This window comes from Rhizobium sp. AG207R, from assembly GCF_027109195.1.
Classification (GTDB): domain Bacteria; phylum Pseudomonadota; class Alphaproteobacteria; order Rhizobiales; family Rhizobiaceae; genus Rhizobium; species Rhizobium dioscoreae.
Genome location: NZ_JAEPVT010000003.1, coordinates 488,623 through 546,293 on the forward strand (window position 1 = coordinate 488,623; position 57,671 = coordinate 546,293).

A 57,671-nucleotide genomic window follows, 5' to 3' on the forward strand; every position below is an offset into this window, starting at 1 on the left:
CGAACGCCACGCGAAGATCGGGCCGATTACGATAGACTAAGGCCATCAAAGGTGTTGGTTCCCCATCGACTTCGGCATCGCGTAAATAACTGAAGTGAATACTGTCCAGAAGTTGCCGGACCGATTCCTCGTTTGACGCTGTGATCTGCTTGAGCTGCACAAGAGACTTAAACCGAACCACATCATAGTTGTTATCCTCAATGCCTAGCTCGGAGGGAAGGTTAGATAGCAAAGCAGAAAGTTGCTCCAACGCAATCCAATTGCCATTCTCGAAGTATTCGTCATGGCCAATTTCAAACCACCAGCCCCAGAAATCGGCGAAACCGTTTCTCGTATTAAGATCAAATGACGCTTGCAGGTCTATGCGACTTTTATGGATCAGTGACAGTATTGGTGGAATATTTGAATTTAATATCTTGGGATCGCGTAAATTTGTAAAATATAATCGCTCCAAAAATGACTTTATTTCTGATTTGTTTTTTGAGACATCTATCTTTTGTAAGGCAGCATAAGAAACATGTTGCATCTCGACCCGAAATAGCGGCGATGCGGCAAAATAGTTGGTCAATATTTCAACGTATTGCTTATCTTTCACCACCTCGAAAATCGAATTAAACTCGCGCTTCCCTTCGGTGAGCCACCAAACCCAAAAGTTCGAAAGAGACGCTTTGTCGCCAGGAAAAGAAGCACGTAGATCATCACGGTTGCGAAGTATCAACCGGAGGAGGGGAGTCAGCCCTAACTGGTTTCCTTGAAATGCACTGTCTAAGTGCTGCAGATGTAGATCAGCGGCAATTTTATTGGTCAGAATCTGCCGTATCCCCGGAAACTCTTGGCATCCATCGCGGAGCCACCAAAACACCAAGGCATCAGCGCCAGCGTCCGTATCTATGTCATAAAGCCGCTGGAAATGAGGGCCGCAAGCAATCCATGTCGAGACCAGACCTGTGGGCAAATCATAGCCAAAGGCCGACAAATAACGATACGACATCGCGAGTAAGCTGGCAGGCTCTGCGTCATTCATTCGGGCACACATTTCAATTAACCATTTGCGGAAAAATTGGCGTTCGCACAGCGCCAAATCAAGTCACTTTTTAGATTGTCCTAAATGACGAGTTATAATCGATGAGTCGTAGTTGGTATAGGCATCAAGCAGATACTCCCAGTTAAGCGCTGTAGGAATATTTGCCGGATTGTTGCGTACCAAATCTCTCTTTATATATGGATATTTTTCGGAGCGGATCAAATGATCCCAATAGTAGTGGGTAGGGTTGTAGGTGTCCGCATTCCGCTCGGGATTTTTCAGACGCTGCAAAAATTCATCAATCGCAGGCTCATCGCTATAGTGGGCTAGCTGGGCAATTACCCCGCTTCGCCGGGATTCCGCATCCTGACATGAAAAATGTGCGCCTAGTCGGAGCCCAGAGCTCTGCATCTTTTGGCTAAATCCGATCTCACCTAAGCGTACTACCCATTGTTTGCCGTTCACGTATGGATATTGCCTCCAGAATGCTCTGAAAGCCTTCGAGTCAATCGCAGACTTGTGCACTAACAAGAAGTACGACTGCAGATGATAGGTAATCTCTCGACTGTCTGTCATCGCCCAGATATCAAATACGCTAGGGTCAAAATTATTAATATATTTCGCCAATGGAAAAAGAGGGCCATAGACGCTGTCATTGGCAAGAATTAGACTTTGAACCTTGTCAAGATTACCTATCGCGCGGACGCCTTCTGAATATGCGCCGAAATCATATCCAATGTTCCGTCGAAGCAGTATTTCGCGACAGACGTTTTGAATCAAGCTCACATCGTGTTCATCAAGTCGAGGGCTATTGCTAACAAATGTCAGCCTGAAACCTAGCTGCGAAATCGCATTTAGGTGAAATTTGACGAACTCGTCAATTTTGCCGCTTTCATCGTAATGCACGTAAATTGCGTGCTTGTTACTTTGATCGTTAGGGTCTCTTCCGTGCCATCGCCGTCTGATCGTCGGCAAAAACCTCGAAATGTAACCTTTGACGCTAACGGCGCCAAGTTCTAGTCGTTTCCGGTATGCTGACAAAGACCTACCCCATGAGCGGTTCATTCGAAATTGCCCCAACGCTGTCGCACTGACTCGCGTTCGCTCAATTTTCTTTGTTGAACGCCCCCATCAGTGCCGCCCTAAATTTCGAGGTTCCGCAGTCGTCAGCTACTTTTTGGAGAGCTTCGGCCCTAACGCGGTTCCACAGCGATTCGTCGTTGTAGATGCGCAGCACGCCGGCACCGAATGCCTCGGGATCAGCACCAGATAAAATGGCGACGTCCTCTTTCCAACCCAGCTGCCGGACAATTAATGGGGTCGCTACGCAAGGAAGGCCAAACGACGCTGCAGCGTGAACTTTGTGGGGAATGCCTGCAGCAAACCGTGTTGGAGCGATAAATACTCGAGCTTGATCATAGAGAGGCCTGAGATCTTGCTGTATTCCCAAGAGATCAACGTTGCGAGAGGCAAGGGACTGCACCGAAGGCGCATCGTTTTTGCCCACAACCTTCAGTCTTATATGTGGATTGATAGCCGTAACGCGGGGAAGAATCTCAGACACAAACCATACGAGGCTATCTACGTTTGGCGAGCCTTCGCCGTCAAGTCGACCCACGAAAAGCAGGTCGTGCCTGGCGTCCCAAGGGGCGGGGGTGGGCTGTACATCGAGCAGATGCCCCAAAACTGAGACATTGCTAGATTTGTAATCGCGGAAATATGAAGCCTCCTCCTCGGAGACCGCAATAACGTGGTCTGCGAATGAGGTAAGAGACAACTCGCTTTCGAGCAGCTGCGCGGCCTCAGCCTCCGTGATATCCCCTCCAGCGATCGTTCGCCTTAGAATTTCGCGTGCGGAAAACATGGCTTCAGCGTCATAAATTAGCTTAGCCTTTCCGAACAAAGCCCTGTTCTTCGATAGCAGAGCAGCTATGATTTCCATGTTGGTGGGTCGACTGACCATGACGAAATCATACATATTCGAGCGGGAGCGCAGAAATTCTTCGATGCCGGCAACACCCAAGCCAAGCATCACTTCAACAGTTGAAGGTAACGTCGCGTAAACCTTTTCCCAATCATCATCTGGCACGAGCAACGGATAAAAACTTACCGCAAAGCCTGCTTGGTCCAAAGTTCGTATAATTTCAGCACATCGCGGGTAGCCAGCACCGTGCGACTCGTGAGGCACCATTTCATCGATGACCAATACGTTTTGTTTTTGCCCTGGTACAATACGGGCGCTTAACGCATTTGCAGGCGCTGACGGATAGTGAGTCTTCAGGCGCGGCCAGTGGCGCCTGCAGAAAATTTGCTGATTCTTAATTTGTTGCGAGAACGCCCATTCGCTCTGGCCAGCGCTACCAAACTCATAGTGATCGATGATGGCCTTAGGTTCATACACGACACGATACCCGGCATCCTGAAGCCGTAGGCACAGATCTGTTTCCTCGTAGTACGCGGGAGCAAAAACCTCGGCAAACCCCCCTAGCATGCGCCAGACATCTTTACGGACCAACAGAAACGCCCCAGAGCAATAGTCAACATCGCGCTGAAACTGAAATTCAGGATCATTTGGATTCCTGCCTCTGCCGTATCCGAGGCAAGTCCCGTCCTGCCAAACAATGGAACCTGCTTCCTGCAAATTACCGTCAAGAAGTACGATCGGCCCTCCTACAGCCCCAATCGTCGCATCCGCCTCAAGGGTAGTTACGGCAGCTTCGAGCGATCCACCCCTGATGATTGCATCATTGTTAAGAAGTAGAACATGCCTTCCGTTGGCAAACTCTACTCCCTGATTTACAGCTAGGAGAAATCCGAGGTTTTCAGAGTTCTTGATGATACGGGCGCCCCGCAGCCGGCCAAGCAGCTCATCAGTTTCATCTGTTGATGCGTTGTCAACTAGGATGAGTTCGAACGGAACTGTGATGTTTTGTTCTAGGCCGCGAAGGCAGGCATAAGTCAGTTCGGCTTGATTCCAGGTGACGACAACGATGGATACACATGCTTCTGCAACGATAGGCATTGTTATCAAGGCGTCGGAATTGAGAAACTCAGTGAGTTCATCCTTAAGCTTCCGCCGGAAAATCGTCTTATGGTCTTCCATCGTTATCCCTGCCCGCCTGCTAACTGCTTTGTTAGCGTCGACGTTTTTTCAGAAACCAGCATTTTCAATGCGTCTCGTGATCCCACCTGTACAGTGCCAGGTATTTCGTTGAAATACTTAGAGTCTGCGATTTTTACCCATTTGTACCCCGCGCATTCCACGCTGAAGTAAAAAAGGCGTTCAATGGCGTGGGCAATTGTCTCGTCTTTCTGCCCTTCTTCCGGATCAAAATCCTCAGCAGCGAGATTGAGGTCAATTAACGGCTTCAGCGCTGATGTCCGTGCCCAGAACATCGATCCGGACGGAAAATCTAGCACATGATTAGTCATGAGTTCGATACCGAGACATCGAGCGACGTCTCTCGTTATCTCATAATTTCCACTCCAACCAAGCCACTTCCGAATCGGCTCGTGGTGCTGAGGCCCAATCATTCCAATCTCAGGCGCCACCGCAAAAAGCTCCAGAATGCTTTTTATAATTTCAGGCGAGCCTAGAAGATGATGCAACAGGAAACCGCGCCACTTCTTCAAGTCTTGATGATGCGTGGAGGCTTTGGAGTGGATGCAAACTACAAAATCGTATTCTGAATTAATGGCTGAGAGCAGCGCCAGCTTCGGGGCAATATCCCGTCCGCGGTTAGGCACAACAATCACCTCAACGCGTTCAGTTTTTCGCGAAGAGAATACAGCAAGAATCTCATTTCGTTTCTGTACCGAGTCTGTTGAAATATATAGATCAAAGGGACATGGGAAGTTTTCAAAATATTGAGAAAATTCCGTAGCCATCTCTGAATAGTATAGATGGCACACGACAGCTATACGCCCAAAGGAAATATTATCTATCGGATAGTCAAAGGGTACTGAGAGGCTAAAATCGTCGACATGGGGTACCGTAAGATTACTATGCCCCTTATACTCGTCAAATGTTACGCCTCGTCGCACAAGGGGCGTGTGTAATATTGACATCTTGCTTTTCGGATACATTGCCATGTTCTGCCAGGAAGCTTAATTGCACGGTCGCTCAGAAAGATTCCGATCGACCCAACTCCATCACTAAAGAGCCGTACCAATTAATTCCAATAGCTGTTTCGTCGGGCCGGGTTGGAGGTGTAGCCGTCGCATTTTCTGCGTGAGCTGGTCTCTAGCGCCCGAGCTTATCGCAGCAGCAATGGCTTTTTGCAAGGCCGCAGTTGTTAGGGTGTGGACGTAAACCGGCAGATCACCGAATGTTTCTCTCGACCATGGATGATCGTTGAGCACCATCGGGCTTCCGGCCAATGCCGCCTCTAAAGCTGAGAAACCCGGATAGTCATCCCCGAGTTCAAGGTAAACCGCGCAGCTTTGCATGGCAGAGCGCAGGATCTCAGATGCCGGCTGCATATAAGGCAGGAAGCGAACGTTTTCGCCTGCGGCCGCGCGGCACGTTTCATAATAATGTTTGTCAGCATAACCGCCCACGAAGACGAGTGGTATGTCGATATCCGTTAGCGCAGTGATCACTTCCAATTGCCGCTTATGTTCAGCAATCTGGCCCACCCACAAGATATATTGATCAAGACCGTAGGCGGATTGGAATAGTCGCTCCTCAGCAGGTTTTCCAAAACCGGGGGCAATACCAGCAGGTACCACAGCAATCTTAGCAGCGGATACTACAAAATTTCTCTGACAAAGCTCCTTCTCAGCATTTGTCCGCAAAATAACTAGATCGGCAAGATCCAGATGACGTTGGACAACCTCGTGTGCGCTATGCTTCTCGTCAAAAAAATTAAAGTTAGGTATGAGGACAATCGGTTTGCCAGCCGCCTTTATCTCAGTCAGCAACCGTTCCCCGCCACCATGCGCCGAGAAGTGGATAACTGCATCATACGTGCTAAGACGCCGTGAATTCGGACCGTAGAGATCTGCCCGCCCGCCTACGTCATTGATGTAATCGGCTAATTGATGCAGCTCCGTCTCACCCCCTCCGGGGGCAAGGAAGGCCTGATGATAGGTGGTTAACAAGAGCCGCAAAACGCACATTCCTCTACACTATAAGGACGATTCGGAACTTACTGCTTTATTGTCGGCTGTGCTAGTACCGTGTGGCGTTGAGAAGTCGCTGCTTTATTTATGGTGAAGCAGGTAGGCCGCTGACGTTCCCTCAGATAAAAAGTACGTGCAATGGAATCGGTGTAATGGCAAAAGGCTCGCTGCGCGGCGTGAATGTCGTTGGGGCTGAAAGAAGCGTTATGGCAAACCTTGATAGAGATACTCCGAAAGGCTCAACTAGCGATTGTCATGAACCTAATTGGACATCGGTGCGCCGGGATCTCACCAGCCGACATGATCGCTTGGTGTCGATTATAATGTGTGTCTACGGACAAATAGATCTGACAGACACCTGCCTGACATCAATATTTCGGCACGAAGCAGGAGAGGATTTCGAACTCATCATCGTTGACAACGGAAACGATTCCGAAACGAGGCGACGCCTCGAGCAATGGGCTGCGCGACACACCGAGATAAAATTGATTCACAATGCTACCAACTTAAATTTTGCGCTCGGTAACAACATAGGTTTCGCCGCATCGCGTGGGTCGCGGGTCGTATTCCTTAACAACGATACTGAGGTCTGTCCCGAGTGGTTGCGGTCTCTGACACGTCCCTTGAACGATCCGAACGTGAAGGGCGTACAACCCAAGCTTATCTATCCCGATAGTTCAATTCAGGCCATCGGAATCGTGTTCTCTAATCACACTCCGATGGGCTATCCAATTTATGCGGGTAAGCCAGGAGACTACGAGCCATCACAAAAGCCAAAGCGATTCCGCGCGCTAACGGCCGCATGTGTCGCATTTCGCGCGAGCGATTTTGCATCCGTTGAGGGATTTGACCCGGTATTTATCAACGGTCAGGAAGATGTTGACCTATGTTTGCGTCTCGGAGGGGGTGAACACTTGTTTGCCTATTCACCAGAGGTCACGATAATCCACCATGAAAGCAAAACAGTCGGCCGCCGCGATCACATTGAATACAATCGCCAGATTTTCTCCGAAAGATGGAAGAACGCCAATCTAGCAGACGACGTAATGCATTATTCCGAGGATGGAATTGAAGTAGGCGAATATATCCCGGATTACGCTCCATGGACTGACACGGGGTACGCAGTCTGGCGACCACGCGAAGTGGGCGGGCGAGAAACAGTCACGAATTACGCTGAGCTTTTGCCCACGGACACAACGGTTGCCATCAAAATCGGTTGCCCAAACAGTGCTCTGAAAGATCATTGGGGAGACTACCACTTCGCAGTCGCATTGGCTGCCGCGTTCCTGCGCAAGGGTGTGCGCGGGCGGATAGATTTCCTAGACTGCTGGCATGCCAACGCAATGCCAAACGACATCAATCTCGTCTTGCGTGGTATTTCACAATTCCCGGCGGACGCCGATGCCGTCAACGTCATTTGGGTGATCAGTCATCCGGACAAAATCTCAACCGGCGAGCTTTTGCAATTCGACCGTATTTTTGCTGCTTCGAACGTTTGGGGTCCCCGTGATGATCCTTCCCGACCTGTTAAGATTGAACCCCTGCTGCAATGCACAGATACTTGCCGGTTTTACCCTCGGGAGAAGGATAGTAGCGTCGCATTCCCCCGCCTGTATGTTGCCAATTCCAGACTGGTGGAGAGAGCCGTCGTAAAACAAGCTATTGAGGGTGACATCACTCTCGACATCTTCGGTGAGATGTGGGACGGAATTGCACCCGAACGCTGGATTAAAGGGATCAAAATCGACAATGTAGATCTTCCGCGATACTATTCAAACGCCGAAATTATACTGAACGATCACTGGGATGCCATGCGAGAAGAGGGGTTTATTTCCAACCGTATATTCGATGTGTTGGCTTGTGGGGGCAACGTGGTGACCGATGACGTGGGGGGGATGCCGCCCGAACTCGCACAGTTTTGTACCATGTTTTCTTCCGCTAAGCCGATTGCGGAGGCTATCGAGGAGGCTCGCCAAAAACACCGACGACATCCGGGCAGATCTTCGGCTGCTGCGCACTATATTCGTCAAAATCACAGCTTTGACGATAGAGTTGGTACAATCCTAAACGCGATGGTTGAAATTGTGGCCGAAAAGCATGGTGCCGACCGCAACTGACGACGTCACAATCTTAAGCAACGACACGATGTTGATTTCTACCGAGGCCCCACCCGTCCCGCATATGAGTCAGATGGAACACCCGATGGAAATATCCATCAATCTCGGTTCAGGTCTCGTGCGACAGTCAAGAACATTGATGGCGTCGGCGTCACTGAAGGAGGTAGTCCGTCTTTCGGGCAACAAAAATCGTGCTACCATTGAACCCAGATCGCTCTGAAGGTGGTATGTTACAGGAGTCCATTTCCGATTCACTAGCATACTTCGAGAGCGAGTACTGCGGTTCTAGTCTCATTATCAAGCCCAAGTGGCGATCAAGATCGTCGATACCAAAACGTCGAACATGGTCACCCTGACCAAAGCGCCGCAAAGCCTCCTCTTCCGTCAATGGACCGAAATCTTCCTCGTAGTGGCCGGCGCTTAGGGGTAGACAGAAAAGGTGATATCCGTCTGGCTGAAGTGACCTCGAAAGGTGAAAGAACATGTATGCGAGCGTACAAGGTATATGCTCTGCTACATGTGAATGTATTATCAGATCGTAGTGGTTTTCGACGAGATTGGGACTGTCCGTAATAATATCGAACCTACGCACCTTCTTAGACGGGAAATTTTCGGGATTATAATCCACCGCCTCATATCCCTCAGGCGATATGCTAGAAAGATAATTCATAAGTCCAGTTTCCGGTGCCAGATGAAGTATCTTGCTTGTTGCCGAGGGTATGCGCAATTTGTCGATAATGAGCTTAATTGCGCGAGTCCTTTCTAGCGATCCGCAAGATTCGCACTTCACCGCGATGCGGCCATTCATATCGCCCCACTTAGCTGAGCCGCAAATATTACAGGTTATCGTCATGCTTTGTGGCGCCATGCAACTAAATCGCCCGTTCATCAAAATGCAAAGCTTGCGGGATGCTCCGTCGTACTCATTCACCAACTGGTCGTTAGGAGCCTAGTTAATAGCGAGCGAGTGGCCTAGCATCATGCTGTGCAATATTTCCCGATAATAGCGATCCCACGCTGGCTGCACGAGAGTGGCATGCCTATGGGGGTGGCCGGAGAGGATCAGCTTATGCAAGTCGAGCTCAGCAATTTCGGCAAGGTTTTTTGAGATGATCTGGTGCATCGCACGCTTCATGTTTTCCGTGTTGGAGATGCGACCTGATCCGGGCCTGCCAACATAGTATTCGCACAGCGTCTCCGCCACAACCATCGGCGCTGTGTCTTTTGTGTATCGGAGAACAAGATCCCAGTCGACGAGCCTCGCAAGCTTGGTATCGAAGGTACCATATCTTTCCACGCACTCCCGACGATGAACGAAGACATTCATATCAATGAAGTTTTGATATAGAATAGACTTCCTTTCGAAAGGAAAGAAGAGGGTTGCTGACGGCTGTTCGACTTCGTCAAGAAAAAGAAGCCTAGAATAAGCCGTCTTCTGCTCGCTATTGTCCGAAAATGCTTTTACGAATGTCGACGCAAAGTTGGGTCTCCACGTATTGTCGCTGTCCAGATATGCGATAAGCTCGCCAGTAGACATTTGCAGACCAACATTTCGAGCCGCACTAACGCCGGCATGCGCAGTTTTCTTGTATCGTAACTGTATCTTGTTGGTAAAGGTCGACAAAAATGCTTTGGCTACGTCTCCGGTGCCATCGGTGCTTCCATCGTCTACCAAGCATAACTCTAGCTGACCGATATCCTGCTCTACAAGTGAACTGAGCGCGCGAGTTATCACACTTGCTCGATTCCAGGCTGGCATGATTACTGATAGCAGGTGGGTCACTTCAAAGATACACGGTAATGATACTTCCTAAACGAGAACCATAATGATACGGAAGGCACGATACAAGTCGATCGGCTGCTAAAAAAATTGGCGCTTTAAGAAAATTGTGATTATGGCTGTATTGAAGCTTGTGCTGGTCAGGCACGCGGAATCGAAAGGCAACATCGCTGGCTCGCTCACTGGCACGGACGCGGATGTGCTTAGCGAGGAGGGTGAAAGACAAGCGATTGTGTTGTCGGATTCACTAAAGTCGTTTGGTGTATTCGATGCGGTTTATGTAAGTGAAACCGAGCGCACAATTCAAACGGCGCGACTCGCCGGCTTTGATGCAATGTTACTTACCAGCCTCTTGAAGGAAACGAATGGCGGAGCTTGGGGCGGACGACCACGGTCAGAATTTGACGCAGAGTTTCCCGACTTTTTCAACCCTCTCGATCTTAAAAGGGCGTATCCCGACGGAGAAAGCCATTTCGAAATGGGAAAGCGTGTGCTGAGCTTCATCAGTTCGGAAGTGATGGCCAGGCACAATCAAAAAGTATTACTTTTTACTCACCTCGGGCCTATCAATATCATATTGCACAAATTGTTCGATATTGGACTAAGCCGATTCCCAATGTTCAAATTGCGAAACTGCGCGATTGTAGAGCTCGATATTTGTTTGCTAGAGGGGAGCATGTTATTGAAAAAGGCAAGCTTCTAAGTTTTTCTATCACTCTATCTCAGCATCAAAACTAAGGCTGAAGCCGCATACTTGATATGGAGTGCGCCTTCCACTCGCAAAGCCGCATTTTCAACCAACTTCCGCCTTGCGTCAGGATTATCGACGAACCTCGCGATGGCGTCTATCCATGCATCACGCTGGTTCTCAACCAGACGGCCGTGGACACCGTCGTCTATTACCGTTTCGTAAACCGGCACTCTTGAATAAACACCCGCAATTCCGGCAGCCCCGAATTCAATAAACTTGAAGGGATTTTTACAAAGATTGAACTCGTAACTTCCCTCATCCTCCTTCCCCCCTAAGGGAACCAGGCCGATATCAAAGATGCCCTTAAAGAGCGAGCGACGATAGGTCTCGAAATCAACACTTCCAAGCCATTGCCAGTCCTGTAGTCCCAGTTCATCTGGTGGAAAATCTCCATAGTATGTGAACTCGATATCCGGATATCTATTCCTGACAGCATCGATTGCTTGGAGCCATTCTTGTTTGAAATTCACGATTTTCAAAAAATCGGCGTTGACCATGCCGATACGAAGCTTACTGTCTTCGTGCACCACGGGAGATGTCGACGCATATCTCTCGGTATATATCCCGTTCGGCAGAAGTTGAATATTTGAGCAAAGAGGCTTGTAAATTTTTAAGAGTCGGGGATTTGCAACGCTTACGATATCGCTAAGTGAAAGAAATCTGAGGATGATATCGATATTCGCCTGTGTGGGCTTTGCGCCGCTATAAGCCGGGTAGGCAAGCACATGATCATCAACATCGTATAGAATGCGAGCGCCCTGCATCTTAGCTTCAATCGCGTATTCAAGGGAATCGTTGTCAATTGCCTTATTAAAAAATACCCAGTCAGGCGTGTATCTCTTTCGTAGTTCGCTCGGAAAATCGACTAAAAAATCCGCTGCTCCTTCATCGCGCAGATAGTGCAACGGTTCCAATAGTCGGGCCGATATTGATCGAGAGACGTAGGAAGAGGCGACGTTCGAAGGACGGTTAGCGACCAAAACTCGGAGAACGCTCATAGCTATCGATCTTGCTCCATCGTTTGCGTTGAACGATCCAAATAAAAACTGCTGCTGGTAGCCGCATTTGAAGCGAACCCAGTTACACTCTTGGTAGCTGAATGGCAAGGTTCCAACTTTCCCCGCTGGCATGATATCGTCAGCCCATAGATGTTGAAAAGATTTGCAAGTTGATCTATGCGGGTTTGCTATAACTGAATTCTCTACGGCCTTGAGGCCGAAAAGTGGTTAACGTAAATGCTTCAGCCGAAATACAAAGGCATCATCCTCGCCGGCGGCAAGGGAACACGGCTTTACCCAGCGACGATCCCAATCAGCAAGCAGTTGCTGCCAGTGTATGACAAGCCGATGATCTACTATCCGCTTAGTACGCTAATGATCGCCGGAATCACGGAGGTGTTGATCATCTCAACACCAAGTGCATTGCCGCTATACCAGGAATTGCTGGGTTCCGGCGAAACGCTGGGTATGCGTTTCGAGTATGCGATACAAGCGGAGGCACGCGGTCTTGCCGAGGCTTTCATCATTGGAGAGCGCTTTATCGGCGGTGCGTGCGCTGCCCTCGCCCTTGGAGATAATATCTTCTACGGCACCGGCGTGGGCACGAGCGTGCGGCAAGCGAGCGAGCGCGATTCCGGTGCGACCGTTTTTGCCTATTCGGTAAGCGACCCGGAGCGTTACGGAATCGTCGAGTTTGCCGAAGACAAGACAACCCCAATCTCGATTGTCGAAAAGCCTAAGAATCCGAGAAGTCACTTCGCCGTTACCGGGCTTTATTTCTACGACAACGACGTCATCGAGATATCGAAAGGCATCAAACCCTCTTCCCGCGGCGAGCTTGAGATCACAACAGTCAACGACGTCTATCTGCAGAGCGGGAAGCTTTTCGTTGAGAAGCTCGGTCGCGGGAACGCATGGTTCGACACCGGGACCCATGATAGCCTTCTTGAATCAAGCCAATTCGTACACACGATCGAAAAACGCCAGGGCCAGAAGATCGCATGTATTGAGGAAATCGCCTGGCGCATGGGCTTCATCGATGACGAGCAGCTGGCACAACTGGCTCATCCACTTGTGTCGAGCGGCTATGGAAAGTACCTGCTGAGCCTAATTCCGCGATAGTTTCTATCCGCGGAATTGGACTGGTCTGCCGGCTAGTAGCGAAAATTGTGATCTACGTCAGCAAAGCGCGTGGCGGTAGCATCCTTTGGCGAAAGCAACACGGCAAGTTTGGGCCAATCTATCGCGACGTCAGGATCGTTCCAAAGGAGCGATCGCTCGGACGCGGCATCCCAGTATCCCGTCTGCCGGTAGGAAACGAGGGTATCATCCTCCAGCGCCATGAAGCCATGTGCGAAGCCCTCTGGAACGTAAAACATGTGGTTGTCTGTGCCGGCAAGCTCCGTGCCCGCCCATTTACCATAGGTGGGCGATCCCAGCCGCAGATCCACGGCAACGTCGAATATCCGCCCGTGAACACAGCGGACCAATTTTCCCACCGCGTGAGGATTGACTTGGTAGTGCAGGCCGCGGACGACTCCTTTTGAGGAGCGTGATTGATTATCCTGTACAAAATGCGGCAATCCAAGTTCCTGGAACGCGGAGGCGCGGAACGTCTCAGTAAAGGAGCCGCGATCGTCCCCGAATTCCCTATGTTCCAGAAGCAGCACATCGGGGATAGCCTGAGGAATAGCCTTGAAGTTCATTTTTTTCCTTTCCTGGAGATGGCGATCACGCTAGCAGCTTTGACGTCGATAAAGATCCGATATAGGGACACTCCCTTGAGTACAAGGTAGTGTGGAGAGCTTTCATGCGCAAAACAGCAATGGTCACTGGTGGAGCGGGCTTTATAGGATCAGCGGTCTGTCGATATCTCATTGGCGAAACAGACTACGATGTCGTCAATCTGGATCTGTTGACGTATGCCGGTGATCTTCGCTCGCTCAACTCCATCAAATCCAATCCGCGCTTCTCAACCATACAAGGTGACATTGGTAATAGCGAGCTGGTGGGTGAAATCCTGCAACGTCACCGCCCATCGGTCATTCTACATCTCGCGGCGGAGTCTCACGTCGACCGCTCTATCGATGGGGCGGCGCCGTTCATCGAGACCAATATCGTTGGCACGTTCCGGCTTCTAGAGGCCGTTCGCAGTTATTGGTCGGCACTCTCAGCGGCCGAGCAGCGGGAATTCCGTTTCCTGCATGTCTCGACAGACGAGGTGTATGGTACTTTGGGCGACGAAGGACTTTTCTCGGAAACGACGCCCTATTCGCCAAACTCGCCTTATTCTGCATCGAAGGCTGCATCGGACCATCTGGTCAATTCCTGGCATCATACCTACGGCCTGCCGATTGTCATTTCGAATTGTTCAAACAATTATGGTCCGTTCCAGTTCCCGGAAAAGCTCATCCCTCGCATGATTACGACCGCTCTGGAGCATGGGCCGTTACCGGTATACGGCGCCGGAAACAATGTCCGCGACTGGTTGCACGTGGACGATCATGCTTCCGCGCTGTGGCTTGTGGCGACGAAGGGGCGTCTTGGTGAAAAATACAATATCGGTGGGCGCAACGAGCGCCGCAACGTCGATGTCGTTCGCACCATTTGCTCCCTGTTGGACGAGTTCGGACCTCCTGCACCGCAAGGAGGGTATGAGAGCCTGATTACCTACGTAACCGACCGCCTCGGTCACGATCACCGCTATGCAATAGATGCAACCAAGATCGAGACCGAACTCGGCTGGAAAGCGCAATATGATTTCAACCACGGTCTGCATGCCACCATCTTGTGGTATCTTTCAAACGAGTGGTGGTGGCGCCCACACAAGGATGCTGCCGAGGCCCTCTATAAGGCTAAAGCCAAATGACACTCTTGATCTTGGGGAAGAATGGACAGGTTGCTACAGCCCTTGCGGAACTGGTCAAGGAACGTGGCCTCGAATGGGTTGCGTGGGGTCGGGCCGAGCTCGACCTTTCAGATCTCGACCAGACATATGCGGCGATCATGAAGTCGGGAGCGTCAGCCATCGTAAACGCTGCGGCTTATACCGCTGTGGATAAAGCGGAGAGCGACGCTGCCTTGGCGATGCGTCTCAACGCGGATGCCCCAGCGATCATCGCACAGGCCGCAAGGGAGCTAGATTTGCCCTTTGTGCATATCTCTACTGATTACGTCTTTTCAGGCGACAAAACGACACCCTACACCGAAGATGATGCGATATCGCCAATCAGCACTTATGGTCTAAGCAAGGCCGAAGGCGAGAAGCGAGTGCGTGAGATCTATTCGGCAGCCACCATCCTGCGCACCGCCTGGGTTTTTCACGAGAGCGGAAGCAACTTCGTCAAGACCATGCTTCGCCTTGGCGGGGAGCGCAAGGAACTGCGCGTGGTCGCCGATCAGCATGGCAATCCGACCTATGCGGGCGATATTGCCTTGGCCTGCTTAAAAATTGTTGAGGTAGCAAAGGCTCACTCGCGCAACGTCGCGGGGACATTCCATTTCGCCGGTCGGGGATATACGACATGGCACGGGTTTGCCGAGGCAATTTTCGCCGAAGCGGCAGCGCAGGGGTGGGCAGTGCCCGACCGTGTGACAGCAATCTCGACCGCAGAATATCCGACGCCTGCGAGACGGCCAGCCAATTCACGTTTTGATTGCAATCGGATCGCTAGCGTGCTGGAAATTGAAGCTCCGCACTGGCGCGACTCTTTAGCTCACTGCCTGCAGCGGCTGGCGGCAATCAGGAGTTAATCACTCCTGCACCAAGGCAGGAAAGCCTAGGCCTTCTTTTGCTCCCATTTGCTTATTAGTTGGAGCTTGTGGGATAGACGACGGGATGCTTTTGATCTCGAGAAGAGGATAATTAATATGTTAGTTGAGACACAGGCGACGAGCCCCTTGAATCCGTCGTGGTCTGAACCGACTGAGTCCTTGCGGATACAGAAATCGCCACCTGGAGTGTATAACAACATCAAATTGGCTTATTTTCTGGCTTGGTACGACGTCCGGCATCGCTATGCCCGATCGGTGATCGGTCCTTTTTGGATTACGTTACAGACAGCAATTTTCGCCGGCTGCATTGGCTTTGTCTTTAGCGCTATATCGAACGTCTCCGTTCCCGACTTTCTGCCGTATTTTGCAGTTAGTTTCGTCATGTGGAACTTTTTGGCCGGTGCGACCAACAATGCGACGACGACCCTGCTGGGTGCGGGTGGGTTCATCAAAGATCGTGGACTGCCTGCCTATGTCTTCTATGTCCAATGCTTTTTCCGGCATTTGCTGTTTCTTGCCCATAACATCGTCGTTCCAATCACTCTTTTCATCTTTCTCGGAGGAGCTACGTTCCTCGGTCTCCTCATGGCTCTTCCAGGGCTGATCATCTTCATGGCGGTGACGCTCTGCCTATCGCTCGTAGCAGGAACGCTTGCCACGCGCTATCGGGACGTGCAGCCGTTGGTCGAGTCATTTATGAACTTGGCCTTCCTTGCATCTCCGATCATGTGGAAACCGCATGTGGTCGCTGGTCGCGACTATCTGCTGCACTATAACCCCGTGGTGCATTTGCTCGCGATCTGGCGAGAGCCATTGTTGAATGGCGCCATGCCTTGGCATAGCTTTGTCGTGTCTCTGGGACTCCTCGCAATTCTTGCCCTCTTGAGCTGGTTTGCGCTAACCCGCCTGCGCAACGCGGCTTTTTGGATCTGAACAATGGCTACGATCACGCTTAAGAAAGTCACGCTTGACTATCCGATCTACGACCTGAACGACAAGTCTCTGAAGAGGCTTTTGCTGTCCGCCGCCGGCGGATCTACGGAGAAAACAACGGTCATCCGCGCCCTTCACGAGATCGACTTTGAAGTGAAAGCTGGGGAACGCATCGGGCTGTACGGGCCAAACGGTTCCGGCAAGACAACGCTGCTGCGTACGATCGCAGGCATTTTTCCAATATCCGGCGGCACCATCTCTGTCACCGGCCAGATGACGCCTTTGCTTGGGCTTGCGATCGGCGCTAATATGGAAATTTCTGCCGAGGACAACATCAGGCTCTTGCTCCGCGTGGATGGTATCAAACCAACGAAAGAGCTTGTCGATTCGATCTGGGAGTTTACGGACTTAGAGGACAAGATGCGCCGCATGCCCTTACGCACATTCTCTTCGGGCATGTTGATGCGCGTGCTTTTCTCAGTCTCGACGGCGTTCTCACCGGAGATCCTTCTTCTGGATGAATGGCTGAGCGTCGTTGATGAAACCTTTTCCAAGAAGGCCGAGCGGCGCATGGAGGATCTGGTTTCCCGTTCCAAGATCCTCATTATTGCATCCCACAACATGAAGATGCTTGAGCGTGTTTGCACACGCGTCGTGCGGCTGGAGCAGGGGCATATCAAATCTGATGAAGCCGTCGTGCCGGCGCAGAAGATTGACGGTCTGAAAACGCCTGCAACTACACCTAGCTGACCCATAAACTAGAGAGAATAGCGTTGAGCACAGTGCATATTCATGCCCGCGATATCGTTTTAAACGATGCTGTCGGCAGCTTCGCGCGGCAGATAGCCATTCTGGCGGAGAAAGCAGGGCACCATGTTCGGCTTTGGGCTGAACATACAGACGTTCAAGAGCCTCACTCTGTTGGAAGCCGCTCGGCATTTTGGACGGCAGTCCAACCGCATGATGTCATCTTTTTCAATCATTCGATCTTCGATCCTGCGCTTGAGGATATTATCGCTCTACCGAATGCGAAGATTGTCTATTTTCACAATATCACACCACCTGATCTGATTGATCGTGCTGACGAGCGAACAATCGAAAACTGCCGCATGGGCCTTGAGCAGCGTCAACTTCTCGCTCAGTTCGACATCATCATGGTCAATTCGGAAGTGACTGCTAAGTGTCTGCTCGAGGCGTTCGATGCGGATGCTTTGGCGCATCACAAGGACCGGATCGTCATCTGCCCGCCGCTCATCGGCGCGGACCGGTGGAATGCTGTTGAGGCCGAAGATCTCCGAGATGCGGCGACTAAGCAAAATCTCCTCTATGTCGGGCGCATCGTTGCACATAAGGGCGTCCTCGACATTGTCGATATCGCCGGAGAGCTAGCGGCGCTGAAGATGCCGATTGCACTCGATATCGTCGGTGGTCCCACAAACGGACCCTATGTCGATCTTGTCAAGGCGCTCGCAAAGACGATCGAGGAAACTCAAGGCGTGCCCGTCACATTCCATCATGGGATATCGGATCATCAATTGAAGGCGCTCTATGAAATGGCGACCGCCTGCATCGCGCACTCGTCTCACGAAGGGTTCTGCGTGCCCGCCCTCGATGCGCTGGCCTTTGATAAACCGATGTTCGTTACTCCCGTCCCCGCAATATTGGAAGTGTTAGGGTCTGCGGCATTGCTAATTCCGGAAGGTGACAAGGCAGCGGCCGCCGCGACGATCGCTGCTTTTCTTATAAATGGCGACCATGCTGGCCATTCCTCCTTAAGGAAGAAACGCCTTGAGGAACTACAGAGAAAGGCTGACGGCGGGCTTATCCTGGCTGCTATCGAAGGTTTGGGAGTGGCCTAATGCGGATCGTCTATGCCACTTATCCTTGGGCATTCGAAACACCGGGCGGTGGCGAAATCCAGCTGCTGAAATATGAACAGTATCTGCTCAACGCCGGCGCGGATGTCGTGCGGTACGATCCCTGGCGTGGCGGCCTCGACAAGGCGGACATATTCCATTTTTTCTCGTGTATGGGCGGCTCCGTACATCTGTGCAACTATGCCAAGGCGCGAGGTATTCCTCTCGTCATTTCCGCCAGCCTCTGGCTGACGGAAGAAACCATGCACCTCTACCCAATCGCCGAAATCGCCGCGCAGCTTTCCTTGGCCGATGCGATCGTTACCAATGGCGATGTAGAAAGCGACCGTATCTCGACCATACTCGGTCTATCGCACGAACGCTTCCATACGGTACGCAATGCCTGCGATCCGTGGTTCGGAGAGCCGGTTGAGCCTGGTCTTTTCCGCTCCGCCTACGAGATTCACGGGCCGTTTGTGCTCAATGTCGGGAATATAGAGCCACGCAAGAATCAGTTGGCTTTGATCCGCGCAGCAAAGCAGGCCGGCAAGCCATTGATACTCCTTGGTCATATCCGAGACGCAGAATATGGTGAGGCTTGTCTCGCTGAAGCAGGTCCGAATGTTCGCCATTTGGGCGCACTTGATCACGATAGTCCGTTGCTGCGGTCTGCATATGCTGCTTGCGAGGTTTTCTGTCTGCCTTCAACGTTAGAAACGCCAGGCCTTGCTGCTTTGGAGGCATCGGCTGCAGGTGCGCGGCTCGTGATCACAGGTGAAGGCTCCACCCGCGAGTATTTTGGAGATCATGCTCTGTATGTCGACAGCGGCGATGTAGAGGGGATTGCCGCCGCACTGAGAATAGCAGGAGAAACGCCGCCATCGGAGCAACTGCGGCACTATGTAAACGAGAATTTTACCTGGAATCGCGCCGTCGAGCCATTGCTAGAACTCTATCACAGGCTTGCGGCTGCGCGTTGACAGCCGTGTCTATTTGCCGTTACCACAGCACTTTTCACGCGGAATTTCAAAGGCTGGAAGACAATGATTCTTAGCGCTCTTCGGAACGGCATTCGCGGGGCGTTGGCAACGATCATCGTCTACCCCCTCACAGAGCGCTATGAGGCTCGCGATATTCGCAGCAAAACGAGATGGATCAGAGAAGAGATAGACCGGCCGTTCTCAGAGCGACGTGCGCGTGCGGTGGCACGCCTTGCCGAAACAGTCGCCTTTGCCGGCGTCAAGGTGCCGTACTATCGTGATCTGTTCAGTTCGATCGGCTTCGATCCGGCGAAGGTGGCTGCGGACCCCCGATATATCGAGGATTTACCATACCTAACGAAGGATATCATTCGCGAACAAGGTCAAAGGCTGCTACGCGAGGACCGGGACGGCATACGGATTCACGTGGCCAAGACCGGTGGCTCGACTGGGCCGTCCGCTCATATTCATTATGATCAGGAGGCGGCCGACTGGTCTTCTGCCATCACCCAGGAAAGCCGCCGTCGCATCGGGAACACGCACTGGCGTAGCGAGCTGCATTTCGCCTCGAAATTTCCGGAAGTGTTTCCGTGGCGGGACCGCATGCGTGAGCATGTGAAGTGCTTTGCCATGAATCGTGACAATATCTTCTTCGCAACATTCGCAAGCGAAGAACTCGAACAGATATGGCGCAGAATAAAGTCGATCCGGCCACATCTGGCGCATGCCCATCCGTCTACCGCCGATCAGCTCGCCGCCCACGTCGAGACAACCCGCGGCAAAGATAAAGGGTTCCAGATCTTCGAGTCTTCCGGCGAGCTGCTCGAGGCACGTCAGCGAGAGCGCATTGAACGGGTGCTGCAATGCCAAGTGATCGATCGCTACGGCTTGGCGGAAGCCGGCGTAATCGCCTATCAAATCGATCCAAAGAGTTCCGACATGCGATTTTACGAGTTTTTCGCGTGGCCGGAGTTGCGGACCGAAGAAGAAACAGGATTGACGGATATCCCTGAAGGTGCCCGCAGTGGTGAGTTGGTGATAACTCCACTTTTCAACAGGATGATGCCGCTGTTGCGTTATCGCACCGGCGACAACGCCATCCTTGCGCACCAGCCGAACGGGATCGTCATTCCCCGTATGGTTGGTCGAGTTCACGACGTGATCATGTTGGGCGGCACGCCACTCCCCACCCACTTTATCCAGGACGTGCTTGATCGCGTCGGCGGCATTCGCGAATTCCAGATTCAGATGCTTCGTGGCAAACCGGTGTTTCGGCTTGTGCCAGAGGACACCGCTGACACCAATGCAATCCGGGAACGTATTGCCTCGTGGTGGTCCGACAATGTCGAAGTCGAGTTCATCACGCCAGCTGACCTAAAGCTGGTCGGCCTGCGCCAGAAATTCAGGCATTTCGTACCAGAAGAGGCACCGGGGCAATGATCACCGTCTTTGCAGGTAGACCCGGTGATTCCACCACCGAGATCGTCGCGGAAGCATTCCGCCGATCGGTAACCCGGGGTCTGGTAACGGTAGTATCCGACGATCCCGTGCCGGCAATTGAAGACGGAAATGTTTATGTCTTCATCTCCCCCCGGGTGGATCAAGCGCCCCTTGTCGCTGCGGCTTCTAGGTCAAACGCCAAGGTGCTTCTATTTGGTGACTTGCCCGAGAAAGTCGCGTCTCTGGCGGGACTGGCTGCACCGGGACCTCTAGCTTCCGGATGGGCCGATGCGGCGGCGTGCCCGCCGACGCCAATCTACGCGACAACGCGATCATCTGCAGTGGTCAACTGGACAAAGCATCCCCTGGCGAATACATCACCATTTTCGTCGCGGCCTTTCTTGCGGTTTGACTATGCCGACGAATGGAACAATCTAGGATACGGACGGATTACGGCCGATGGCGGACCGTGGTCTATCGCGATGGCGAGTGAAGTCCTCAGCGCAACGACGCTCGCGGTCGCTTCTGCACCTGGTATTGCGGAAGATCTGCCGTTCGTCACCTTACTTGAGAACGAGACTGCGTCCATCCTTTGGTGGAATCGTCCAGTGGGCCCGGTCGACAGCGCCGAATGGGCCGTGATCGAGGCGTTCCTCGCGGATTGGCGGCACGACGACAGGCCGTGCATTCCGGTCATAGGGGAAATTCCGCACGGATATGACGCGGCAGTGACGATGCGCCTGGATTGCGATGAAGACATTGCATCGGCGCGGCCGTTGTTCGAACTGTACCGTTCGCGCGGCCTGCCGTTCTCTCTGGCGGTCAAGACTGCTCAGGAAGACAAGGAGGAGCACGTCGCGCTAATGAAGGAGGTTCTGGATGCCGGCGGCGCCGTTCTCTCGCACTCTGTGACGCACGCACCTCGCTGGGGAGGCTCAGGAGAAGCCTGCGAGATCGAAGCGCGAACCTCCTCAGACTGGCTCGAACAGCGCCTGCCGGGCTTGACCGTGCGGTATGCGGTATCGCCCTTTCATCAAAACCCCGCCTATGTGCCGGAAGCGCTTAAGCGCGCGGGGCTGCAGGGTTTCGTTGGCGGTATCATCGCCAACGATCCGGAAATGCTTATGGCCAAGGGGGGAACGATACCGGGTGACGGATCGGGAATTGTGACGCACAGCCAACAGTGCATGTTGCATGGTGATTGTATTCTGAGTGAAGGGGATCCTTTGGCGATCAACAAGCAGGCATTCACGGTGGCGGTTACAGCCGGAAACCTGTTCGGCTATCTCGATCATCCGTTTTCGCCGCGCTATGACTACGGGTGGGGCTCTGAGGAACATCGCCTGTCGCGCCATCGTGAATTTATCGACCATATCGAATTGGAAATGGCGGGTCGTCCGATCCTTTGGCTCAATGAAGAGGATACCTTGGACTGGATTGCCGCCAAGATGCGCCTAACGATGCGAGAAACGAATAATGGCTTCGGCCTGACGGAAGGTACCGCGGTTGAAACCGCATCAGGTCGCGCATTCTCGGTCCGTTGGCGCGGCGCCACCCTGGCATTATCGGATTTTGTCAATGGGTGAAATTAGCGTGCGTCACGTCATGGTCATCGTCGGCACGCGCCCAGAGGCAGTCAAGATGGCGCCGGTTATCAAGGCTCTTCAGGCGCGTCCGGAGGCTTTTCGCTGTACGGTGGTCTCAACGGGACAACATCGTGAGATGTTGCGCCAGACATTGACCAGCTTCGGGCTTTCCGTGGATGTCGATCTGGACATCATGCAGCCCAATCAAACGCTTGCCTCGCTGACAGGGGCTGCGATCGGCGCATGCGAAAAGATCTTTCAAGCTGCAAGACCGGACATCATCCTTGTGCAGGGGGACACGACGACAGTTCTTTCGGCATCATTGGCTGCACATTACGCACAGATTCCAGTTGCTCATGTGGAAGCGGGTCTGCGGACCTATGAACGCTACAACCCATTTCCGGAGGAAATGAACCGTAAGCTCGTTACGTCGTTGGCTACCCTGCATTTTGCGCCGACAGAACGATCTGCACGACAATTGCGGAAAGAAGGCGTCCCTTCATCCAAGGTCTTCGTTACGGGCAACACAGTCGTCGATGCGCTGGAAGAGCTTCGAGGCAGAGTGACCACCGATGATATATCGCCCGCCGTCAGGGAACTGGTAGCGCGAAGCCAGGGGCGGTTCGTGCTCGTGACGTGCCACCGCCGGGAAAGCCTTGCGCATGACCTCAATGTCATTGTTGACGCGATTGCCGCGCTAGCCGACCGCTTCCCAGATCGCACATTCTTTTTTCCCGTGCACCTAAATCCAAACGTCCGCGCGCTGGTGATGCCAAGGCTCAATGGGATTGAGAATGTCGTGCTGGGGGATCCGCTGCCCTACGCAGATATTCTATTTTGTCTCTCTTCTGCGGAATTGGTGCTGACGGATTCAGGAGGTTTACAGGAAGAGGCTCCCTCATTCGGAGTGCCAGTCATCGTGTTGCGCAGGACAACTGAGAGGCCAGAGGGGGTACGCGCCGGCTTCTCTCGCCTGGTGCCGATCGCGCGGGAAAATATTGTCTCTCTGGCTAGTTCTTGGCTGCGGTCTAGCCGCAAGACAATGCTTGCTGGAAGACCCAATCCCTACGGTGGCGGCAATGCTGCAGCGCGAATCGTCGATATACTGTCGAAGGAGCTGTTGCCGTGACCGGTGGCGATAAACGAATGACATTTGTCATGTTTTCGACAGCTGATTGGGCAGCACCTTACTGGACGAACAAGCAGCATATCGCCGACCGCTTGGCCAAGCGGGGCCATCAAGTCCTCTACATCGAGTCACCCGGAATTCGTGCCCCCAGAGCCAATGCGCGTGATCTGTTACGCATATGGGACCGCCTGAAGAGAGCGTTCATTCCCCCAAAGAAAGTTGACCAAACGCTCTGGGTCTATGCGCCGCTGACAATTCCGCTCGGCCATAAGAACAGATTTGTCCGAGCGTTCAATCGGTGGCTACTTGGCAAGGCGATCCGCAAGTGGCTGAAACGCAACGGCGATAGTGATGATGTTATTGCATGGACTTATCACCCCTATATTGACGGCATCATGGATGGTTTGACGGTACGGTCCACTATTTACCACTGCGTCGACGACCTTGCCGCCATCCCTGGTGTGGACGCCGATACGTTTCGAAAAGCAGAAGTGGCGCTTCTCGAAAGAGCGGATCGTGTCTTTACGACAAGCCCTTATCTTCAGTCTCACTGTAGGGCCGTGGCCGGAGAGCGCAGTGTCTACGAGCGCAACGTCGCCGATATCGAGCATTTTGCGCAGGCGAGACATGCTGGAACCATACCAACCGAGTTGGCCGACATTAGTGGACCCAAGCTTTGCTACACAGGCGTTTTGTCCGACTACAAGCTCGATTTCTCGCTCATTGAACAGTGTGCCGTTGCTCGGCCCGGCTGGAATTGGATCTTCATCGGAGACGAGCCGGAGGGCCAAAAAAGCACGGCCGTTGGCCGCTTGAAAGAACTCCCCAACGTTTATTTTTTTGGGTACCGGTCCTATGACACTCTGCCGAGTTATTTGCGTGGGACAGATATTGCAGTTCTTCCTAACCTAACAACGGGTTACATGTCTGGCGTTTTCCCGATGAAGTTATATGAGTATATGGCGGCAGGGAAACCCATCATTTCCACGGCCATAAACGCGCTCGATGACATCAATGATCAAGTTGCGGTAGCAAGCGATTCAACGGAGTGGATTCATAGCATCGAAAAATTACTTACCTCACCACCTAAGGCTATCGGACTGCATGATCCTAGGCTTCTAAATTTTAGCTGGGAAGCGCGACTCGACCGAATGCTTGCACTGATATGAAGAAAATGTCTCTGATCCGACTGTCGCTTTCACTTCCAGGTTTCAATCGGGGAAAAGTGCTGTGTCCCTTGCACCCAGGCGACAAGGACATGCAGCGCTTTGACATCTCCGGTTGAACCCGTGATCTGAACTTTGATCTATGCTGACATACCATAAGCGGCCAAAGCGTAGCGCTGCGACGTGAGCTCGTAGCGCTGCGACGTGAGCTCACGGCATCTGCTACTACTCCGCACAAGTACCGACTTCGCGCGCTGTGTACAGCTTAGCCGAGTATCCCATCATTTACATAGGTCCTACCCTCAAAGAGGCCAAACTCCAAGTAATGCACAAGGGGGTTGATGCCGGCAGCGGCGACATCCGGATAAAGTTTTAAATATCCCGCAGTGTCAAACTTTGCGGAGGGATCTCGCCCCTCATGCCAGCCAAATTCCAAGTAATGCTGAAATGGGTTGATTCCAGCAGCCGCTACATCCTTGTACCTCGCCAAATATGCTGAGGTGTCAAAAAATGCGTCGGGATCTCGCCCCTCATGCCAGCCGTACTGGTTATAGTGCTGCTGTGGATCAAGATGGGCGGCCGCTACATCCGCGTTATTCTGGTAGTAGAATTTTCCATTAATTAGCAGATCATTCGCCGTGACAGCACGACCCTCATACATACCGAACTTCAAATAGTGCTCAAGCGGATCAATCTTTGCTGCGGCGACATCTGGATTAATACGCAGATATTCCGCCGTGTGGAAATGGTCAGAGGGGTCACGCCCTTCCTTCCATCCGAATTGATCATAATGCTGTAGCGGGTCGATTCCGGCAGCCGCAACATCATGATATTTCGCCAAATATTCGGACGTACTAAAGAAACTGTTCGGATCACGCCCTTCCTTCCAACCATGTTGATCATAGTGTTGATCCGCATCAACGCCAGCATTGAGAACATCACGATTGTGGGTGTAATAGAACATATCATCGACCAGGCTGTCGCTTTGAACAACCGCTCTATCGGAAAACTGTAGCTTCTCAATTGAAACTAAGCTTTCCACCGCTCCGCCGCCCTTGACTATCATTGCGCGGTAGCCGTAATCGACTGTCGCCTGCGCTAGCCTGAAGTCGAATACGGCCGTGTCAAAACCAGCTCCGCCGTCCAGCCAGTCGTTACCGGTGCCACCCTTTAGTGTATTGTTTGCGTCATTGCCGATAATCGTATCATTGCCGGATCCGCCAATTGCGTTTTCGATCAATGAGCGGCTATCGCCATGATACTGCAGAGCATTATAGACATTGCCGTGCGCGAAGTTGCCATCCCCGAGGTAGGCGCTTTGTGCGGCGGACATCAATGACCAGCTGCCCGGTCGCAAATCTATAGACAGATTTGTGGTGTAGTTTGAGAAATCATAGGTGTCGTTGCCACCACCATCCCAAATGGTGAGAAAAATGCGATTGTCGCCAGGCTTTCCCTGCCCGACACCATCAATGAACATTTCACCGGTCGTGGGTGAAAAGGTATAAGTCGTGTCTCCGGAATGCGTCGCGAAATTAGCACCGTACAACTTTTGGATGGCTGCGATGTCATACATCATCAGCGACTGCGCATAACCAAAATCTTCGTTTGTATAACCAAAGCTCGGCAATGCTGCAAAATAGGACCGGTAGCTCATGACAGTGAATTCCATGCTGTCATGCCAGATACTCACCCTCGGAAAGCCCTCGAAGGAATGCTTGAGACCCAGTGCATGTCCGATCTCATGTAGAGTAGAGATCCATGCATAATTGCCCCTGATCGGATCAGTCATCGCGCTTGTGCCGGTCTGCGTGCCAAACCAAACGTCGCCACCAAGATCAGAATTCGATGGAAAATACGTATAGGCGGTATCTTGCGCCTCATCCGACATGCCAAACCGAATTGTGGCACTTCCCGCATCAGCTTTTTCGTTGAAGGAAAGATTCGAGACGGAGGCATACTGCGCCAACGCAGAATTCACCGCAGCCTGCATGGTGACGTTGAGTGGCTGAAACGTCAGCTGCTCTCCGGTGCTATAGCTTCCATACTGCGCGCCACTCGTCGGGAACGAAAAATCCAGTGAAGTTTGCGCCCAATACTGTCCATAGATCAAGGCGTCGGCATCGTCTCCAAACACCGAGACCGGATAGGTGATCGTTAGCATTCAATACGTCTCCGAGATCGTGACGCCCTAGTGGCCGTTTCACTGCGATGAATAAACGAGGAAAGGAAAATCTGCAAGCATGGGTGGCATCAGCTTTGGCACAATCCTTGATTTCAGAGCGCCATCCATTTCCACATCGTTACTGTTCTTTAAACGCACGAACCACCTGATCGGACAACGGTTTTGTCAAATAGGCTAACATCGTTCGCTGATCCGTCTGGACGAATGCCTCCACCGGCATGCCTGCTATTGGTACCATATTACCCAATCGAGCCCATTCGGCCGAAGGTATAGCAACTCTGATATCATAATAGCTTTGCCCAGTACGCTGATCCGTTGTCAGGTCGGCCCCGATACTTGTTATTCGGCCTGCCAATCCCGGCGTGGTCCGTTGATTGAAAGCCGAAAACCGAACCATCACCTCCTGCCCTACAGCCACTTGGTCGATATCCCGTGGTGATAGTTTGAGTTCCGGCGTCAATGCATCCTTGTCGGGCACAATCTGCATGATCGCCTCACCAGGCGTGACAACCGTTCCGGCAGCATGAACGACAAGCTGATGAACGATCCCTTCCTGAGGTGCGCGAATATCAACATGTTTTAGCTCATCTTCGGCAGCAACAAGCCGCTCAGAATATTCGCCGATATCACTTTCGGCCTGACGCAATTGGTCCGATATCTCCGTTCTCTGATCGTCATCGACTTGAATAATCTGTAACCGGGTTTCGGCAATTTTTCCGTTGGTTTGAGCGGCAGAGGCGACCAGGCTGCCAAGCTGGCCGGTGAGATCAGCAGCATCACGCCGTAAGCTATAGACTCGCGTCGCGGGAATGATACCCTGCTCGAGCAGTGGCTGAAGACTGGCGAGTTCGGTATTTATGATATCGATCGCCTGTCGTTTACCTTCCTGCTGAGCACCCAGCCCATCCGCCTCCTTCGAAAGCTGACGAACCCGTTCAGCCAATTGCGCCTTGCGCCCCATTTTGGATGAGCGCCGGTCTTCAAACAGCCGCCGTTCTCCATCAAGTATCGCCGCTACTTCGGCTATATCTTGTTCGTTTAGAAGGTCCTTTGGAAAGGTGATTGTTTCTTTCGCATCTCGCTCTGCCGAGAGCCGAGCTACACGCGCCGAAAGTTCCTTCAGACGCTTTAAGATGATGGCACGATTGGCACGGGCCTGCGTATCGTCAAGATGCACGAGTATTTGGCCAGCTGCAACGAGATCGCCGTTTTTGACGAACACCTGACCAACAGTACCGCCCTTTTGGTGCTGGACGGGCTTGACATAGCTGTCAACAACCAGCGTCCCAGTGGCGATAACGGCACCCTGAAGACGAATGGTGGCAGCCAATCCTCCAAGGACGCCGACAAGAAGGATAACGGCGGCGAGCGCAACCAGCGTGAGCCGGCGCACGGCGCGTTCGGCAAGCGGCGTAAGAGCGCCGTTCATTGTGCCATCTCCTCACCGCCGACAATCAGGCGGACGGGTTGAGGCCCCGGGGGTCCGGGTTGCGTCGTCCTCCTGAGAACCTCATCCTTTGGCCCGAAAGCCTGTATTTGGCCATTCGTCAACACGAGAACCTTGTCGACCGCAGCAAGCGCGCTGGGACGATGCGCAACGACGACGACAATGCCTCCACGGGCCTTGACGCTCAGTATAGCTCGCGATAGCGCCAACTCTCCATCAGCGTCGAGATTCGAATTCGGCTCGTCGAGAATGATCAGGAACGGCTCGCCATAGAGCGCGCGGGCCAGCGCAATGCGCTGCCGCTGTCCGCCCGACAGCGACGACCCTTGCTCCCCAATCTTCGTTTCAAAGCCGTTAGGAAATTGCAGGATCATGTCGTACACGCCCGCCGTCTTCGCAGCAGCAATGATCTTGTCCGAGGTCGCATCCGGATCAAACCGGGCAATGTTTTCGGCGATAGATCCGCTAAACAGTGCGACATCCTGCGGCAGGTATCCGATATGTTTGCCAAGCGCATGCGGATCCCATTGCGACAGTGCTGCTCCGTCCAAGCGAACCGCTCCTGCAACCGGTGGCCAAAGGCCGACGAGCCCCCGCGCGAGTGTGGATTTGCCGGATGCGCTGGGGCCGATCACACCAACAGCATCCCCCGCCTGGAGCTCCATGAATATATTTCGTACGATCGAGTTCTTGGACCCCGGCGCCGCAAGATGCAAATTTTCCACTTTCAACGCTTTCACCGGCTTGGGCAAAGCGACCTCGCGCCCATCGACAGACATCAGGTCGGCGAGCTTTACGAGGCGCGACCAACTATCTCTGGCGGCAACAAAGCCCTTCCACTGGCTAATTGCCAATTCCACCGGAGCCAATGCTCGGCTGAGGAGAATGGAGCTCGCAATCATGATGCCACCCGAAGCCTCCTGGCGAATGACGAGCATCGCACCCACGGCAAGGACGGCTGATTGCAGCATCATTCGCAAGATCTTCGAAATTGTCCCGAGGGTAATGGTTAGGTTTGAGAAGCGTAAATGATTGCCTAGATAGCGGCTATTGATCTCATCCCACTTCGTGCCAAGCATATGACCGAAGCCCATTGCAAGCACAGCTTCAGAGTTTCTGCGTGTTTCTTCGGCCAGCGCCATGCGCTCCGAGATTATCTTGGCTGCCTCTTTTGCCGGTTCGCGAGACATCCGTTCGGTCAGGATCGTAAGTCCGACAAGTATCAACGCGCCGGCAAGCGCCGTGACTCCGATCCAGACATGAAAAAGGAAACACAAACCGAGATAAAAAGGCATCCACGGAATATCAAATAGAGCGGTCGGTCCCGGCCCGGAAAGAAAAGAACGTACGACGTCAAGATCGCGTACGGGCTGGAGACCATCTCCTTGCATCTGCATGCGCGCGGGAAACAGGACAAGAGAATCGTAGACTGTTGTTCCAAAGCGCTCATCGACTGACAGTCCTAAACGAACCAAGAGCATTGAGCGGACCACCTCTAGAAATCCTTGGAAGGCGTAGAGGGTCGCTGCAATGATACCGAGGCCGACGAGAGTCGGCAGACTACGCGCCGGGATCACCCGGTCGTAGACCTGCAACATGAAAAACGAGCCGGTTAATGCAAGGATATTGACAAGCGCGCTGGTCGCTCCGATCCCCAGGAATGCCATTTTTAGTGATGATAGCACCGCCATCAGAAATGATCGGGGCGGCTTAATTGCGTTATCGAACACGTCTAAATTCCCCGCGCGCTGTTGCGGGCAGACCGTGAGCCACCGGACCGAGAAATTGCTGCAGCCAAACGGTCGAATAAAAACGAACTATTCGCGTCCTTGAACATAAAGGATACGTGCCCTCTCCGGTCACTGATTTATTTCAGCCCCGCTCCAACTTACTTCAACAATTGACGTGCGGAGCGTCGGGCAGCCAATCGGCTCAGAGCAAAACGAGCCACTGCGGTAATCGATGAACGTGTTATAAAACGTCGTACCGGCTGCTTCGTGCTGCATTACGGCTGATCGTTATCCTACAACAGAATCCAGTTTTCACCACTCTGTCCGATTTAGCACCAAAACTTTAAAGATTGTTGATTGCTCTAAGGGCTACCCCTAAGGTTGGCGTCGAGGATTGACTCGTTCTCAGGTATTGAGCGTGTTGGTTGTCCTGGTCAAGTTCTTTCGCGTCCGCCTCGTCGTTTCGGGCTAATTCGCTGTGATGTTCTTAGAAAAAGCTGTCCTTCCGGTTTCAAGGAAATGGCGGTGACGGGCGAAACGACCCAGCAACGCGATGGTCATCCTAACATCACCAACGATTTCATGGCGTCTGTTTCCTCGATCGTCTATTGCGTTGAGTGCGAGTGCGCAGAATTTCGATCTGGCCCTCGGTCAATCCGATCTGCCGCTGTTGTCCTTTCACTAGATGCCGGCTTTGAACCAGGCCACGTACCAAGTATTTGAAGATGGTCTGCGGCGTAATGCCAAAAGCTGCAGCAGCTTCCTAGATGGAATAGGTTTCGCCTGGCCATTGGAGGATTGGGCCGGTACCGTTGGTTGTAACCCTTGGAAATACCCCAGCGCCTACGTGGAGCCTAATATTGTTGCAACCGTTTCTGACCGAGAGCCTCCAGATAACAAAGCGAAAGATACTCTTCGCTCGAGCGCCTTAGTCGATGGGGCATGCCAAGTGCCACACAGGTTTTTCCGAGTGCCGGTAGCCCGTCATGATCTGCCTCGCTCAGGGCCAAGGGCTCGTCGGGACCGCCACCGCTCATAGTCCCGCTCAATTGTCCCGACTGCACGCAGCTTCTCTTGCCATCCGCATTCCAGCGAATGGCCAGCAACCGCTTCTCAGGCTCGACTGCATCATATTTCCGTTGTGCCCTTTCCGCCTCGTCGCACTCTCGTCCGCGCTGCGCAACCCAATGACGCTCTGGTTGACGGGCTTCCTCTTGCATCTGGCGCAATGCGGCTACAGCAATAGCGAACTCATCCGGCGTCAGCGCCTCGAATAGAATGGTTCGACGCGTGCATCTACCGCCAGAGCACGTACCTCCAGGAAATCTTTCGTAGCGCAACTCGCCTCGCGCATCGGCAAATCCATTTCTCGGCGAAGACACAGTCGGTGTTCCGCGGGTGTCAATACTTAGACATCATACCGTTCGTACTTGTTGCGAAATGGAGCCTCAAGGTCGTCTTCTATAGGGGTACGGTAGCGGCTTATAAGGGCCCACTTTGCATAGGAGAAAACTGGGCGAAAGACGGAGAGTGGCAGCGATAAGAGGGGACGCAATCGCATGAAGGCCTTCACAAAAACACGCCTTACAGGACCCGGCCTCGAATCGTCACCTAAAAGGAGGATCGACAAGATCGATGCAGCCACTAAGACGATGGCCGAAATAAGAAGGATCATTTCAATCTATCCTTGTTGTTTAATAGGCGCTTCCCGCGGCGACTGCGTTTCGAAATGCGCCTATATAAGGGCGATTGCAGACCATTTTGTAGTTCAAGTTAGTTGCGAGAGCAACTTCAACCGAAACTCACAAAAGATTTGATTAACGGTCGACGGTCACCTCTATGCCACCTGGTGACCTCCAAGGGCTCGGCGCGGACGACCATCATCAACAAGGTCGGCCAAAGATTGCGCCCGGCAACTATAGAATTACTCAAAGCTGCAACCCATCTATCCCAATTTGGCAGACTGATCATTTTTGGAGATCAGAGCCAGAATACAGCGACAATCAGGACTATACACGTAAGCACCACAGCGACGACTGCCAAGGCGCTTTTCCATTCCTGTTCGATATATGGAAGATCCTCGTCCATGGCGTCCATCTACACCTGAGCGCTGATAGGCAGTATGCCCGCAAATTCGCGCGAGTCGAGTAAATAATTCGCCTAAAACAGCCGGAAGAATAGAGAATAAGCTAGCTGCAACTTCGCTCGGTCAGGCAGAGCATTTAAAACGCCACTCCATATTTCGGCTTGGGATAGTCATCCCATCCATGTTCATAGCTGTGGCAAGGCGTTTCGCCCACGCCGATATCGTATCCGAAGCAACCCCACATCTCTTTCAGCCTGGATGCTCGAACCAGTGATCGATGTGGACGGTATCCATCAGATGTATAAGCTCTTCGGGCACCAAGTTCAGATCCCTTCCTGTGGCACCATCAAGTGAGGCCGCCATATTCTCCGTGAAGTTCCGCAATGTCTTCGTAGCGTAGATAAAGCGCGTCGCTCGCGGCGCACCGGCTGCTTCAATCACAGCCTGGAGATCGAACGCGATACTGCCCAGCAAGTTTCGGGTGAAACCTCCATGTTGCACGTTCTTGATGCTAGGTTACCGAGCAAATGGACTACCGTCAGGTCGTGTGTCACGCAGCGACCATCTAGCTCGGCTACTCGCTTTCTAAGCGTTGTTTGATACAACCGCTAGCTCCGATGTTGGCGCGGGAGCCGATCGCTATCACAGGCATAAGGCAATCATTGATGCCAATCTCCGAGACGAATGGCGAATCACTAAATTAAGGAGATTTAGAGAAATTTGGCTGGGAAACCTGGATTCGAACCAAGATTAACGGAGTCAGAGTCCGCTGTTCTACCATTGAACTATTTCCCAACAGCCGCCGGGCCGTAGAGTGCCCCTGCGGGGAAAGCAGGGCCTCTATAATCGAATTTGCCGCGGATGCAAACACTTTAACGCAGGAAAATGCGATTTTTTGACAGTCACCCTGGACCGCAATGATAGGTCACGAATTCGCCTGCTGCCAGCAGATTTTCCAAGCCGCGCTGTCCCAATGGGCCAAAGCTGCTGCCGGACGAGGGATCTCACCAGTTTCGATATCACGCGTTCGATCGCTTCACCAACGCAGCAAGCGCCTGCCGAGGAAATATCCGACAGCGGTCACTATGGCGATCGCGATAGGGTACCAGAGCAGGACGAAAAGCGGGCTGTCGTCCGTGCAGTTGGAAGCATAGAAGGTTGCGGCGATGCCACTGGCGGCAAGGCCAGCGACGGCGCCGGCGGCACCCGGCTTTTCCGGCGCCCCATGGCGTAGCGCGAAAAGGAAGCAGGCAAGCGGCCCGATCGACAGCAGAGGGATGAGCGTCAGGCAGAAGCGGGCGTTGTGGCCGATCATCCGCGCGCTCCAGCTGTCGGCCGGCATGACGGCCATTTCGAGGGCAGCAGCGGCAAGCAGCAAAATAGGCGCCAAGAGCAGCGTCCAACCCCACAGGCGCAGCGAAGCGCCCGGCCGTCCGATACGGAAGACGACGGCGCAGGCTGTTGCGGCAAGCGCGATGGTCACGACGAACTTGAACAGGAAACGGACGGTCTCCATGGCTGTATCGATATCGGCTCGAAAGCCGATCATGGCGAAGAAGATACCGCCGCTGATCAGGATGCCCGCGACGACCGCCAGGGTCAGGACTTTGCCGATCCGTATGCGGACCGGCGCGTCCTGCGCCAGAAGATTGATGAGGTCATCGGTTTTCACTGGTCTCACTCCGATACAAAGCCGCAAGCATCTTCAACGCGCGGTGCAGCGTCACGCGCACCGCCCCTTCCGTCATCTTCAGCCGGTCCGCCGTTTCCCGGACGCTGCTTCCCTCAACGGAAATCGAGCGCACGATGGTCTTCTGCGGGTCTTTCAGCCGCTCCAACATACGATCGACATCAAACCGGTCCGAGGCATCGGTATGCTCTTCCGCCTCCAGGAAATCGATCACATCATCGATCGGTACGCTCATATGCCGCCCGCGCCGTCTCAGGCTGTCGATCAACTTGTTGCGCACGATCGTCGACAGCCAGGGTCCGATCGGGCGGGATGAATCCCATGTGCCGCGCTTCAGATGGATGGCGAGCAGCACTTCCTGCACCACATCCTCGGCCTCGCTTACCGGCGCACCCAGCTGATCGCAGCGCCGGCGTGCCATGGCGCGCAGATGCGGCGCGACCGAGGTGAGGAAACGGTGATAGGCCTGCGCATCGCCGCTGATGGCCGCGCGCATCCAGACTGCCCATTCCTCTTCGCGCGCCGAATGATTCATCCGACATCTCCTCTACGCGGGACCGCAGGCTTTCGTTACCGGCAACGGCAACTATTTTTCAAGCCTTTTCGTCTCAACGGCGGGTTCTTCGCCAAATGCGCTTCTACCCACGCACTTGCCGGCCTTGCCCCACATCTGCCCGGCTATTTTCTACCGCGGCAGATAGCCGGCATACTATAAGTGACGGATCTCGAAAAAAATTCTGACGCGGCTGTAACATCCGCTCGAGGCGCTCCGTAGACCTCGATGCAAGCCAATGACGGCTCGCATCCATCTAGGAGACAGATCCATGAAGAACAGCATCCTCACCCTGGCCATTGCCGGCTCGATCGCATCGGCACTTGCATCCGTCGCCGTTCCGGCTTCGGCGGCCGATTCCAAGGAAAAATGCTATGGTGTCGCCCTCAAGGGTCAGAACGATTGCGCCGCCGGCAAGCACGATTGCGCCGGCAAGTCGACCATGAGCTACGACAAGATGTCCTTCAAGCTCGTTCCCACCGGGACCTGCACCTCGATGAAGACTCCGAAGGGCCACGGCTCGTTGACCCCGGCCTGATCCGAAAACCGGATTGATCGTCAATCATCGCTCGTAAGGAGTTTATCATGACCAAGATGTCCGCACTCGCCCTGGCCGCATCGGTCGCAACGGCGGTGACGCTGGTTGCCGGCGCAACGACAGGATCCGCCGCCGATGCAAAGGAAAAATGCTACGGTGTCGCCCTCAAGGGCCAGAACGATTGCGCAGCCGGCCCCGGCACGACTTGCGCCGGCACGTCGAAAGTCGACTATCAGCGCAACTCGTGGAAGTTGGTTCCCGCCGGAACCTGCGAGACGATCAAGACGCCGAACGGCCATGGTACCCTGATGCAGGGTCCGGCCCCGGTCTGACCCCGATCTGGCTAAACAGCGCAAACGCGTGGGCGGCGCATCCTTTACCGGCGCCGCCTGCCTCCCAAACGGAATGATTGATTACTTTGTTCTTGCGCAATTTCGGACGCGATGCCGCTGCGCAATTTTGCTGGAACTGCTCAATCCGGAGGCCCGCAATGAAACCGTCAGAACTCCCCCGTCGCGCCGGCGTCGGCTTCAAGCCGGAGCATTTCGCCGCGATCAATGACGCCACGCAGTCGATTGGCTTCTTCGAAGTCCATGCGGAAAACTATATGGGTGCTGGTGGTCCGCCACGTGCTCAACTCGGCAGGCTGCGCCAGGATTATGCCTTGTCCATCCACGGCGTCGGCCTCTCCATCGGCTCGATGCAGCCTTTGGACAGCGAGCATCTCGCTCGCCTGAAGATCGTCTGCGATTGCTACGAGCCGGAGAGCTTTTCGGAACATCTCGCCTGGTCGACCCACGACACGACCTTTCTCAACGATCTTCTGCCCCTGCCCTATACCGAAGCAACGCTGGCGCAGGTCTGCACCCATATCGATCAGGTGCAGACATCGCTCGGCCGTCAGATGCTGCTCGAGAATCCGGCTACCTACCTTCTGTTTGAAGAGAGCACGATCGAGGAAACGGAATTTCTAGCCGAGGTCGCCAGACGTACCGGCTGCGGCTTGCTGCTCGACGTCAACAATGTCTTCGTCGCCGCCACCAATCACCACATGGACGCGCGCGCCTATCTCAAGCGCTTCCCGGTGCAATGGGTGCGCGAGATCCATCTGAGCGGCCATTCGGAAACCGTCGACGATGCCGGTGCCCCGCTTTTGATCGACAGTCACGATACACCCGTGAAAGATCCCGTCTGGGCGCTCTATGAAGAGCTCATCGGCCGGATCGGTCCAGTAGCCAGCCTAGTCGAATGGGATAATGACGTGCCGGAATGGCCGGTTCTAAGGGCTGAGGCCGAAGCGGCCGATGCCATCCTCAAGCGTGCCGCGGCACGCAGAGCAGCCTGAGGAGGGATCGATGTCTCTCGCCACGCAAAGCGAATTCGCCGCAGCGCTCGTCGATCCCGCTCTCGCGGTGCCTAATGGATTGACGGCCTGGAACGGCCAACAGCCAGCACGACGTTTCAGCGTCTATCGCAACAATGTCGCCATCGGTCTGATCGGCGCGCTGGCCTCGCGCTTTCCGGCTGCCGAAAGAATCGTCGGCGGGGAATTCTTCGCCGCCATGGCGCATGAATTCATCAGGCTGCATCCGCCGCGCTCGCCGCTGTTGCTCGCCTATGGCGATGATTTCCCCGACTTCGCCGAGAGTTTCGAACCGGCGCAGGAAATCCCCTATCTGCCCGATGTCATGCGACTGGAGGCGCTTCGGGGGCGGGCTTATCATGCGGCCGATGCCGTGCCGCTCGATGCGGCGCTCGTGGCGACCATCGAGCCGGCAGGTCTGGCGGAACTGGCTTTCGTGCCGCATCCTTCCGCCTCGGTCACACGTTCCGCCTATCCAACCGTCACCATCTGGGCGATGAACACCGGCGAGATCGAACTCGAAGATATTAGCGATTGGACGGGCGAGGATGCCCTCGTCATTCGCCCGCAGATGATCGTCGAGGTGCATCGCCTGCCGCCGGGTGGCGCAACCTTTCTGGAAGAGCTGTTTTCCGGCGCCGCTCTTGGCCGGGCTTATGAGACGGCTCTCGCTGAAGCCGCCAATTTCGATCTTTCCGCCAACCTCGCCGGCGCGTTCACGGCAGGCGCCTTCATGGCCATTCGCTGAACGCCAGGGAGAACCAAAATGCAGAACCAGATGATGACGGCCGCTCCGGCCGAACGAGAAACCGCGGCCCAAAGGCTCTATGGCGCCCTAAAGCTTCTCGACCATATCCCGCACGACCTGATCGCACTTATCGCGCGGCTATCTATCGCCGCCGTCTTCTGGCAATCCGGTCAGACTAAGGTGGATGGCTGGCACGTGACCGACAATGCCGTCTATCTCTTCCAGACGGAATACAAGCTACCGCTGGTCGACCCCTGGATCGCCGCCCATATTGCCGCTTTCAGTGAGCATTTCTTCCCATTTCTGCTCGTCATCGGATTTGCGAGCCGGCTCTCGGCGCTGGCGCTGCTTGGCATGACGCTGGTCATCGAGATCTTCGTCTATCCCGATGCCTGGCCGACGCATGGCACATGGGCAACCTGCTTTCTGGTGATCATCGCAGGTGGGCCTGGGCGTATCGCGCTCGACCACCTGATTGTCAGGCGGTTCACGCGCTGAGCCTGAGATCGGTAGACGGGAGCGCCAGTACGAGCGGCGCTCCATGATGCCTGCTAAATGCGCGTTTTATTCCGCGCATGTCGTTGTCTGAAAACCAATGCATACTTCTGCGCGAGATGCCTTAACGCAGGACGGGTTCTCCGTGGAAGCGGCGACGCGACGGTTTCGAGACCCCGAAGCCCACCTCCATCATCAGCCGCGGCTTTTGCGTCGGAACGGTGCCCATATGGAAACCGAAGGGATCTTCGACAAAGCCGAAGCCAGCTTTGCCAGTCAGCGTCAGCGCATTCGCCTCGCCATAATACTCGAGCACCTCGTTAGCCGGATGCCCAACAAGCAAGGTCAGCTGATGGCGGACCCGGCGGCGGCGATGACTTCCCTTGACGAAGACATGCGGGCCGGTGCCCTCATCAACATCGACGAGATTGAAGAAGAATTTCAGCATCCGCCAATCGTCGAGATCGAAGTGGTATTTGTCGAGCGAAGCGAGGCTCCGGTCGGCTTCGGAAGCCTGGGTCGGGAAGCTCCACCAGATGCGGGTGGTGATCACCTTGGCCTGACCGCCGAGATATTGGCGGGCGACGTCGATCAGCAGCGGATCGCGCTGGACCGCCATGACCGCTTCGCAATCGAGCGAGCGCTCGAAGAAGTGTCCGCTCAGAATCGGCCGCCCAAAACGAGCCTCCGCTTCCTTATGTTCGCCTGCGACGAATTCAAGCTTCCTGTCGAAATTGCCAAAGCAGGCGGTGTTGGAAGCGAATTCTGCGATTTCTCGATGAATATGATCCGGCAGCATCAGGCTCGGATAGATGCCATCGGTCCGCAGAGCGTTGACGACGGCGCTGCGCTCAGTGCCGGCAAACATCGAAGTGCCGGAAACCGGAAGTCTGACGGGCTGCTTGGTGGCCAGCCAATGGATGCGCCGAAACGGCAGGGTCCTGGCTAGCAGGAACATGGGCAACCAGGCCGGATTTTCTTTGAGATCGGTCAGGTAAGTCGGTATCCTGACAGCCATACGCTTGAAACGGCCGCCCTGCCGGGCGACGGACTCCAAGTCATTTGCCGGGGAATTGTGCATAGTTATCCTTTCTGCACATGTGCAAAACCCGTGGCAACAGGCCCAACTCCCGTTGATGTAATCATTTGAAACTTCGATATTTATTCGCGATCGCGAATATCTGCTGCATCGCCGCAAATAGAGGTGGGACGATCTTGGTCAAGAGGCCGAGAAGCCAAAACCTGAATGAAGCGGTGGAAATTCTCGCAGAAACACGTGAGGCTTTTGAAAACATTTGCGAAATCGCCCGGAACGGTTGTTTTTGAGGGCCCCGGTCGGGTCCGGCGCAGCGGATCGCAAGGAAGGCCGTCGCATTTGCCGTTGCTTAGGATAATGGCGCTAGAAATTTGTAGGATCGATTGGAAGAGTAAAATTGCAGACGGAAGATGGCGGCATGTATCTGTCGCTATATTCCCTGTCTTCTAACAGTCATATTCCTGTTCGCATTATTGGCTAAATGAGCGAGAAAACGTCAAAGAAGGCCCCTTAGATGACAGAAACGAAGACCTTTGAGCCGGCGGAAGGCATCGTCGATTTCGACGCGGGTGAGGGCGAAAGCCCAACCGTGGTGGAGATGGACGATTATACCAAAAGCCTTGCCCAGGCGAAGGCCAAGTCCGTCAAGCTGGTCGACGCCATCACCGGCCAGGTGCTCAAGAAAAAAGATGCCGTGCATGTCGATGACCTCCGCCCGTCGCTCGCGGATTTCATGCGGCTGAAACATCCGGAGCTTCGTGCCGACGATTATATCAGCCGCAAGGTCATGGACGATTATCGCGCTCAATATATCGCCGAGCTGCTGACGGTGGAGCGCGGCGAGCTTTCCAACCTCGAGGACGAGGTCGTCGAAAGCCTGAAGACACATGACACGCTGGCGGAAAACATCGAAGAGGACTATGAGGACCACCGCTCGATCGGCGACCGCATGGCCGATGGCGTCGCGTCCTTCGGCGGCAGTTGGACCTTCATCATCTCCTTCTGTCTGTTTCTCGCCGTCTGGATGGGCATCAATCTAGCCATGGGCGAAAAGCAGGCCTTCGATGCCTATCCGTTTATCCTGCTGAACCTCGTTCTGTCGACCATCGCGGCACTCCAGGCGCCGATCATCATGATGAGCCAGCGCCGCCAGGAAGAAAAGGACCGCCTGCGTGCCCTCAACGACTACAAGGTCAACCTAAAAGCCGAACTGGAAATCCGTCACCTGCATGAAAAGGTCGACCACCTCCTCAATCGCCAGTGGGAGCGCTTGACCGAAATCCAGCAGATCCAGATCGAGATGATGCTGGAACAGGCCAAGGCGGCGACGCGGGCGATCAAGGCCAATAAGGCAGCGAAGGTGAAGACCAGTGCGCTGAAGAGCCTCTTTACCAAGGTCAAGGATTCCGATCCGGACGATTCCGTCAACTGACATGGGCAAGCGGCTGCCATTACCGGCGTGCCTGCATAGACACGCCTGCATAGACAGGATTGTTCCCTTGCCAATTCACTTAGCTCGCCAGTGTGCCGCTCACCGCGGCTCCCCTTGCCGGTCCTTTTGTCGATCTGCCCGCTGGCGGTTTGCGAAGAGAACCGGCACGTATAGGAGATAGAGCGAAGCACCAAGTACCCAGACCAGTCCGGGAAAGACATGCCTCGAGGCGAAGTAGATCTCGCTGATCGCCAGAGGCGCGATCATCGATGCGAGGCTGGTCAGGCTGGTCAGCACACCTTGCAAACGCCCCTGTTCGTCCGGACCCACGCGCTTGGTCATCAACGACAGCAGCGCCGGCTGGCCGACCCCGCCGAGGCAGAAGAGCGGAAACAGAGAAAAGACGAGAAATCCCCGCGTGACGAAAGCGATGGCGACATAAGCCGCGCCGTCGCAGACAATCGCGACCATCAGCGCGCAGCGTTCGCCCCAGCGCTCACTCAAGGGACCGGCGACAAAAGCCTGGGCGAGCGCATGGAACAGGCCGAAACCAGCGAGAGACAGGCCGACGGTCGCCGTATCCCAGCCGAACTTGTCCTGACCATAAAGCACCCAGACGGTGCCGCCGACCTCGCCGACAACGGCAATGAGGAGGGACGTGAAGAGCAGCGGCACTAGCGCTGGAAACGCACCGATCCAGCGCAGCGCCGCCAGCGGATGAAAGGCCGCCGGATCAATCCGCTCGGGCTTTGCCGTTCTTGTCTCGGGCAGCACGACAAGCGCAACGACGAAATTCATCATCACCAGAATCGCGGCCGCGACGAAAGGAGCACGTAACGAAATCGTCCCGAGTAATCCTCCGATGACAGGCCCCAGGATGAAGCCGATGCCGAAACAGGCACTGAGAAGCCCGAAAGCGCGCGTCCGGCGCTGCTCCGGCGTGATGTCGGCGAGGCAGGCACTCGCAACCGCGGCATTCGCTGCGGTCAGGCCGGCGATGGCACGGCCAAGGAACAGCCACCAGAAGCCTGGCGCCCATGCCATGAAGGCGTAGTCGATCATGCCACCCGCCAACGAAGCGAGTAGCACGGGTCGACGGCCGTAACGATCGCTCAGCGTCCCGAGAATCGGAGAGGCGAGGAACTGCAATGCCGCATAGAGCGACAGGAAAGCGCCGTAGCGCCAACCGAGTTCGGGCGAATGCGCCACGCTCAGCAGAAGCTCCGGCAGGATTGGCATAACAAGGCCGGTGCCGGCGGCATCGAGAACGACGACCGCCAAGATAGTCAAAAGCATCTTGTTCATAGCGAAAACTTATCATTGATAAGGAACTTTATCGCCGATAAATTATACGAGAGAGACTGTCAATCGGAGAGACGATGAAAATCGATCGAAGCCAGATCGTCGATGCGGCGCTGACCATTCTGAACGAAGTCGGCATCGACGGCCTGTCGACGCGGCTGATCGCCCAGCGCCTCGGCGTGCAGCAGCCTGCGCTCTATTGGCATTTCAAGGGCAAGCAGGCCCTTCTTGCGGCTATGAATGCCGAGATGCTGAGGCGAAATCACTCCCGAAACATGCCCCTTGCCGGAGAGACCTGGCAGGAATTCCTGCGCGCCAATGCCCGCAGCTTTCGCTCGGCCCTGCTGGCTTGGCGCGACGGCGCTCGCGTTCATGCGGGAACCGAGGTCGATGCTCCGCACCTCGATGCAATCGAAGCGCAGCTCGAATGCCTGTATGCCGCCGGTTTTGATCCCGAGAAGGCTCTGGGGCTACAGATCGCGATCAGTCGCTACGTGGTGGGGTGCGTGCTTGAGGAGCAGGCGGACGAAGCCACCTCCAGGGATGGGTCGGCAATTGATGCCGTCGCCGAAAGCCATCCGAACCTTGCCAAAGCTTTGGCGGTCTATCGTGCCAAAGGCCATGAAGCCTTGTTCGAAACCGGTCTCGACCTGCTGATCGGCGGGGCCGATGCGGGCAAATAGATACCCGCTCGCCCCGGGGCCGTTCCGGCCGAAAATGGGTCATCTCTCGGCCTGAAAGTGCAGCCGAGATCCGGCCCCATGCCGAAATACTGTCGAAACACGTAAAACAGCGGGTTTCATCTGCTGGTGTCGATATGATGGGTGCAGGCGAGACGATATGCGCGTTCGGCGGCCTTACCCGCTCTTGAATGGAGCTAACATCCAGTCAGCCGAAGCTACGTCACCTACCTTGCTACAAGTACTGAATTGTTTCAGGCATGCTTCGATGCGTGGGGGCAACGACCTGCGATCACGATCGATCGTCGCGATGTGCGAACCGGCCTTGCAGCAGTTCTTCGCAACACGCTGCTTGCCTTGAGGTCCGTTCTCGACAATGGTTCTTGCGGAAATGAGTAAGGAACGCCACCAGGTTCCTTACTGGGGGCAGCTTGCGCATCGAAAACATGAAGCTGACATTACGCGAAGTCAACAACGATGGAATTAAGTTTTTCTCCGGCCTCTCAATCAGAAGACGCTGACGATTTAGCCAGAGAATGCCAGCGTCGCTTGCAGCCCATCATCAGCGAAGTCGTTCGAACTGCGGTTACAGCTGGATGGAGCGAGAGCGCTGTTCTTCTGGCGACGGTTGACGTTGCCTGGGCCCTCTATGAAGGATGCCGAAGCGAATCCGATAGTCATTGATAGCGGAGCAAAGTGCGCGACAGCGCTGCCGCCATCGCTGTGCCAACGGGTGCCGCGGAAGCTGTGGAAGAGAGGCCTGGCTACAAGGATGTTGATTTTTCCCATGTCTGGGAGGAATGGCAGGCCCTTCGCCGGCAGTTCGATCAATCTAAGCCGTGACGAGCCAAAGCGTACGATTTCGCCCCAGCCATCAATTGGAACACCAATCCCGATTTTTGGCACGCGCCCATATCTACCGGCGATTCATCGGGATGATCCGTCTCAATTATCGTGACGGCAATGCCACCGGCACGATCATGACGCCGAAGACGGCGACATGATCGACCTCCCGAGGCGGCTGAGTAACGCCAGCTGTTGCAGGCCGCAGCTTCTCCCCACTGCGGCAGGGGCCTTCTGTGAACTTTAGTTCACATTTAGTTTGCCTTTCTTTGGCGCGTGAATTATAGTTCACAGATGATCGAAGTCCGCCAAACCACCGTTTTTTCAGAATGGCTCAAGGCTCTCCGAGACAGAAATGCCGCTTCGCGCATTGCCGTCAGAATCCGGCGTCTTGAGCTCGGCAATCCCGGCGATATCAAAGCAGTGGGTGATGGTGTGAGTGAAATGCGGATCGATTACGGACCAGGATATCGTTTGTATTTGACTTATACGGGCCGCACCTTGGTCATTCTTTTATGTGGCGGCGACAAGTCCTCGCAGACGCGCGATATTGCCCAGGCGAAGAAAATGGCGAAGGAGATCTGACATGGTGCTAGAAACGACCCGCTTTGATGTTCTGGATTACCTGAAAACGCCGGAGGAACGCTTCGCTTATATCGAAGCTGCTTTTGAGGATGGCGACCCCTCGCTGATTGCTCATGCGCTTGGCGATGTTGCTCGTTCCATCGGCATGAGTGCTGTTGCCAAGGAAGCAGGTGTAACGCGGGAAGCGCTCTATAAAGCCCTGAGTGAGCACGGTGATCCGAAGCTTTCGACGCTGATCGGTGTCGCCAGAGCGCTCGGCGTGAAACTCTCCGTGTCGCCCACCTCGTCGGACGAGCCCTCGAAGGCGGCTTGATTACGAGGTGGCGTGAAGATTTCCTTCGTCGCTGTCTCATAAGGCTGAAGCCGCATCCTATGCCGAGACTTGGGCCATCGGCGCGGCTTGCCTCCCCTCCCTCATCCGCCTTGCCGTTTCCACGGCGGACGAGGGCAAGGGGCGTTTGCTGGCTGCCGAGGCAGATGAGGACAGCGATTACCATGCAAGGAACATGATCAATGTCCCCGAGGCAGCTGAGTAATCAGCCGTCGACAGTCGTAGTGTCTCCCCGCTGCGGCCGCTTGCTTTCTTCGTATCTTGCCCGTTGTTCAGCCCGTGGAGCGCGGTCTCCTGTTCGTTGCTGGGCGGATCTTCTTCCAATCCAAACCAGCCAGAAGTGCCATGAGCTGAGCATGGTCGAGGCGGATACGCGCCGTCGCTGCCGGCCGGCAAAAGCCCTTCTCCTCGAGAATTTTCGAATAAAGGCAGACCCCGCTGCCATCCCACCAAACGATCCGAACACGGTCCGCAGTTTCGACAGGAAGACATAAAGCGCGCCGTTGAACGGGTCGAGGCCACCATCTCTGACCAGAGCCATCAATGATGTCGCACCTTTGCGGAAGTCGACAGGCTGGCACGACACATAAACAATAACACCAGACGCGATCATGCCTGACGAACCGCCCGCAAAATCTTCACCAGACGTTCAGTCGCAAGATCGCCGCCTACGCGCACTACAGCATCACCGATGACAATCTCAACCGCAGAACCGGCGACCGCCTCGACCTGTGCAAACCGAACCTGTGTATCAACTGACTTCGAGAGAGGAGCAATCGATCCCGAGGCGATTGCTTTGCGACGCCAATCGTAAAGCTGAGAGGATCCAGACCCGCTCCACGGGCAATCGCTGATACAGTCGCCCCCGGCTCCAGAGTTGCGGCAACCAAACGGGCCTTCTCATCACCCGGCCAGTCTCTCGGCTTGCGGCGCGTCACGATTGGTGTCGCCGTCAAAACCTCGAAGGCTCGGGTCTGATTCACCGTATCACTCATAGGGCTCTCCGCATGACTCATGCAGAAAATGAGCGTTCTGTCCCTCCAGCGCTACGTGGGATGGCCTAGCCGCTTACGAACAATTGGTAATTGGCGCCACATCACTCAGGAAAGCTGGACACGTTGCGCCGAGATTCTGTCTACAGCCGTAGCTTGTTGGGCTGGATTTCGCCGTTCCCGATCACACGACCCTGAGCCGTCGGACGAGATTGAAAATCCGCCAAGTGTAGCAGGACAGGGTCACGTCATATATGTCGCATTAGGATCAAGCTTTTCGAACGCGCCATTTCCGAGTGGCTGGGAGCCAGCCCTATCATTCGCCGGAAATCGCACCTCAAATGACAAGCGACGTATACCTGTCCATAAAACGGATTTCAGAATCTGACCTTCAGATCGGCCCGCAATCCATGCTCTCGCGCGTTGCGAGCCAGTGAGCCGGAATATGAGAGCCCCAACATCGCCCCGTTAGTAAGATTGAGATCAAGACCGGTCTCGATGACGGCCACGTCCTCAGCAATAGGCACGCCAGCTACCGTATATGGATTGCCCCCCGCAAATGCGAGTGACGCGGTCGGCACTTTGTCGCCAAAGGCGTGACGCCAACCAACCATGGCGCGTGCCGTAGCTTCGGCATCCCCGAGCGCAAATCGGGTGTTCGCCCTCAGGCCTAGCGTCGAATAGGTGACGTCCTCTCCGCCGCGTGATCCGTTTAGAGCCGCATCTCCGCCCTTCTCTGTAAAGTTGTTGCTATTGTAATTTACATGAGCGAGACCAGCAAACGGCTCCAACGAGAGCGCCTCCCCTTCGAGCCGATATCCAGCCTCGCCGAAAATCTGGGCGGTGGCTGAGTGATAGCTACCTCTTTCCGTTTCGGAAAAGCCCGGAAAAGCGACAGACCGGGTCGTATCGACATTGTGCCAGGAATAAGCGGTTCCGAAACGCAAACCCAAGCGGCCAATCTCGGACCCGCCATAGGCACCGATATGATATGTGTCGACGCCAGCGTTGGAGGCGCGGCTTGCGAGATCATTGGAGGCATGGTCGTAGCCGGTGACAAAGCCGAAGCGCCAATCATCGTTAACGCTCGCGTCAGCGCCGAGCAGAAACCCACCAATCGAACGATCGAACGATTCTGCATTGCCATTACCGTCCCATCGCCCCCAGGAGCCGAAGCCACGCGCCCAGGCGGTAATGGCAGTTCCTCTCACCGCGGCCGTGTCCGGCCCGGATGGCCGCGCACCTACCGTGTCGGTGTCCAAAAAGGCAGCGCGCGATCGATCAATCGCCGCCTCGCGAATGAAGCGGCTGTCCTCCAATATCGCCCCCTGGAGCGAAGCATGAATTTCACCTGATAACGCGTCCAGTGCCCGCTGTGCGTCGCTCACGTCGGGAATCGCCGCCAAGGCCTGATCGGCCAAATTGCCTTGCCCGCTGCTCTCTAATCCATTGGCCGCCACGCACTGATTGGATGTGCGGACGACATCACAGTACCTGACCGCGTTGCGCGTGACGTCGACAAAAACCTTATCAGGATCGTAGGAGAGCGACAAATTCACAAAAGGCATATTCTGCTTCAGCTGCTCAAAGGTGCCCGTCACGCCGTCACCAGCCGACAGGATGACCCAGCGACTGCCCGGAGTGAAAGTGCCAGCGGACTTCACCACATCAACCGTGCCACCATGAATAGTTGCCGCACCCGTCACTCCGATCAAGTCCCCGGCCAAGCTCGGGGTGATGTCCACAGCATAGGTCGAGCCTTCATCAAATGTGATATCGCCATTGACATGGAGGGTTCCCGGCGAATGACCGGGAGAGATGGTGCCCCCTTGAGCGATTGTCGTTGTTCCGACGGTGCCGATACCGCCAAGTTTACCGCCGGAAGCGATGTTGAGCGTTCCGCCGAGCTTACCATCGACGAAGAGCGTGCCGGCCGAGATCGTTGTTGTACCGGTAAAGGCGCTCGAGTCGGCCGAAAGGTTGATGCTGCCAGAGCCAAGCTGCCGTATGTTGCCGCCGCCACTGATCCTACCGGCAAAGACAAGATCGTCGGAACGGTCGAAAGCGAGCGTTGCATTGTCAACGACGTCGCCCACAATTGAGCCTGATGTGCCGCCAGCGCCGAGCATCAATGTTCCGTCGCTGATTACCGTATTGCCGGCATAGCTGTTGGTTCCCGTCAGTGTGAGCGTGCCGGCCCCCGCTTTAACAAGTTCCCCCACACCGGTGATAACTCCGTCCACCCGAAGATCCGCATCCGTCTGAAGCGTGCCGCCGCCGGTATCCAAGCTAATTGACCGCAAGGTTACGATTTCGGATGTACTTCTAAGGCTGCCGCCATCGAGGGTTAGTCCACCGGCTTCGGTGCCAAGATTAGAGTCCGAAGAAATTAGGAGTGTTCCGTCTCTGATCGTCGTGCCGCCGGCATAGGTGTTGGCGCCCGTCAGCGTCAGTGTGCCGCTGCCGGTCTTGACGAGCGCGCCACCGCCGCTGATGACACCACTCGCAGTAAGGTCGGAGTCTGTTTGAAGCGTGCCGCCAACGCCATTGAGCGTCATGTTGCGGGCGGTGCCAAACGCTGCGGTTGTTTGAAGCACGCCTGCGTCAAACGTGAGCGCGCCCGCCGTCAGCCCCAGATTGGCGTCGGAGGAAACCCGCACGGCGCCGCCCAGAATGCTCGTTCCTCCGGCATAGGTGTTTACTCCTGATAAGATGAGTGTCCCGGCATCCGTCTTCACCAACCCGCCGCTTCCAGAAATTTGGGCGTTTATAGTCGCCACCACGCCCGGGTCGGTCCTGATCGTGGTCGCCGCGTCGCTGGCGGTTAGGGTATCTCCGTCGATCACATAGCCATCGCTCATGAACTGAATGCCCTTGAAACCAACGGCACCAGCGGAATTATCAACGGTGACAGTACCGGAGGTACCCCCAAATACGGCGAAATCCTGCCGCCAGATGCCATTGATCGCGCCATTCGCATCGGTCCAATTGCGGTTTGAGGCGTCCCACCTTCCGCTACCGCCGGTTATGGTGCCGTTATCGTGGCGAGCGACATCGCCGCCGTCCCAAAAGCCGAGTGTGGCGCCGACGCTGGAGATGAGATTTATCTGACCTGCAATATTGGTTTGGACATAGAGATCGCTCGAACTGACGCCGCTGGGTAGAGCGCCCAGGGCCAGGCCGTTATCCGTCAGTCCCCCGCCATAGTTAATCAACCGATAGACACCAGCGCTGAAGCCGCCGACGTCCATGACGTTCAACGTGCCATCCAGGGTAAGGTTGCCAGTGACCTCGATCAAATCGTTGACACCGCCGCCGATTACGCCCGGGCGACCGAGCTGATAATTGAGAATGGAACCGCCATTAAATGAAAGCGAACCCACCGTCAGGGTGCCGGGGCTCGACCCCGGCGCGATGATGCCGCCATCCGCCACGGTGACGGATCCGGCGATCGAGCCGAAACCGCCGAGTGTGGCACCGCTAGCCACGGTCACAGCGGTATTGGCAAGCGAGCCTTCGACACTAAGCATGCCATCCGCGACTGTCGTCGCGCCGATATAGGTGCTAGAGCCCGACAATGTCAGTTTGCCGCCACCCGTTTTCGTGAGCGGCCCGGAACCGCTGATAACCCCGCTCAGTTCGAAATCGGCATCGGTCTGAAGCGTTCCATTGTTGTCTAGGAAAATATCGCGTGCGGTGGTAAAGGAACTTGTCGCCTGTAGCGTGCCCATGTCGAATGTCAAGGCACCTGAAAGCGCGCCGAGGTTGTTGTCAGACGAGACTGACAGGGTCCCACCGCTGATCGTCGTGCCGCCCAGATAGGTGTTCACCCCAGTAAGGATCAATCGTCCACTGCGGGATTTTATTACGCTACCGGCTCCCGAGATGGTGCTCGCGTCGACAAAATCGGCCGCGCTGGTGTCGAAGCCGATCGTCGACATACCGTCTTGCAGGTCAATTGAATTGTTTAGAATTAGCCCGCTGCGCAGTGGCGAGATAACCGCACCCGCGCCTGGCGCGATTTCGATATTGCCGATGAGGTTCGAGCCGTCCAATAGCTGAAGGACGTTTCTGGTGCCATGGAACTGTATGGCCGTGGCGCGGGTCACACCGTCGCTATTGAGCCCGCCAGCGATGGTGCCACCATTAGTAATGAAAGTATGTCCCCAGCTGATGACGCCCGCGCCCGCGGCTGCGCCATTTCCCGCTCCGCCCGTGATTGTGCCAATGTTCTGCAGAAAGCTGCCGAAGCCGCCAAGATTGACACCCGCGCCACTCGCCCCGGCACTACCGGTTCCGCCCAGAGAACCCATTCCGGGGCTGCCTCCCATGCCGCCGGTGATGGAGCCGATGTTGGTAACGTCCGTCGCGTCACCAAAGACGAGCAAGCCGTCACCGCCACCGCCGCCACCGGCGCCAAAGCCGCCGCTGCCGCCGTCTCCTCCATTCCCTCCGACGATGGTGCCTTCATTGGAAACCGTGGCCCCGACAAAAGCCGATACTATACCTGCGCCACCACCACCACCGCCGGCGCCATTGCCCACAGCAGTGCTTGCCGTGCCACCCCGACCACCCACCCCCCCAGACACGGTGACGCCGCTGACGATGAAGACGTCTGAACCGGAAAAAACGGCGGCTCCGCCACCGCCTCCGCCGCTTGCAAAATTAAAACCGTCCGGCCCAGCGGTCCCATTAACGCCGGCCAAGTCAGCGCCAATCACGACGGAAGCACCGAAGACAAATGAGGCTCCTGTTGCGCCGCCCTGCCCTCCGGAAACATCCCCGGCAGCACCATCTCCACCCGCACCGTTCGTGCTTGCGTTGCCGGAAATAATATCGGTGATGCCCGTGCTCGCGTTGAAAACACTTGCATCACCACCGTCGCCATTGCCAGCGCCGCCATTTCCCGTGCGATTTGGTATCCCAGCGCCACCTTCGGCGCTGCATGTCGCCGTGGCAGTCGGGCCGCACGCAGCCCAGGCCGATGTAAGATAACCATCCGTCAGAGTAAAAAAGGCCGCCATCGCCAAAGCCGATGCGCTCATCAGTGGTGTCGGCCAGGCCCGAGGGGTTAGGAAAAGAAAGGAACGCCGTCGCTCAACGAAAGGCACAGCAAATTTTTTCGTTTGCATCCCATCCCCAACACGCCTTCGCAGACTGGCTGCCCCACGCCCCAATGTCAGCACCGTGCTTGCGCTTTCTCGTCAAACGCGGAAGTGCCTTTCGATTCCCTCTATCATAAGGAGCATTTTACAGCCAGAGAACAACATGAAAATTGCGCAACATGCATCTTCGGCGCGCATTTCGCGACTATGTTACGGCACCCAGCCGCTCGCGGTTGAGCAATTGCTGCTCCAAACATCCGTTATTGAGGCCGGACTTCACACGATAGGTAATTGGAAAAGTAAGCGGTCATGGCCATGTTCAAAGGCCATATTTTTGAACGACCCTGGCAGGGGCCGCTACACGCCGCCGAAGCGCGCCGGTACCAATAGCGATATGAGGTTGCGCGACGCCGACGACATAGAGCAGGAGCGGCGTCGCCAGGATCGAGCCTCCGCCACCGAGCAGGCCAAACATGAAGCCAACGATTCCACCGGAGCCAACGGCCGGCAAAATGGAGAAGCTCATGTCCTTCTGCTCCAAACCCGGTCGTGGAATGTCATGCCGATCAGCATGGCGACCACGAATAGCACCGTCTGCGGGATACCAATCGACAGGGAGGCGACGGCAGGGCCGGGACAGAAGCCGCCAATCCCCCAGCCGAGGCCGAACAAAGCCGAACCGACGACGAGCGGCGAGTCAATCTTCCGGTTCCCAGGTACCTGGAAGCTGTCGTCGAACGCGGGATGTCTTAACCGCTTCATGACCTGCACGCCGATGAAGGCGACGATGACTGCGCCGCCAAGGACGAAGGCAAGACTTGGATCCCAGTTACCGAAGACGTCGAGAAAACCCTGGACGCGTATGGGGTTCAGTATGCCGGAAAGCGACAGGCCGAAGCCGAAGGCTATGCCTGACAAGAGCGCGGCGAGGAACTGGTAGATGTTTCTGTTCATAGTCCGAGCCCTCGAAGAACCGTGACCGCGATCATGCCGGTTGACAGGAAGGTGGCGACGGCCACCATCGATCGCGGCGACAAGCGCGCAAGCCCGACCACACCGTGGCCACTGGTGCATCCGGATCCCATGCGCGAGCCGAAGCCAACGAGTAGGCCGGCGACGATAGTCAGCGGCAAGTTCGCGGTAATCTCGACAGTTGGCCACCCGCCGAATGCCAGTAGGTAGGCCAACGGGCCAAGCAGCAGCCCGAGCACGAAGGCGAGATTGCTAGCCAGCCCGACGCCTTGGGCCAGACGCCCGATCATGCCGCTGATCCCCGCGATTCGGCCGTTCAGAAGAAGGAGCATGGCGGCTGAAGCGCCGATCAGCATGCCTCCAGCCAGAGATTGAAAACTGGTGCTCATGTCTCTTCTTTCACGCAGAAGATGTTATGGAGGGCGCAGATCAGTCGCGCGGCCTTCTCCTCGGTCAGGCGGTAGAATATCTGCTTTCCCTCCCGCCGTGTTTCGACAATTCCCGAGCTGCGCAGTACGGTCAGATGCTGGGAAAGATGCGGCTGGTGGATGTCGAGTTTTTCCTCGAGCTCGCTGACGGAGAACTCTCCCTCAACGAGCGAGCAGACAATCATCAGACGCGCCTGGTGCGACAAGGTCTTTAGGAGATCGGCGACCTCTCCGGCCCGGCCGGCCATCTCCACGGGGGAGAGCCCCGCCTTCATCACTGCCTTCGATTCGGTCCTCATTCCCATGCGGCTCCCTGCAACGCATCGAGGGGAAATTTGAGGTAGCGCTTGCCATTGGCCTCCGGCTTTGGAAGGCGCCCGCCGCGGATGTTAACCTGCAAGGCATGCAGGATGAGCTTCGGCATGGGCAGCGTCCTGTCCCGCTTGGTCCGGAGCGCCACGAACTGCTCTTCCGTCATACCGGCAAGATGCTGGTTGGTCTTCTTCTGCTCGGCCACCGTGCTTTCCCAGCGCGGGGCACGACCGTATGGCTGGTAGTCGTGTCCGGTAAAGATGCGTGTTTCTTCCGGAAGGGCGAGAATGCCCTGAATTGATTTCCAAAGGACGAGGGCGTCGCCTCCAGGGAAGTCCGCGCGCGCCGTGCCGCTGTCGGGCATGAACAGCGTGTCGTGAACAAACGCCGCATCGCCGATTACATAGGTGATTGAGGCAAGTGTATGGCCTGGCGAGAACAGAACCTTCCCATCGATGGAGCCTATCTTGAAGATCTCTGCGTTGGCGAACAGCCGGTCCCATTGCGAACCGTCGGTGGCAAGGTCCGGCCAATTGTAGATGCCCTTCCACAACTTCTGAACATCGACGACGCGTTCACCGATCGCCGTCCGGGCGCCGGTCTTCTCCTTAAGATAATGGGCTGCGGAGAAATGGTCGGCATGCGGATGAGTGTCGAGGATCCACTCGACGGTTAGACCGCTGTCGTGCACATAGTCGAGGATCGCATCAGCATTGATGGTTGCGGTGGCTCCGGACTTCTCATCGAAATCGAGCACTGGATCGATGATGGCGCACTTGGACGTCTCGGGATCGGACACGACATACTGCACACTCCAGGTGCGCTTGTCGAAGAAACCCTTCACCTGCGGCCGACGCGTGGCATTCTGCTTGAGCCAGGCGGCAGCGGCACTGGTGTCGAAGCCGCTGGCGCGTCCAAACTCGGCAACGTCTTCCGCGGCCATTCGCCCGTCGAGGACCTCGCCGATCAGATTGAGGCTGATTGACCTCGTGCCCGACTTGCAGTGCGCCAAGACCGGGCCTTCGGAGGCGTCGAGCGCCTTCTGGAATGCACGCACGTCGGCTTCAGTGATCGTAGCGAGGGTGATCGGGATGTACGCGTAGGACAGGCCGCATTGCTCGGCCTCCCGGCTTTCGACGTCCGTGCCGGGCTGGGCGGCGTCCTCGCCGTCCGGGCGGTTGTTGATCAGCGTCGTGAATCCCCGGCCACGCAGTGATCTGATATCATCGACAGTCGGCTGCGGCGAGACCGATAACCTCTCAGAAACCTTGATGACAGACATGACTGGCTCCGTAGTCCATAACAATATACATTATAATATATTATATAATATGATAATCTCAAGCCTCTTGAGGAGCTTTATTATCGCGGCAGACTACAGAGCGAAGAGGCAGCACGCAGACCTAGAAAAATGGCTTGCGGCGGCGCCTCTCCACAGCCGGCCGGCCGAAGCTGGCATCGCCGAAATGATGGCGGGCCTCTACCGCCACCCGCTTGATCCTATAACCGAGGCGCGGCTATTCGAATGGCAGCGAATGATCATGATGGCGCCTGGATATCGCAGCTATCGGCAGCCATCGCCGTCATGACGAACCGATGCAGATCGTCTCAGGTACTTTGGGGCGCCGGCGCATGCACTTCGAAGCACCTCCATCCAATCGTCTGGCAGCGGAGATGGACAGACTTCTCGAATGGTTCGAACAAACCTCACCCGAAGGACCCAAACCGCTTGCCGCCCTCACCCGTGCCGGCATTGCCCGTCTGTGATTTAGGAGCATCCATCCTTTTGAGGACGGCAGGTCAGCCGTATCGGCCGGGCGATCGCCGAAAGCGTGCTTGCACGAGCGATCTCCACGCGACCTTCAGCGCATTGTCGATATCGTTGCTCAAGCATCGCCAAGGACTATTACCCAGTGCTGGAGGCGGCGAGCACCACGCTCACCATAGATGACTGGCTTTCGTGGTTCGCGGATCGGGCGCTTACGGAGATAGTCCCCGTGCCAAAGAAGATAACGTTGCGCGGCGCTTGATAACCGTTCTTGGGATTGGCCCGATCATCGCAACGGCTCCGACAGCACTGGCGGCAGAGCCGAGACGTTCAAACGCTGGAGGATTTTGCCGCGCGGCTCGGGCTCACGACAAGCAACGGCTTGGCAAGACTTCGAAGATGGGATCCAAACGCCAGGTCGTCCCCTCATTATTGAAGCTAGTGTCGTTGTGCGATGGGCGGCACGAAAGGGAGCCGTTGCGGGCGCCAAGGACCATGAAGCCTTGTAGCAGGGCTAGAGCTGATGATCGGCGGGGCCGATGTCGGCAAGTTGATACCTGCTCGCCCGGGCTTATTTCGGCCGAAAAGGCTTTGTTGGCAAGATACGGCTAATCGCCCAAACAGCGCTGAAGACCCTCCAGCGCGACTTTTTAATGAGTCAAATGATGTCATAATCAGGGCGAAATCATCTTCTGAGAAATAACTACGCCAACCCTCCGGTCGATACCGTTGGAGAGAGCGTCGGCAGCGCCCTTAACTTCACTTTCCTCGACTTCGTTCAAAACTCTCTTCAAAACTTCTTGGATGCCGCGACTTTCGCGCCGACGGATTTCTGCCCGTCGCCTTCGATGTTGAACAGCAGGCTTGTGTCGAACATCCAGAAGCTTGCGGTCTCCAGGCTCATGCCGGCGGTCACAGCTCCGAATGCACCCGAACCGTCAAGCCCGGAAAAGCCGCCAGTGACACCGAGCTTAGGCGTGAGCTTCGTGCCGTTCTCCATCGTGAACGAGCGGGCGATCTCGGCACCCAGGCTAACGCGGAACTGGTCCTCGTTGAACCCGTCAATGGTAATGGCATTGCCTGAACTGTTCTTGACTGTGTAGTCGTCGACCTTTTCGGAGAAGTAGACGGCCCTGAGCTTGGGCGAGATCGTCGTGGCCTCGTCGAGGTCCCATTGCCCCTCGATCGAAGTGTCGGCCATCCAGCGTGTCGTCTTGAAGCCGCCGTCCCAGAACTGGGTGTTGATGGTATTGCTCGATCCGCCATAGCGCAGGCTACCGTTCCAGAACACACCCTTGCCCAGCTCCAGCGAAGCATAGGGACCGGCCAGCCAGCCATTGCCGGTCAGCTTGGCATCCTGATCGGTCGGATCGGTCATACGGTCGTAATGGAAGGATACGCCGACCAGGGCCTTTTCCGACAGCAGATAGTCGACGCCCATGTTGACCATGCCGAAGCTGCCCCACTTGCTGGTGCTATCCTTCTTGCTCTTGTCGTCATGCATCAGGAACGCGCCTCCGATCCAGACGTTGAACGGCGCGGAGCCGGCATCGTTGTCACCACGGGCGGCCCGCATCTGCGCCAGGCTGGTGGAGAAGCCGAGCTTCATGCCCTGCTCGGAGGGTGACGCGAGCGCGGTGATCGGATCGGTCGCCTTCTGCATCTGCCGGCGTTGCAGGAGACCGGGCACCTCGATCGTGTTGGCGATCATGTTCTGCCTGGATTGGACGAAGCCACGGACGAGGCCGTCGATGTCCTCGGCGACCTTTGCGGCGTCATAGCGGACATTGTAGGTGATGGTGCCGACATTGGAAGTTCCAAGCGCGCTGACGAGCTTGAAGCCGACGCGGACCTGGCCGGAATAGGCCGGGTCTGGCGTATAGTGCAGGTACCAACCGACCGGGGCTGTTGCCGGCCCCGCTTGCGCCAGCTGACCCTGGATGATCGTCACGGTGCCCGCATTCGGCGGCGTTAAAAACGCCAGATCCGCGGATGTGAACGGCCCACCTGTGGCGCCACGGTTCAGATAGACATCCGGCGGTGTCGACCCTTCCGGCACGTTGATGACCTGATCCGTCGCACTGACGGCGCGTTGGATGACCTTGAGCGTGAACGCCACCGTCGCCGTCGAGCCATTGCTGTCCCTGGCCTGGATGGAGAAGCTGTAGTCCCCTTGCGTGCCGGCAGCGAGCGGTCCGGTGAGCTGCCCGGTGGAGATATTGAGGATCAGACCGTTCGGCAGTGTGCCGGAAGCCAGGCTGTAGATCGTGGTTCCGACCCCGCCGGTGGCGGTGATCTGCTGGCTGTAGGCCTCGCCGGCCATGGCCTGCGGCAGCGCGCCGCCCGACGGCGAGAAGGTCAAGGTAGCTGCCGGCGGTGCAACCGCGATCGTATATCCGGCCGAGCTTGTGGCATTGTTGGCGTCAGTGGCGCTGATGGAGAAGCTGTAGTTCCCCGCCGCCGTCGGCGTGCCGGTTATGGCGCCTGTGGCATGGTTGAGCGAAAGACCCGCGGGCAGCGTACCGACGACAGCGTAGCCATAGGGGCTGGTGCCGCCCGATGCCGTGACCGTCTGGCTGTAGGCTACGTTGACGACACCGGCCAGCAAGGTGCTGCCTGGCGGCGAGAAGGTCAGTGTCGGCGCCGAGATCGTCACGCTGACGGTTGCAGGCGCGGAGGTGCCGGTGGCATTGGTGGCAGTATAGGTGAAACTATCCGATCCGCTGTAGCCTGATGTCGGCGTATAGGTGATCGCGGTGCCCGAGGCCGTGGCGGTGCCATGGGCCGGCGCCGTTGCCACGGCAACCGCTGTGGCGGTGCCGCCGGACAAAACAAGCGTGACGGGGTTCGCGCTACTGTTGGCCGCAACGGTCAGGCTGACCGCCCCCGCCGTCGGCGCGGCCACGGGCGTCACTGAACTGGACGAGGCCGAGGCGGCACCGGTGCCGGAGGCATTGGTCGCCGTTACCGTGAAGGTATAGCTGGTGCCGTTCGTGAGATCCGTTACCGTGAGCGGCGAGTCGCTACCGCTGGCAGTCAAGCCGGCGGGATTGGATGTCACGGTATAGCTGGTGATCGCGGCGCCGCCATTCGATGCCGGTGGCGTGAATGCGACCGTCGCCTGGCCATTGCCGGCCGTCACCGAACTGATCGTCGGCGCGCCCGGCACCGTCGAGGGCGTTACCGCGCTCGATGCCGAGGAGGCGGCACCTGTCCCGATGGCATTGGTCGCCGTCACCGTGAAGGTGTAGGCGGTGCCGTTCGTCAGTCCGGTCACCACAATCGGCGAAGTGCCGCCAGTTCCTGTCAAACCGCCGGGACTTGAAGTGACGGTATAGCTTGTGATCGCAGCGCCGCCGTTCGAAGCGGGCGGCGTGAATGCGACCGTCGCCTGACCGTTGCCAGCAGTCACCGACCCGATCGTCGGGGCGCCCGGAAGCGTGGCGGGCGTCACCGCGCTCGACGCTAGGGAGGCACTGCCGGTGCCGGAGGCATTGGTCGCCGTCACCGTGAAGGTATAACTGGTACCGTTGGAGAGGCCCGTCACCGTCAGCGGCGAGCCGGTGCCGGTGGCCGTGAAGCCACCAGGATTGGAGGTCACGGTATAGCTGGTAATCGCGGCGCCGCCGTTCGATGCCGGTGGCGTGAATGCGACTGTCGCCTGGCCATTGCCCGCCGTCACCGAACTGATCGTCGGCGCGCCCGGCATTGTCAAGGGTGTCACCGCACTGGATGTCGAGGACGCGCTGCCGGTGCCGACGCTATTGGTTGCGGTCACCGTGAAGGTATAGGCGGTGCCGTTCGTCAGTCCGGCCACCACGATCGGCGAAGCGCTGCCAGTTCCTGTCAAACCGCCAGGACTTGAAGTGACGGTATAGCTGGTGATTGCGGCGCCGCCATTCGAGGCGGGGGCAGAGAAGGCGATCAGCGCCTGGCCGTTGCCCGCCGTGACCGATCCGATCGTCGGCGCGCCCGGCACGGTCGCGGGCGTCACCGCATTGGATGCCGAAGACGCTGCGCCGGCGCCGTTCACGTTCGTCGCGGTCACCGTGAAAGTGTACGATGTCCCGTTCGTAAGACCCGTTACGGTGATCGGTGAACCCGTACTGGTGGCGGTAAAGCCACCGGGGCTGGAGGTCACGGTATAACCGGTGATCGCAGCGCCGCCATCCGAGGCAGGTGCGGAGAAGCCGACCGTCGCCTGGCCGTTGCGGGCGGTCGCCGATCCGATTGTCGGCGCGCCCGGCACGGTCGAGGGCGTTACCGCGCTGGATGCCGGGGAGGCGCTGCCGGTACCAACCGAATTCGTTGCTTTCACCGTGAAGGTATAGGAAGTGCCGTTCGTGAGGCCCGTCAAGGTGATCGGCGAGCCTGTTCCGCTGGCGGTGAAGC

The 57,671-nt window shown here is 55.7% G+C and carries 45 protein-coding genes, 1 tRNA gene and 1 pseudogene (1 of these 47 running past the window's edge); 22 read left to right on the forward strand and 25 right to left on the reverse strand.

Features of this window, described 5'->3' with window-relative positions; translation table 11 throughout:
* From JJQ51_RS09805 to JJQ51_RS09825, 5 genes are all read right to left on the reverse strand, one after another.
* The coding region (locus tag JJQ51_RS09805; protein ID WP_269244637.1) for a hypothetical protein at nt 1-1,024 on the reverse strand (1,024 nt) is incomplete at its 3' end.
* A gap of 63 nt (nt 1,025-1,087) precedes the next feature.
* Entirely contained in the window at nt 1,088-1,930 is an 843-nt protein-coding gene (locus tag JJQ51_RS09810; RefSeq protein ID WP_269244638.1) for a rhamnan synthesis F family protein, read from the reverse strand.
* 199 nt (nt 1,931-2,129) lie between these two features.
* Entirely contained in the window at nt 2,130-4,127 is a 1,998-nt protein-coding gene (locus JJQ51_RS09815) for a glycosyltransferase (RefSeq protein ID WP_269244639.1), read from the reverse strand.
* Nucleotides 4,128-4,129: 2 nt separating this feature from the next.
* On the reverse strand, nt 4,130-5,116 hold the full coding sequence (locus JJQ51_RS09820; RefSeq protein ID WP_331275825.1) for a rhamnan synthesis F family protein: 987 nt from the start codon (nt 5,114-5,116) through the stop codon (nt 4,130-4,132).
* Nucleotides 5,117-5,179: 63 nt separating this feature from the next.
* Nucleotides 5,180-6,145, reverse strand: coding sequence for a glycosyltransferase (locus JJQ51_RS09825; RefSeq protein WP_269244640.1), 966 nt, complete (start codon nt 6,143-6,145; stop codon nt 5,180-5,182).
* A 155-nt stretch (nt 6,146-6,300) separates the two neighbouring features.
* On the opposite strand from JJQ51_RS09825, the gene JJQ51_RS09830 reads away from it, so the two are divergent.
* Complete coding sequence (locus JJQ51_RS09830; protein WP_269244641.1) at nt 6,301-8,265, forward strand: glycosyltransferase; 1,965 nt, start codon at nt 6,301-6,303, stop codon at nt 8,263-8,265.
* Between the two features lie 949 nt (nt 8,266-9,214).
* Here the strand turns inward: JJQ51_RS09830 and JJQ51_RS09835 are convergent.
* Nucleotides 9,215-10,024: a glycosyltransferase family 2 protein gene (locus JJQ51_RS09835; RefSeq protein WP_269244642.1), complete on the reverse strand. Its 810-nt coding sequence runs from the start codon at nt 10,022-10,024 to the stop codon at nt 9,215-9,217.
* Nucleotides 10,025-10,160: 136 nt separating this feature from the next.
* Here JJQ51_RS09835 and JJQ51_RS09840 point away from each other — a divergent pair, with 136 nt between their 5' ends.
* Nucleotides 10,161-10,748 (forward strand): histidine phosphatase family protein, encoded by a 588-nt coding sequence (locus JJQ51_RS09840; protein WP_269244643.1) that lies wholly within the window; start codon nt 10,161-10,163, stop codon nt 10,746-10,748.
* A gap of 14 nt (nt 10,749-10,762) precedes the next feature.
* Here the strand turns inward: JJQ51_RS09840 and JJQ51_RS09845 are convergent, their stop codons facing one another.
* A complete protein-coding gene (locus tag JJQ51_RS09845; protein ID WP_269244644.1) occupies nt 10,763-11,902 on the reverse strand; it encodes a glycosyltransferase family protein in 1,140 nt (379 codons plus the stop codon).
* Between the two features lie 129 nt (nt 11,903-12,031).
* Here JJQ51_RS09845 and rfbA point away from each other — a divergent pair, with 129 nt between their 5' ends.
* Complete coding sequence (rfbA, locus tag JJQ51_RS09850; protein ID WP_112414021.1) at nt 12,032-12,916, forward strand: glucose-1-phosphate thymidylyltransferase RfbA; 885 nt, start codon at nt 12,032-12,034, stop codon at nt 12,914-12,916.
* A 32-nt stretch (nt 12,917-12,948) separates the two neighbouring features.
* Here the strand turns inward: rfbA and rfbC are convergent, their stop codons facing one another.
* Nucleotides 12,949-13,500, reverse strand: a complete 552-nt coding sequence (gene rfbC, locus JJQ51_RS09855; protein WP_269244645.1) for a dTDP-4-dehydrorhamnose 3,5-epimerase — start codon at nt 13,498-13,500, stop codon at nt 12,949-12,951.
* A 104-nt stretch (nt 13,501-13,604) separates the two neighbouring features.
* Here rfbC and rfbB point away from each other — a divergent pair, with 104 nt between their 5' ends.
* From rfbB to JJQ51_RS09905, 10 genes are all read left to right on the forward strand, one after another.
* Nucleotides 13,605-14,663, forward strand: coding sequence for a dTDP-glucose 4,6-dehydratase (rfbB, locus tag JJQ51_RS09860; RefSeq protein WP_269244646.1), 1,059 nt, complete (start codon nt 13,605-13,607; stop codon nt 14,661-14,663).
* On the forward strand, nt 14,660-15,547 hold the full coding sequence (gene rfbD, locus JJQ51_RS09865) for a dTDP-4-dehydrorhamnose reductase (protein ID WP_269244647.1): 888 nt from the start codon (nt 14,660-14,662) through the stop codon (nt 15,545-15,547). Before rfbB ends, rfbD begins: the two co-directional genes overlap by 4 nt.
* A 117-nt stretch (nt 15,548-15,664) precedes the next feature.
* Nucleotides 15,665-16,501 carry an ABC transporter permease gene (locus JJQ51_RS09870; RefSeq protein ID WP_269244648.1) on the forward strand — a complete coding sequence of 279 codons (837 nt, stop codon included), beginning with the start codon at nt 15,665-15,667 and terminating at the stop codon, nt 16,499-16,501.
* 3 nt (nt 16,502-16,504) lie between these two features.
* Entirely contained in the window at nt 16,505-17,251 is a 747-nt protein-coding gene (locus tag JJQ51_RS09875) for an ABC transporter ATP-binding protein (RefSeq protein WP_269244649.1), read from the forward strand.
* Between the two features lie 32 nt (nt 17,252-17,283).
* Nucleotides 17,284-18,360, forward strand: a complete 1,077-nt coding sequence (locus tag JJQ51_RS09880; RefSeq protein ID WP_269244687.1) for a glycosyltransferase family 4 protein — start codon at nt 17,284-17,286, stop codon at nt 18,358-18,360.
* A complete protein-coding gene (locus JJQ51_RS09885; RefSeq protein WP_269244650.1) occupies nt 18,360-19,337 on the forward strand; it encodes a glycosyltransferase in 978 nt (325 codons plus the stop codon). Before JJQ51_RS09880 ends, JJQ51_RS09885 begins: the two co-directional genes overlap by 1 nt.
* A gap of 63 nt (nt 19,338-19,400) precedes the next feature.
* Nucleotides 19,401-20,777 (forward strand): phenylacetate--CoA ligase family protein, encoded by a 1,377-nt coding sequence (locus JJQ51_RS09890; protein ID WP_269244651.1) that lies wholly within the window; start codon nt 19,401-19,403, stop codon nt 20,775-20,777.
* Nucleotides 20,774-22,363, forward strand: a complete 1,590-nt coding sequence (locus JJQ51_RS09895) for a hypothetical protein (protein WP_269244652.1) — start codon at nt 20,774-20,776, stop codon at nt 22,361-22,363. The genes JJQ51_RS09890 and JJQ51_RS09895 overlap by 4 nt, the downstream gene beginning before the upstream one ends.
* Nucleotides 22,356-23,492, forward strand: a complete 1,137-nt coding sequence (wecB, locus tag JJQ51_RS09900; protein WP_269244653.1) for a non-hydrolyzing UDP-N-acetylglucosamine 2-epimerase — start codon at nt 22,356-22,358, stop codon at nt 23,490-23,492. Before JJQ51_RS09895 ends, wecB begins: the two co-directional genes overlap by 8 nt.
* Nucleotides 23,489-24,661 (forward strand): glycosyltransferase, encoded by a 1,173-nt coding sequence (locus JJQ51_RS09905; protein ID WP_269244654.1) that lies wholly within the window; start codon nt 23,489-23,491, stop codon nt 24,659-24,661. Before wecB ends, JJQ51_RS09905 begins: the two co-directional genes overlap by 4 nt.
* Before the next feature lie 262 nt (nt 24,662-24,923).
* On the opposite strand, the gene JJQ51_RS09910 is transcribed toward JJQ51_RS09905, so the two are convergent.
* From JJQ51_RS09910 to JJQ51_RS09940, 7 genes are all read right to left on the reverse strand, one after another.
* A complete protein-coding gene (locus JJQ51_RS09910; protein ID WP_269244655.1) occupies nt 24,924-26,822 on the reverse strand; it encodes a M10 family metallopeptidase in 1,899 nt (632 codons plus the stop codon).
* Between the two features lie 139 nt (nt 26,823-26,961).
* Complete coding sequence (locus tag JJQ51_RS09915) at nt 26,962-28,272, reverse strand: HlyD family type I secretion periplasmic adaptor subunit (RefSeq protein ID WP_152094742.1); 1,311 nt, start codon at nt 28,270-28,272, stop codon at nt 26,962-26,964.
* The gene (locus JJQ51_RS09920) at nt 28,269-29,981 is read right to left on the reverse strand and encodes a type I secretion system permease/ATPase (RefSeq protein WP_152095828.1); all 1,713 of its coding nucleotides are present in this window, start codon (nt 29,979-29,981) and stop codon (nt 28,269-28,271) included. Before JJQ51_RS09920 ends, JJQ51_RS09915 begins: the two co-directional genes overlap by 4 nt.
* Before the next feature lie 2,374 nt (nt 29,982-32,355).
* Nucleotides 32,356-32,580: a hypothetical protein gene (locus JJQ51_RS09925; protein WP_269244656.1), complete on the reverse strand. Its 225-nt coding sequence runs from the start codon at nt 32,578-32,580 to the stop codon at nt 32,356-32,358.
* Between the two features lie 247 nt (nt 32,581-32,827).
* Nucleotides 32,828-32,901: transfer RNA gene (locus JJQ51_RS09930), tRNA-Gln, on the reverse strand.
* A gap of 241 nt (nt 32,902-33,142) precedes the next feature.
* Entirely contained in the window at nt 33,143-33,778 is a 636-nt protein-coding gene (locus JJQ51_RS09935; RefSeq protein ID WP_269244657.1) for an NrsF family protein, read from the reverse strand.
* Nucleotides 33,765-34,331, reverse strand: a complete 567-nt coding sequence (locus tag JJQ51_RS09940; RefSeq protein WP_269244658.1) for a sigma-70 family RNA polymerase sigma factor — start codon at nt 34,329-34,331, stop codon at nt 33,765-33,767. The genes JJQ51_RS09935 and JJQ51_RS09940 overlap by 14 nt, the downstream gene beginning before the upstream one ends.
* Nucleotides 34,332-34,620: 289 nt before the next feature.
* Between JJQ51_RS09940 and JJQ51_RS09945 the strand changes: the two genes are divergently transcribed.
* The 5 genes from JJQ51_RS09945 to JJQ51_RS09965 all read left to right on the forward strand — a co-directional run bounded on the left by JJQ51_RS09945 (nt 34,621) and on the right by JJQ51_RS09965 (nt 37,496).
* The gene (locus JJQ51_RS09945) at nt 34,621-34,887 is read left to right on the forward strand and encodes a BufA1 family periplasmic bufferin-type metallophore (RefSeq protein ID WP_113331357.1); all 267 of its coding nucleotides are present in this window, start codon (nt 34,621-34,623) and stop codon (nt 34,885-34,887) included.
* A gap of 47 nt (nt 34,888-34,934) precedes the next feature.
* On the forward strand, nt 34,935-35,219 hold the full coding sequence (locus JJQ51_RS09950; RefSeq protein ID WP_269244659.1) for a BufA1 family periplasmic bufferin-type metallophore: 285 nt from the start codon (nt 34,935-34,937) through the stop codon (nt 35,217-35,219).
* A gap of 158 nt (nt 35,220-35,377) precedes the next feature.
* Nucleotides 35,378-36,232 (forward strand): MNIO family bufferin maturase, encoded by an 855-nt coding sequence (bufB, locus tag JJQ51_RS09955; protein WP_269244660.1) that lies wholly within the window; start codon nt 35,378-35,380, stop codon nt 36,230-36,232.
* Between the two features lie 10 nt (nt 36,233-36,242).
* A complete protein-coding gene (locus JJQ51_RS09960) occupies nt 36,243-36,998 on the forward strand; it encodes an HvfC/BufC N-terminal domain-containing protein (RefSeq protein ID WP_269244661.1) in 756 nt (251 codons plus the stop codon).
* 18 nt (nt 36,999-37,016) lie between these two features.
* Complete coding sequence (locus tag JJQ51_RS09965; protein ID WP_269244662.1) at nt 37,017-37,496, forward strand: DoxX family protein; 480 nt, start codon at nt 37,017-37,019, stop codon at nt 37,494-37,496.
* A 121-nt stretch (nt 37,497-37,617) separates the two neighbouring features.
* On the opposite strand, the gene JJQ51_RS09970 is transcribed toward JJQ51_RS09965, so the two are convergent.
* A complete protein-coding gene (locus tag JJQ51_RS09970; RefSeq protein ID WP_269244663.1) occupies nt 37,618-38,574 on the reverse strand; it encodes a hypothetical protein in 957 nt (318 codons plus the stop codon).
* Nucleotides 38,575-39,043: 469 nt separating this feature from the next.
* Between JJQ51_RS09970 and JJQ51_RS09975 the strand changes: the two genes are divergently transcribed.
* Nucleotides 39,044-39,961: a DUF1003 domain-containing protein gene (locus tag JJQ51_RS09975; RefSeq protein WP_113367129.1), complete on the forward strand. Its 918-nt coding sequence runs from the start codon at nt 39,044-39,046 to the stop codon at nt 39,959-39,961.
* A gap of 99 nt (nt 39,962-40,060) precedes the next feature.
* Here the strand turns inward: JJQ51_RS09975 and JJQ51_RS09980 are convergent, their stop codons facing one another.
* Nucleotides 40,061-41,266 (reverse strand): TCR/Tet family MFS transporter, encoded by a 1,206-nt coding sequence (locus JJQ51_RS09980; RefSeq protein WP_269244664.1) that lies wholly within the window; start codon nt 41,264-41,266, stop codon nt 40,061-40,063.
* 74 nt (nt 41,267-41,340) lie between these two features.
* Between JJQ51_RS09980 and JJQ51_RS09985 the strand changes: the two genes are divergently transcribed.
* The 3 genes from JJQ51_RS09985 (at nt 41,341) to JJQ51_RS09995 (ending at nt 43,684) form a co-directional block, all read left to right on the forward strand.
* Complete coding sequence (locus JJQ51_RS09985; RefSeq protein WP_269244665.1) at nt 41,341-41,946, forward strand: TetR/AcrR family transcriptional regulator C-terminal domain-containing protein; 606 nt, start codon at nt 41,341-41,343, stop codon at nt 41,944-41,946.
* Nucleotides 41,947-43,080: 1,134 nt separating this feature from the next.
* Nucleotides 43,081-43,371: a type II toxin-antitoxin system RelE/ParE family toxin gene (locus JJQ51_RS09990; protein WP_112420575.1), complete on the forward strand. Its 291-nt coding sequence runs from the start codon at nt 43,081-43,083 to the stop codon at nt 43,369-43,371.
* A gap of 1 nt (nt 43,372) precedes the next feature.
* The gene (locus tag JJQ51_RS09995; protein ID WP_113367134.1) at nt 43,373-43,684 is read left to right on the forward strand and encodes an addiction module antidote protein; all 312 of its coding nucleotides are present in this window, start codon (nt 43,373-43,375) and stop codon (nt 43,682-43,684) included.
* 290 nt (nt 43,685-43,974) lie between these two features.
* On the opposite strand, the pseudogene tnpB reads toward JJQ51_RS09995, so the two are convergent.
* The 8 genes and pseudogenes from tnpB to JJQ51_RS10030 all read right to left on the reverse strand — a co-directional run.
* Nucleotides 43,975-44,315: pseudogene (gene tnpB / locus JJQ51_RS32905) on the reverse strand (IS66 family insertion sequence element accessory protein TnpB).
* Between the two features lie 756 nt (nt 44,316-45,071).
* Entirely contained in the window at nt 45,072-49,739 is a 4,668-nt protein-coding gene (locus JJQ51_RS10000; protein WP_269244666.1) for an autotransporter domain-containing protein, read from the reverse strand.
* Nucleotides 49,740-50,118: 379 nt separating this feature from the next.
* Nucleotides 50,119-50,325 carry a TSUP family transporter gene (locus JJQ51_RS10005; protein WP_269244688.1) on the reverse strand — a complete coding sequence of 69 codons (207 nt, stop codon included), beginning with the start codon at nt 50,323-50,325 and terminating at the stop codon, nt 50,119-50,121.
* Nucleotides 50,322-50,753, reverse strand: a complete 432-nt coding sequence (locus JJQ51_RS10010; protein ID WP_269244667.1) for a YeeE/YedE family protein — start codon at nt 50,751-50,753, stop codon at nt 50,322-50,324. Before JJQ51_RS10010 ends, JJQ51_RS10005 begins: the two co-directional genes overlap by 4 nt.
* Nucleotides 50,750-51,160: a YeeE/YedE family protein gene (locus JJQ51_RS10015; protein WP_269244668.1), complete on the reverse strand. Its 411-nt coding sequence runs from the start codon at nt 51,158-51,160 to the stop codon at nt 50,750-50,752. The genes JJQ51_RS10010 and JJQ51_RS10015 overlap by 4 nt, the downstream gene beginning before the upstream one ends.
* Nucleotides 51,157-51,504 (reverse strand): sulfite-sensing transcriptional repressor BigR, encoded by a 348-nt coding sequence (gene bigR / locus JJQ51_RS10020; RefSeq protein WP_269244669.1) that lies wholly within the window; start codon nt 51,502-51,504, stop codon nt 51,157-51,159. The genes JJQ51_RS10015 and bigR overlap by 4 nt, the downstream gene beginning before the upstream one ends.
* On the reverse strand, nt 51,495-52,793 hold the full coding sequence (blh, locus tag JJQ51_RS10025; protein WP_269244670.1) for a bifunctional sulfur transferase/dioxygenase Blh: 1,299 nt from the start codon (nt 52,791-52,793) through the stop codon (nt 51,495-51,497). Before blh ends, bigR begins: the two co-directional genes overlap by 10 nt.
* A gap of 1,276 nt (nt 52,794-54,069) precedes the next feature.
* Nucleotides 54,070-57,671 carry the 3' portion of a fibronectin type III domain-containing protein gene (locus JJQ51_RS10030; protein WP_269244671.1) on the reverse strand. 1,489 nt of this gene lie beyond the right edge of the window, so the window shows 3,602 of its 5,091 coding nt (coding positions 1,490-5,091); its start codon lies off the right edge, out of view — the gene reads right to left on this strand; its stop codon occupies nt 54,070-54,072.

Coding starts and splice junctions, on each gene's coding strand:
- JJQ51_RS09815 (WP_269244639.1), bottom strand. CDS start 4,127: ATGGAAGACCATAAGACGATTTTCCGGCGGAAGCTTAAGGATGAACTC.
- JJQ51_RS09820 (WP_331275825.1), bottom strand. CDS start 5,116: ATGGCAATGTATCCGAAAAGCAAGATGTCAATATTACACACGCCCCTT.
- JJQ51_RS09825 (WP_269244640.1), bottom strand. CDS start 6,145: ATGTGCGTTTTGCGGCTCTTGTTAACCACCTATCATCAGGCCTTCCTT.
- JJQ51_RS09830 (WP_269244641.1), top strand. CDS start 6,301: ATGGCAAAAGGCTCGCTGCGCGGCGTGAATGTCGTTGGGGCTGAAAGA.
- JJQ51_RS09835 (WP_269244642.1), bottom strand. CDS start 10,024: ATGCCAGCCTGGAATCGAGCAAGTGTGATAACTCGCGCGCTCAGTTCA.
- JJQ51_RS09840 (WP_269244643.1), top strand. CDS start 10,161: ATGGCTGTATTGAAGCTTGTGCTGGTCAGGCACGCGGAATCGAAAGGC.
- rfbA (WP_112414021.1), top strand. CDS start 12,032: ATGCTTCAGCCGAAATACAAAGGCATCATCCTCGCCGGCGGCAAGGGA.
- rfbC (WP_269244645.1), bottom strand. CDS start 13,500: ATGAACTTCAAGGCTATTCCTCAGGCTATCCCCGATGTGCTGCTTCTG.
- rfbB (WP_269244646.1), top strand. CDS start 13,605: ATGCGCAAAACAGCAATGGTCACTGGTGGAGCGGGCTTTATAGGATCA.
- rfbD (WP_269244647.1), top strand. CDS start 14,660: ATGACACTCTTGATCTTGGGGAAGAATGGACAGGTTGCTACAGCCCTT.
- JJQ51_RS09870 (WP_269244648.1), top strand. CDS start 15,665: ATGTTAGTTGAGACACAGGCGACGAGCCCCTTGAATCCGTCGTGGTCT.
- JJQ51_RS09875 (WP_269244649.1), top strand. CDS start 16,505: ATGGCTACGATCACGCTTAAGAAAGTCACGCTTGACTATCCGATCTAC.
- JJQ51_RS09885 (WP_269244650.1), top strand. CDS start 18,360: ATGCGGATCGTCTATGCCACTTATCCTTGGGCATTCGAAACACCGGGC.
- JJQ51_RS09890 (WP_269244651.1), top strand. CDS start 19,401: ATGATTCTTAGCGCTCTTCGGAACGGCATTCGCGGGGCGTTGGCAACG.
- JJQ51_RS09895 (WP_269244652.1), top strand. CDS start 20,774: ATGATCACCGTCTTTGCAGGTAGACCCGGTGATTCCACCACCGAGATC.
- wecB (WP_269244653.1), top strand. CDS start 22,356: ATGGGTGAAATTAGCGTGCGTCACGTCATGGTCATCGTCGGCACGCGC.
- JJQ51_RS09910 (WP_269244655.1), bottom strand. CDS start 26,822: ATGCTAACGATCACCTATCCGGTCTCGGTGTTTGGAGACGATGCCGAC.
- JJQ51_RS09915 (WP_152094742.1), bottom strand. CDS start 28,272: ATGAACGGCGCTCTTACGCCGCTTGCCGAACGCGCCGTGCGCCGGCTC.
- JJQ51_RS09920 (WP_152095828.1), bottom strand. CDS start 29,981: ATGGCGGTGCTATCATCACTAAAAATGGCATTCCTGGGGATCGGAGCG.
- JJQ51_RS09940 (WP_269244658.1), bottom strand. CDS start 34,331: ATGAATCATTCGGCGCGCGAAGAGGAATGGGCAGTCTGGATGCGCGCG.
- JJQ51_RS09945 (WP_113331357.1), top strand. CDS start 34,621: ATGAAGAACAGCATCCTCACCCTGGCCATTGCCGGCTCGATCGCATCG.
- JJQ51_RS09950 (WP_269244659.1), top strand. CDS start 34,935: ATGACCAAGATGTCCGCACTCGCCCTGGCCGCATCGGTCGCAACGGCG.
- bufB (WP_269244660.1), top strand. CDS start 35,378: ATGAAACCGTCAGAACTCCCCCGTCGCGCCGGCGTCGGCTTCAAGCCG.
- JJQ51_RS09960 (WP_269244661.1), top strand. CDS start 36,243: ATGTCTCTCGCCACGCAAAGCGAATTCGCCGCAGCGCTCGTCGATCCC.
- JJQ51_RS09965 (WP_269244662.1), top strand. CDS start 37,017: ATGCAGAACCAGATGATGACGGCCGCTCCGGCCGAACGAGAAACCGCG.
- JJQ51_RS09970 (WP_269244663.1), bottom strand. CDS start 38,574: ATGCACAATTCCCCGGCAAATGACTTGGAGTCCGTCGCCCGGCAGGGC.
- JJQ51_RS09975 (WP_113367129.1), top strand. CDS start 39,044: ATGACAGAAACGAAGACCTTTGAGCCGGCGGAAGGCATCGTCGATTTC.
- JJQ51_RS09980 (WP_269244664.1), bottom strand. CDS start 41,266: ATGAACAAGATGCTTTTGACTATCTTGGCGGTCGTCGTTCTCGATGCC.
- JJQ51_RS09985 (WP_269244665.1), top strand. CDS start 41,341: ATGAAAATCGATCGAAGCCAGATCGTCGATGCGGCGCTGACCATTCTG.
- JJQ51_RS09990 (WP_112420575.1), top strand. CDS start 43,081: ATGATCGAAGTCCGCCAAACCACCGTTTTTTCAGAATGGCTCAAGGCT.
- JJQ51_RS09995 (WP_113367134.1), top strand. CDS start 43,373: ATGGTGCTAGAAACGACCCGCTTTGATGTTCTGGATTACCTGAAAACG.
- JJQ51_RS10000 (WP_269244666.1), bottom strand. CDS start 49,739: ATGAGCGCATCGGCTTTGGCGATGGCGGCCTTTTTTACTCTGACGGAT.
- JJQ51_RS10005 (WP_269244688.1), bottom strand. CDS start 50,325: ATGAGCTTCTCCATTTTGCCGGCCGTTGGCTCCGGTGGAATCGTTGGC.
- JJQ51_RS10010 (WP_269244667.1), bottom strand. CDS start 50,753: ATGAACAGAAACATCTACCAGTTCCTCGCCGCGCTCTTGTCAGGCATA.
- JJQ51_RS10015 (WP_269244668.1), bottom strand. CDS start 51,160: ATGAGCACCAGTTTTCAATCTCTGGCTGGAGGCATGCTGATCGGCGCT.
- bigR (WP_269244669.1), bottom strand. CDS start 51,504: ATGGGAATGAGGACCGAATCGAAGGCAGTGATGAAGGCGGGGCTCTCC.
- blh (WP_269244670.1), bottom strand. CDS start 52,793: ATGTCTGTCATCAAGGTTTCTGAGAGGTTATCGGTCTCGCCGCAGCCG.